44 protein-coding genes and 1 tRNA gene (2 of these 45 only partly in view) are annotated in these 57,671 nt (G+C 35.2%); 26 read left to right on the forward strand and 19 right to left on the reverse strand.

Annotated elements, in window-relative coordinates; genetic code table 11:
- Nucleotides 1–424, forward strand: partial view of a membrane protein insertase YidC gene (yidC, locus tag CJF12_RS17450; RefSeq protein WP_034683613.1) — the end only. It extends 1,373 nt beyond the left edge of the window; 424 of the gene's 1,797 nt are visible here — the last part of the coding sequence; its start codon lies off the left edge, out of view; its stop codon occupies nucleotides 422–424.
- 59 nt (nucleotides 425–483) lie between these two features.
- On the opposite strand, the gene CJF12_RS17455 is transcribed toward yidC, so the two are convergent.
- The gene (locus CJF12_RS17455; RefSeq protein WP_034683615.1) at nucleotides 484–1,068 is read right to left on the reverse strand and encodes a ribonuclease HII; all 585 of its coding nucleotides are present in this window, start codon (nucleotides 1,066–1,068) and stop codon (nucleotides 484–486) included.
- 312 nt (nucleotides 1,069–1,380) lie between these two features.
- Here CJF12_RS17455 and CJF12_RS17460 point away from each other — a divergent pair, with 312 nt between their 5' ends.
- The 7 genes from CJF12_RS17460 (at nucleotide 1,381) to argS (ending at nucleotide 17,976) form a co-directional block, all read left to right on the forward strand.
- A complete protein-coding gene (locus CJF12_RS17460; protein WP_034683617.1) occupies nucleotides 1,381–4,398 on the forward strand; it encodes a SusC/RagA family TonB-linked outer membrane protein in 3,018 nt (1,005 codons plus the stop codon).
- A 10-nt stretch (nucleotides 4,399–4,408) separates the two neighbouring features.
- A complete protein-coding gene (locus CJF12_RS17465) occupies nucleotides 4,409–6,052 on the forward strand; it encodes a SusD/RagB family nutrient-binding outer membrane lipoprotein (protein WP_051887250.1) in 1,644 nt (547 codons plus the stop codon).
- Between the two features lie 486 nt (nucleotides 6,053–6,538).
- A complete protein-coding gene (locus CJF12_RS17470) occupies nucleotides 6,539–9,538 on the forward strand; it encodes a SusC/RagA family TonB-linked outer membrane protein (protein ID WP_034683620.1) in 3,000 nt (999 codons plus the stop codon).
- A 35-nt stretch (nucleotides 9,539–9,573) separates the two neighbouring features.
- Nucleotides 9,574–10,971, forward strand: coding sequence for a SusD/RagB family nutrient-binding outer membrane lipoprotein (locus tag CJF12_RS17475; RefSeq protein ID WP_228379084.1), 1,398 nt, complete (start codon nucleotides 9,574–9,576; stop codon nucleotides 10,969–10,971).
- Nucleotides 10,972–11,542: 571 nt separating this feature from the next.
- A complete protein-coding gene (locus CJF12_RS17480; protein WP_034683624.1) occupies nucleotides 11,543–14,470 on the forward strand; it encodes a SusC/RagA family TonB-linked outer membrane protein in 2,928 nt (975 codons plus the stop codon).
- A 5-nt stretch (nucleotides 14,471–14,475) separates the two neighbouring features.
- Entirely contained in the window at nucleotides 14,476–16,047 is a 1,572-nt protein-coding gene (locus CJF12_RS17485) for a SusD/RagB family nutrient-binding outer membrane lipoprotein (RefSeq protein WP_034683625.1), read from the forward strand.
- A gap of 168 nt (nucleotides 16,048–16,215) precedes the next feature.
- A complete protein-coding gene (gene argS / locus CJF12_RS17490; RefSeq protein ID WP_034683626.1) occupies nucleotides 16,216–17,976 on the forward strand; it encodes an arginine--tRNA ligase in 1,761 nt (586 codons plus the stop codon).
- 35 nt (nucleotides 17,977–18,011) lie between these two features.
- Here argS and CJF12_RS17495 read toward each other — a convergent pair whose 3' ends face one another.
- The 5 genes from CJF12_RS17495 to ccoN form a co-directional block, all read right to left on the reverse strand.
- Complete coding sequence (locus tag CJF12_RS17495; protein ID WP_034683630.1) at nucleotides 18,012–18,950, reverse strand: YihY/virulence factor BrkB family protein; 939 nt, start codon at nucleotides 18,948–18,950, stop codon at nucleotides 18,012–18,014.
- A gap of 256 nt (nucleotides 18,951–19,206) precedes the next feature.
- Nucleotides 19,207–21,537: a translocation and assembly module lipoprotein TamL gene (gene tamL, locus CJF12_RS17500; RefSeq protein WP_034683634.1), complete on the reverse strand. Its 2,331-nt coding sequence runs from the start codon at nucleotides 21,535–21,537 to the stop codon at nucleotides 19,207–19,209.
- Nucleotides 21,537–26,567, reverse strand: coding sequence for a translocation/assembly module TamB domain-containing protein (locus CJF12_RS17505; RefSeq protein WP_034683636.1), 5,031 nt, complete (start codon nucleotides 26,565–26,567; stop codon nucleotides 21,537–21,539). The genes tamL and CJF12_RS17505 overlap by 1 nt, the downstream gene beginning before the upstream one ends.
- Nucleotides 26,568–26,853: 286 nt before the next feature.
- Entirely contained in the window at nucleotides 26,854–27,741 is an 888-nt protein-coding gene (locus CJF12_RS17510) for a cbb3-type cytochrome c oxidase N-terminal domain-containing protein (protein ID WP_034683640.1), read from the reverse strand.
- A 20-nt stretch (nucleotides 27,742–27,761) separates the two neighbouring features.
- A complete protein-coding gene (gene ccoN / locus CJF12_RS17515) occupies nucleotides 27,762–30,041 on the reverse strand; it encodes a cytochrome-c oxidase, cbb3-type subunit I (RefSeq protein WP_034683642.1) in 2,280 nt (759 codons plus the stop codon).
- A 181-nt stretch (nucleotides 30,042–30,222) separates the two neighbouring features.
- Between ccoN and CJF12_RS17520 the strand changes: the two genes are divergently transcribed.
- The 5 genes from CJF12_RS17520 to CJF12_RS17540 all read left to right on the forward strand — a co-directional run bounded on the left by CJF12_RS17520 (nucleotide 30,223) and on the right by CJF12_RS17540 (nucleotide 34,786).
- The gene (locus CJF12_RS17520) at nucleotides 30,223–30,516 is read left to right on the forward strand and encodes a helix-turn-helix domain-containing protein (protein ID WP_034683644.1); all 294 of its coding nucleotides are present in this window, start codon (nucleotides 30,223–30,225) and stop codon (nucleotides 30,514–30,516) included.
- Between the two features lie 127 nt (nucleotides 30,517–30,643).
- Nucleotides 30,644–32,074: an amino acid permease gene (locus CJF12_RS17525; protein WP_034683648.1), complete on the forward strand. Its 1,431-nt coding sequence runs from the start codon at nucleotides 30,644–30,646 to the stop codon at nucleotides 32,072–32,074.
- 79 nt (nucleotides 32,075–32,153) lie between these two features.
- Complete coding sequence (locus tag CJF12_RS17530; protein WP_034683651.1) at nucleotides 32,154–32,957, forward strand: AraC family transcriptional regulator; 804 nt, start codon at nucleotides 32,154–32,156, stop codon at nucleotides 32,955–32,957.
- A gap of 102 nt (nucleotides 32,958–33,059) precedes the next feature.
- A complete protein-coding gene (locus tag CJF12_RS17535; RefSeq protein ID WP_034683655.1) occupies nucleotides 33,060–33,674 on the forward strand; it encodes a hypothetical protein in 615 nt (204 codons plus the stop codon).
- Nucleotides 33,675–33,730: 56 nt separating this feature from the next.
- The gene (locus CJF12_RS17540) at nucleotides 33,731–34,786 is read left to right on the forward strand and encodes an agmatine deiminase family protein (RefSeq protein WP_034683657.1); all 1,056 of its coding nucleotides are present in this window, start codon (nucleotides 33,731–33,733) and stop codon (nucleotides 34,784–34,786) included.
- Nucleotides 34,787–34,921: 135 nt separating this feature from the next.
- Here the strand turns inward: CJF12_RS17540 and CJF12_RS17545 are convergent.
- A tRNA-Gln gene (locus CJF12_RS17545) sits at nucleotides 34,922–34,992 on the reverse strand.
- A gap of 99 nt (nucleotides 34,993–35,091) precedes the next feature.
- Between CJF12_RS17545 and CJF12_RS17550 the strand changes: the two genes are divergently transcribed.
- From CJF12_RS17550 to CJF12_RS17565, 4 genes are all read left to right on the forward strand, one after another.
- The gene (locus CJF12_RS17550) at nucleotides 35,092–36,108 is read left to right on the forward strand and encodes an AMP-binding protein (RefSeq protein WP_034683660.1); all 1,017 of its coding nucleotides are present in this window, start codon (nucleotides 35,092–35,094) and stop codon (nucleotides 36,106–36,108) included.
- A 15-nt stretch (nucleotides 36,109–36,123) separates the two neighbouring features.
- Nucleotides 36,124–36,516 (forward strand): alternative ribosome rescue aminoacyl-tRNA hydrolase ArfB, encoded by a 393-nt coding sequence (gene arfB / locus CJF12_RS17555; protein ID WP_034683664.1) that lies wholly within the window; start codon nucleotides 36,124–36,126, stop codon nucleotides 36,514–36,516.
- 75 nt (nucleotides 36,517–36,591) lie between these two features.
- On the forward strand, nucleotides 36,592–37,212 hold the full coding sequence (locus CJF12_RS17560; protein WP_157759870.1) for a hypothetical protein: 621 nt from the start codon (nucleotides 36,592–36,594) through the stop codon (nucleotides 37,210–37,212).
- 26 nt (nucleotides 37,213–37,238) lie between these two features.
- The gene (locus tag CJF12_RS17565; RefSeq protein ID WP_034683668.1) at nucleotides 37,239–38,213 is read left to right on the forward strand and encodes a deoxyhypusine synthase family protein; all 975 of its coding nucleotides are present in this window, start codon (nucleotides 37,239–37,241) and stop codon (nucleotides 38,211–38,213) included.
- Nucleotides 38,214–38,425: 212 nt separating this feature from the next.
- Here CJF12_RS17565 and CJF12_RS20045 read toward each other — a convergent pair whose 3' ends face one another.
- Nucleotides 38,426–38,572 carry a hypothetical protein gene (locus CJF12_RS20045; RefSeq protein ID WP_165569115.1) on the reverse strand — a complete coding sequence of 49 codons (147 nt, stop codon included), beginning with the start codon at nucleotides 38,570–38,572 and terminating at the stop codon, nucleotides 38,426–38,428.
- 90 nt (nucleotides 38,573–38,662) lie between these two features.
- Here CJF12_RS20045 and CJF12_RS17570 point away from each other — a divergent pair, with 90 nt between their 5' ends.
- Nucleotides 38,663–38,959, forward strand: a complete 297-nt coding sequence (locus CJF12_RS17570) for an MGMT family protein (protein ID WP_034683670.1) — start codon at nucleotides 38,663–38,665, stop codon at nucleotides 38,957–38,959.
- A gap of 2 nt (nucleotides 38,960–38,961) precedes the next feature.
- On the opposite strand, the gene CJF12_RS17575 is transcribed toward CJF12_RS17570, so the two are convergent.
- Complete coding sequence (locus CJF12_RS17575) at nucleotides 38,962–39,342, reverse strand: helix-turn-helix transcriptional regulator (RefSeq protein WP_034683672.1); 381 nt, start codon at nucleotides 39,340–39,342, stop codon at nucleotides 38,962–38,964.
- 145 nt (nucleotides 39,343–39,487) lie between these two features.
- Here CJF12_RS17575 and CJF12_RS17580 point away from each other — a divergent pair, with 145 nt between their 5' ends.
- From CJF12_RS17580 to CJF12_RS17590, 3 genes are all read left to right on the forward strand, one after another.
- A complete protein-coding gene (locus CJF12_RS17580; protein WP_034683675.1) occupies nucleotides 39,488–39,775 on the forward strand; it encodes a hypothetical protein in 288 nt (95 codons plus the stop codon).
- 18 nt (nucleotides 39,776–39,793) lie between these two features.
- Nucleotides 39,794–40,093, forward strand: coding sequence for a hypothetical protein (locus tag CJF12_RS17585; RefSeq protein WP_034683678.1), 300 nt, complete (start codon nucleotides 39,794–39,796; stop codon nucleotides 40,091–40,093).
- Between the two features lie 127 nt (nucleotides 40,094–40,220).
- Nucleotides 40,221–40,934: a GLPGLI family protein gene (locus CJF12_RS17590; RefSeq protein WP_034683681.1), complete on the forward strand. Its 714-nt coding sequence runs from the start codon at nucleotides 40,221–40,223 to the stop codon at nucleotides 40,932–40,934.
- Between the two features lie 143 nt (nucleotides 40,935–41,077).
- Here CJF12_RS17590 and htpG read toward each other — a convergent pair whose 3' ends face one another.
- The 7 genes from htpG to CJF12_RS17625 form a co-directional block, all read right to left on the reverse strand.
- The gene (htpG, locus tag CJF12_RS17595; protein WP_034683684.1) at nucleotides 41,078–42,970 is read right to left on the reverse strand and encodes a molecular chaperone HtpG; all 1,893 of its coding nucleotides are present in this window, start codon (nucleotides 42,968–42,970) and stop codon (nucleotides 41,078–41,080) included.
- Nucleotides 42,971–43,257: 287 nt separating this feature from the next.
- Nucleotides 43,258–44,265 carry a recombinase RecA gene (recA, locus tag CJF12_RS17600; protein ID WP_034683688.1) on the reverse strand — a complete coding sequence of 336 codons (1,008 nt, stop codon included), beginning with the start codon at nucleotides 44,263–44,265 and terminating at the stop codon, nucleotides 43,258–43,260.
- A gap of 565 nt (nucleotides 44,266–44,830) precedes the next feature.
- Entirely contained in the window at nucleotides 44,831–45,685 is an 855-nt protein-coding gene (locus CJF12_RS17605) for an oxygenase MpaB family protein (protein ID WP_228379085.1), read from the reverse strand.
- A 90-nt stretch (nucleotides 45,686–45,775) separates the two neighbouring features.
- Nucleotides 45,776–46,555: a helix-turn-helix domain-containing protein gene (locus tag CJF12_RS17610; protein ID WP_034683691.1), complete on the reverse strand. Its 780-nt coding sequence runs from the start codon at nucleotides 46,553–46,555 to the stop codon at nucleotides 45,776–45,778.
- Between the two features lie 334 nt (nucleotides 46,556–46,889).
- A complete protein-coding gene (gene gap / locus CJF12_RS17615) occupies nucleotides 46,890–47,894 on the reverse strand; it encodes a type I glyceraldehyde-3-phosphate dehydrogenase (protein ID WP_034683695.1) in 1,005 nt (334 codons plus the stop codon).
- 27 nt (nucleotides 47,895–47,921) lie between these two features.
- Nucleotides 47,922–48,908 carry a 6-phosphofructokinase gene (pfkA, locus tag CJF12_RS17620; RefSeq protein WP_034683698.1) on the reverse strand — a complete coding sequence of 329 codons (987 nt, stop codon included), beginning with the start codon at nucleotides 48,906–48,908 and terminating at the stop codon, nucleotides 47,922–47,924.
- 221 nt (nucleotides 48,909–49,129) lie between these two features.
- A complete protein-coding gene (locus CJF12_RS17625) occupies nucleotides 49,130–49,891 on the reverse strand; it encodes a TIGR03915 family putative DNA repair protein (RefSeq protein ID WP_051887251.1) in 762 nt (253 codons plus the stop codon).
- 201 nt (nucleotides 49,892–50,092) lie between these two features.
- On the opposite strand from CJF12_RS17625, the gene CJF12_RS17630 reads away from it, so the two are divergent.
- On the forward strand, nucleotides 50,093–51,217 hold the full coding sequence (locus tag CJF12_RS17630; protein ID WP_034683786.1) for a DmpA family aminopeptidase: 1,125 nt from the start codon (nucleotides 50,093–50,095) through the stop codon (nucleotides 51,215–51,217).
- Nucleotides 51,218–51,221: 4 nt separating this feature from the next.
- On the opposite strand, the gene CJF12_RS17635 is transcribed toward CJF12_RS17630, so the two are convergent.
- Complete coding sequence (locus CJF12_RS17635) at nucleotides 51,222–52,481, reverse strand: putative DNA modification/repair radical SAM protein (RefSeq protein WP_034683701.1); 1,260 nt, start codon at nucleotides 52,479–52,481, stop codon at nucleotides 51,222–51,224.
- A gap of 145 nt (nucleotides 52,482–52,626) precedes the next feature.
- Between CJF12_RS17635 and CJF12_RS17640 the strand changes: the two genes are divergently transcribed.
- The 4 genes from CJF12_RS17640 to CJF12_RS17650 are packed head-to-tail and all read left to right on the forward strand — an operon-like array spanning nucleotide 52,627 to nucleotide 55,826.
- Entirely contained in the window at nucleotides 52,627–53,955 is a 1,329-nt protein-coding gene (locus CJF12_RS17640) for a hydroxymethylglutaryl-CoA reductase, degradative (RefSeq protein ID WP_034683703.1), read from the forward strand.
- A gap of 1 nt (nucleotide 53,956) precedes the next feature.
- Entirely contained in the window at nucleotides 53,957–54,112 is a 156-nt protein-coding gene (locus tag CJF12_RS19985) for a hypothetical protein (RefSeq protein ID WP_157759871.1), read from the forward strand.
- A 42-nt stretch (nucleotides 54,113–54,154) separates the two neighbouring features.
- Nucleotides 54,155–54,541, forward strand: a complete 387-nt coding sequence (locus tag CJF12_RS17645; RefSeq protein WP_034683706.1) for a DUF423 domain-containing protein — start codon at nucleotides 54,155–54,157, stop codon at nucleotides 54,539–54,541.
- A 7-nt stretch (nucleotides 54,542–54,548) separates the two neighbouring features.
- A complete protein-coding gene (locus CJF12_RS17650; RefSeq protein WP_034683710.1) occupies nucleotides 54,549–55,826 on the forward strand; it encodes a chloride channel protein in 1,278 nt (425 codons plus the stop codon).
- Nucleotides 55,827–55,881: 55 nt separating this feature from the next.
- On the opposite strand, the gene CJF12_RS17655 is transcribed toward CJF12_RS17650, so the two are convergent.
- Together CJF12_RS17655 and CJF12_RS17660 are read right to left on the reverse strand one after the other, a co-directional pair.
- Nucleotides 55,882–57,285: a TolC family protein gene (locus tag CJF12_RS17655; protein ID WP_034683715.1), complete on the reverse strand. Its 1,404-nt coding sequence runs from the start codon at nucleotides 57,283–57,285 to the stop codon at nucleotides 55,882–55,884.
- Nucleotides 57,269–57,671: the final stretch of an HlyD family secretion protein gene (locus tag CJF12_RS17660; RefSeq protein WP_034683719.1), read on the reverse strand. 911 nt of this gene lie beyond the right edge of the window; 403 of the gene's 1,314 nt are visible here — the last part of the coding sequence; the start codon falls outside the window, past its right edge; its stop codon occupies nucleotides 57,269–57,271. Before CJF12_RS17660 ends, CJF12_RS17655 begins: the two co-directional genes overlap by 17 nt.

Raw genomic sequence — 57,671 nt, forward strand, 5'->3', positions numbered from 1 at the left:
TTTAATTAAGTTACCGTTTAAGATTCCTTTTTTAGGTGATCATTTAAGTATTTTTGCATTGGCTTGTACGGTGGTAATCTTGATCTATACGATTATGACTTCAGGAAATATTCAACAGCCTCAGCAGGAAGGTATGCCGAATATGAAAGTGTTGATGTATATTTTCCCAATTACTTTCTTATTCTTCTTGAATACTTCAGCTTCAGGTCTTTCATGGTATTACTTTGTTTCAAATGCAATTAATATCTTGATTATTCTTGTTATTAAATACTGGATTCTGGATGAAAAGAAAATTCATGCACAGATTCAGGCTAACAAAGAAAAGCCGAAAACTGAAGGTAAGTTCCAGAAAAGAATGAGAGAGATGATGGAGAAGGCTCAGGAACAGCAAAAAACAACAGAGCAACAGAGAAAAAAGAAATAAATTCTTATTTCCCATAATAAAAAAAAGAGAAGCTAATTCATTAGCTTCTCTTTTTTCATTTAATCGTATTTCAATCTGAAAGACTGTCTGTGGTATTTTGTTGGACCGAATCTGATGAGTGCTTCCTGATGTTTTTTAGTAGCATAACCAAAATTGGTATTCCATCCATATTCAGGAAATTCGTCATGAAGCTGAATCATGAGCCGGTCTCTGTAGTTTTTGGCTAAAATAGAAGCTGCAGCAATGGAAAGTATTTTTGAGTCTCCTTTTATAATGCATTGATGAGGAATGAAATTATAAGGGTGGAACTTATTCCCATCTACCAATATCAACTCAGGTCGTATGGTTAGTTTATCCAATGCTTGATGCATCGCATGAATACTTGCGTTGAGAATGTTATGAAGGTCGATAAAATCCGGAGGTAACTCTGCGATAGCATAATCCTGTACATTGTCTTTAATATAGTTATCAAGATCTATTCTTGTTTTAAAATTTAGCTTTTTAGAATCATTAACCAGATTTTGGTTGAAATTATGATCTAAAATAACTGCGGCTGCTACTACCGGGCCACATAAGCAGCCTCTGCCAACTTCATCACATCCTGCCTCAATATAAGAGTCAGACCACTTTTTTAATAAATCCATGAAAACAATTTATATAATAACCTAAACAGTTACAAAATTAAAAAAAATAAACTTTTTATGTGTATTAGGAATTTATTGATTATTCGTTTAAATGGTGTTAATAATTTATTTAAAAATGGTAATTGATAAGATATGTTTAAATTTTAAATTATTTATACGTTCAATGAAATGGTGTTTTTTTTATTAAATTGCTAAGTATAATGAATATCATTATCTTATGATTTATGAATTTAAATATTTTTAACAAATAATTTGGTTACTTTAAGAAAGTTTTACATATTTGCAATAATAAAAAAAATAATCAATTTAAATATGAAGAAATTAACTACAAGTGTTTTGGCTATAGTTCTGACTTCCTCTTTTGTGTTTGTGAATGCACAAAGCACACAAGGTGATACTCTGAGAACGCAGGACATACGTGAAGTCGTAGTGACTGGAGCTCTTGGTCTTAAAAAAAGACAAGATGCTATTGTTACTAGTAATAAAGTGATTGATACTAAAGAGCTGAATCAGGCGGTGAATCCAAATGCAGCTCAAGCATTAACTGGAAAAGTGGCTGGTTTACAGATTAATACAACCAGTAACTCTGTTAATAGTCAGGCAACAGTAACGATCAGAGGACCGAGATCTATTTCAGGTAATAATGAAGCTCTTGTTGTTATTGATGGTGCGATATCTACTTTAGGTATTTTTCAACAATTACCTCCTGAGGTCGTTGAAAGTGTAAACGTTATTAAAGGTCAGCAGGGTTCAGCTTTGTATGGAGAAAGGGGTAGTAACGGGGTTATTGTAGTTACTACTAAAAAAGGAACTAAATCTGAAAAGATACAATTTACTTTAACATCTTCTGTAGATGTTTCTTCTATTTATAAAACACCTATTCGTCAGCAGCTCTATGGGCAAGGATGGACAGGTGAGCCTACTGAGTTTAGTAATGTAGAGTATGGTGGAGCAAACTGGGTACCTTATGAAAACGGTAGCTGGGGTCCGGCTTACAATAATCCTCAGATAGGAGGACAGTTGTTAATAGCAGGTATGCCACAGGCTGATGGAAGTCTTATATATAGCCCTTATGCGGCCAGAAAGAATAATGCGGATAAGTTTTTTAGAAATGGGGTACTGATGCAAAATGGTATTTCTGTTAATGCTGGAGGGGTGGATTCTTACTCTTTTTTATCTTTTAACAGGGTGGAGAATGACTTCATGATCCCGGGAGATAAGCTTAAAAGAAATACATTTTTCTATAAAGGTGGTAAACAATTAGGAAAACTGAGAATTGATGCTACTTTTAATCTTATTGATCAAAATACTTCTCAGACGGGAGGTAACCTTTTTGGACAACTTATTCAAACTCCTACTAATATCGATGTTAGAAGATATGAAGCAGGAGGAATGGATGGGCATTGGACAGCGTTTTCCTATAGCCCATATTGGTTGAGAGACCATTTACGTAATGATAATAATACGACTACCTTTAATGGTATTGTGTCTTTAGGATATGAATTTAATAAGAATATCAGTTTGACGTATACAGGTAACATGTCAACGATATCAAGTATCACTGAGACCCATACTGATGCGTACAATGCGAGCAATGTAAGACCATATACTAATACAGGGACTCCTTATGATGGTACTAATTTCTTGGAATATGGATCTGCTGCTATTCCGTCAGCTTACAAGAAATCTGTAACTAAAGTATGGAGATATTATGGAGATTTAATGTTGAATTTTAATTATGATTTGACGGATGATTTGAATTTCAAACTTAACCTAGGGAATAATATGCAAGATACAAAAGAAGACTATGCAGAGGTTGGGGGAACTAATTTACAGATTCCAGGTTGGTACAATATTCAGAATGTCCTTAATTCCACACCGTGGTATGATCTTGAAAATGGAATGCTGAGAAAGAGGAGTGTAGCATGGTTTTCGAACTTAGATTTAGGATATAAAGATTACCTTTTCTTGAATGCGACACTAAGATACGAACAGTCATCCGTTCTTAGTATTCGTGAAACACCATTAGTGGGACAAAGTCCTAAACCAATGAGAAATGAAGGGTATCCTTATTACTCGGTTGGAGCGTCGTTCATTCCTACAAAACTATTTAAAAACTTAACTAATGGAAATGTTCTTACCTATGCAAAAGTAAGTGGAGGATATACCAGAACAGGTAACTCCATACTGGATGCATATGCTGTAGATGAAGTAGGTGCTTTTCCTACAGGATTTCCTTTTGGGACACTTTCTTCGTACATTATCAATACGACGCCTGTATCCCAGGATATCAAGCCTGAATTTAACAATACTGTAGAAGCTAACTTAAGTTTAGGGTTCTTTAAAGATAGAATTACTTTTGACGGTTCAGTGTATCAGACTAAGACTGATGGGTTGATTACAAACAGCGGGGTATCTAATGCTACAGGATTCAGTAATGTTTTGGATAATGCAGGATCAATGAGAAACAGAGGCTTTGAATTGGAATTAGGATTAACACCATTTAAGTCGAAAGATTTTGAATGGAATTTGAAGGGGTCTTATGCGCAATACAGATCTGTAGTGACAAGCTTAGAGAATGGGGCTATATCTGTACCTAGAGGAGCTTCGGGACAAGGAATACCGGCAGGGTTTTATGCTGTTTTAGGTGGAAGTGCAAATACAATTATGGGGACGGCTTATCAGAGAGATCCTGAAGGAAGAATTATTGTGGATGATCTGGGAATTCCTGTTGTAAGTAGCCAGTATAAAGTATTAGGTAAATTAGATCCTGATTATATCTTGACATTTAGTACATCAATTAGATTAAAAGGCTTTACATTAAGCGCAGTGGCAGATTATAGAACAGGAAATAGTTTTGTATCTGAAGCTAAAAATTTAATGTCATATGTGGGTACTTTAGAGAAGCAGGCTGATTTTGATCGTTCGAAAGGGTATATTATTCCAAATTCCGTTCAGAATACAGGAACTGCAGCAAACCCGGTTTATGTTGTTAACACAACAACTGTGGGTGATGATCCGAGCTATGCTGGTACTGTAAACTACTTTACAACCAATTATGGAGATGATATTGCTGAAGAATTTGTAATTGACGGTACGGCATTGAAAATTAGAGAAATTGCTTTAAATTATTCCATTCCAAAATCAGTGCTTTCTAATACTTTCATCAATAGTATGAGTATCGGAGTTTATGCCAGAAATCCTTTTGTAGTCTATGCAAAAGATAACAGGAATTTTGGTGATCCGGAAATGCAGACTGGAGCAAGCTTAGCGGTCGCCAGATATCCAACGGCTAGAAATTTTGGTTTTAATTTTAATATAACTTTCTAAAATTTAAAAAATGAATAAAATTAAATATATAATCTCGTCACTTATTGTGACAATATCATTAACGTCTTGTAATAATTATCTGGATATTAATGAGAATCCCAATGATATCCATGCAGAAAATATAACGCCGGAATTATTATTTCCTGGAGCGGTTGCACAATCTTACAGAGCTCAGGCAGGAGATATGATGCAATTTGGAAACTTAATGATGAATTCTTGGGCTGGAGATGTATATCATTATGGTGGTTTATATCCTAACGAATTTTCTTTGTCTGCAGTCAATAGCCAGTTTTATGATGGGATTTGGGATAATATCTATCAGAATGTTAATAATTTTGTTGTGATTGAAAAATATCCCAATGCAAACCATGTACAGGATAAATATGTTGCTATGGCCAAAATTATGAAAGCATTTTATATGCAATATATTGTTGATTTATATGGAAATGCTCCTTATTCTGAAGCGTTCAAAGGTCAGGCTAATCTTGCTCCTAAATATGATAAAGATATAGATATCTATAAATCACTTATTTCTAATTTAGATGAAGCGGTAGCTTTGATAAATGCGAATGATGCTGATGCTGCTAATCCAGGAGCTAAGGATATTATTTTTGCAGGAGATATGAGTAAGTGGAAAGCTTTTGCATATACTGTTAAACTTAGATTTTTATTAAGAATGTCTAAAGTTACGGGCGAGCTTGCTACATACCGTGATGCTCAATTGGCTTCATTAAGTATGGCTACAAGTAGCGGAGCAGAATTGTTAACTGTAGATGTTATTGAAAACCCGGGATACTCAACAGCAAATAACGATAAATTAAATCCGGTGGCCTTTAATTATTTTTATAATTCAACGCCTACAGAAGTAACTAATCATATTGTGTTGACTTCTTCCGAGCATTTAGCAATTGCTTTAAATGGGAATGTTGAAAACAGTAGTGTTGCAGAATATCAGAAGTTTAATGGGGTTACCGATCCTCGCGGACCTAGATTATTTACGCGAGTAAATTATAATGGAAGCTTGAGAGTTAAAGGGGTGAGACAGGGTGCTACTTCTGGACAACCGGGTGCTCCAACAGATAATCAGAGTGTGTCTAAATTATTTGGTGGTATTTTTGGCGCTACTTCGGGCAGTGCAGGTGCTACTCTTACAGCTGCAAATGCTAAAGGCGGAGTAGTGATGTCGCTTGCAGAAACCAAACTTTTGTTGGCTGAAGCCTCTTTAAAATATCCATCTTTATTTACAGGTGGGCAGGCAAGCTTTAATGCTGCTATTACGGCTTCTTGTGCATGGATGAATATTCCTCAAACTTCAGCGAATCCTGCGGCACTTACTATAGATAGGTATATTAGTGAGATATCGGGAAAAGCTGGTCTAGGATGGACTGGAACTGATATGCAAAAAATGGAAGCTATTATGACTCAAAAATGGCTTGCTCTTACTAATGTAAATCCTACAGAAATGTATATTGAATATAATAGGACAAACTTACCTTACAATCCTGTAGCTGTAAACGCGGTAAAACCAAGAAGGCCATATAGATTGGTTTATCCTAATTCTGAATTCGCAACAAACTCTGCCAATGTACCAAATATTGCAAGTGATGTTGTGTTTACTAAAAATCAATACACTCCATTCTGGAATCAAAATTAATTCTGGAATACTTTTTTAATATATTTTAAAACCACCTTTTTTGGTGGTTTTTTTTATTTTATATTTTTAGATTTTTTTTACAATTTATCCTTATTTTAAGAAAATTTGCGGTAAAAAAAACATTATGCATGACATTGTATTTATCACTCATAATGTTAAAATGTGTTAATTAAAATGTTTTAGTTTGGTTCTTTTTATTTAGTTTATTTTTGTAAAGTGTTGTTGTTCAGTGTTTAAATTTGCTTCGTTGTTAATGAATTTCACTATATATTGAAATAGTATGCTGGTTTTGTAGACTGATCTTTTTTATGCATATATTTCAGGTTATTATTCTTGTATTTTTGTTAAAAATTAAATTTTTAACGTAAATTATTGATTTTATATTATTTTTTATTATCAACTTTTGAACAATTGTTAATTTTTTGTTATTTTCTTTTGTGTTGTTAAGAAAGTTTTACAAATTTGTAGAGCTAAAATTAATTTGATATGAAGAAACTAACAGCAAGTGTTCTTATACTTGTGCTGTCCTCGTCTTTGGCTGTCGCAAATGCACAGCAAAAGAAGAGCGACACCGTGAGAACACAGGAGATCGAAGGAGTTGTTGTGACTGCCCTTGGGATTAAAAGAGAGAAGAAATCATTAGGATATGCTTCTCAGGAGATAAAAGCTAGCGCACTCTCCGATGGTACTACCAATACCGGTAACATTGCAGCACAATTATCAGGAAAAGTTGCAGGTCTTAATGTTACTACTACCAACAATTTTGGAGGTTCATCCAACTTATTAATAAGAGGTATTAAATCACTTTCAGGTGGGAATCCTTTAATTGTTATTGATGGATCTCCGGTAAACAATGCGTATACTCAGGAAAAAAATGTTGACTATGGTAATGCCTTGTCTGATATTAATCAGGAAGACATTGAATCTATTAACGTTCTAAAAGGAGCTGCAGCATCGGCTCTGTATGGTGAACGGGGATTAAATGGGGTTATTGTGATTACCACTAAAAATGGAAAAGGAAAAGATGACGGATCCTGGGGAGTAACCCTTTCTTCCTCCATGCAGGTAGGGTTTGTCGATAAATCTACCTTTCCGGAGTATCAGACAAGATATGGTGCAGGTTATAAGCAAGAATTTGGATCGCAAGCAAGTAACGGGCTTAATAATGCGAATTTTGGTGCAGATGCATCTTGGGGTCCTAAATTTGATCCTAACATGATGGTGTATCAGTGGGATTCTTTTGATCCGACTTCACCTAATTATAAAAAAGCAACCCCTTGGGTAGCTGCTAAAAATGGGCCGATTAAATTTTTTGAAAATCCTACTACTTATACCAATAGTGTAACTTTAGAAAAAGGACAAAAGGGAAAAAATATTAGTTTTACGTATGAAAATATGATGTCAGATGGTCTGATACCTAATTCTCATCTCAATAGAAATAACTTCTCTTTAAAAGTTAATTATGATCTGACCCCTAAATTACACTCTTCTTTTTATTCTACGATGACTTTGCAGGATACAAAAGGGAGAAGTATTACCGGATATTCTAACAATCAAGCGACAGGATTCAGACAGTGGTGGCAAACCAATGTGGATGTTAAAGATTTGCAGAGAGCTTATTTTGCCAATGTTGACCCTTCTGTTGCCAGTGCAGCTAATAACTATGGGAATGTGGTGTGGAATAGAAAATCTGCTGCTAATGGGGCTCCTGCATACTGGAATAATCCTTACTTTCAGGCGTACCAGAATTATACTTCAGATAAGAGATATAGAAATTTCACGTATGGGCAGCTTACCTATGATCTGCTAGATAATATTTCTGTTACAGGAAAAGTTTCTTACGATAGGTCTAATCTTATGGTTGATAATAGATTGGCTGTTGGATCTCTTCCACAGGCTTTTGGACAATCAAATAACTCCGTTACTTCCGGTTATGCAAGACGTGATGTATTGTCTACTGAAACCAATTATGATTTAATGGTAAATTATAAGTTTGATATTACTGATAATATTAATGTTTCCGGAGTTGTAGGAGGGAATATACGTAGAAATTATTTTAATTCTGTTTATGCTTCAACAGAGGGTGGGTTAGTAGTTGCAGGAATTTATGCCTTATCTAATTCTAAAAAATCACCTTTAGCATCAGATGAAATTGAGTGGACAAGACAATCCAATTCAGGATATGTTACTGCTTCATTTGATTTCTTTAAGAAATTTTATATAGACGGAACATGGAGGGTTGATCAAAGCTCGACCTTACCAGAAGGTAATAATGCATATAATTATCCTTCTGTAACAGGATCGGTAATTATGTCAGAAATAATCAATACTAAAAATTGGATGAATTTCTGGAAATTAAGAGCGAACTATGCTGAAGTAGGGGGTACGGCAGACTCTTATCAATTAGTGAATAATTACAGATCAGCTGGAATTTTATCAGGTACTGGGATCTATAACTCAATTTTAAGCCAGCCTAATCCTGACTTAAAACCTCAAAGATCTAAAGAATTTGAAATAGGAACTGAAGCTCATTTCTTAAAAGATAGAATAACGCTTGATGTTGCCTACTATAAAACAAGAACGATTAATCAGATTATTTCACTTCCTGTTTCTTCTGGTACCGGATATACTAGTAAAGTTGTTAATGCTGGTAGGATTGATAATAAAGGGATTGAAGTACAATTGGGGTTAGTGCCAATAAAAACGAAAGATTTTTCATGGAATATCGATGCTAACTGGTCTAAGAACCAGAATGAAGTTGTTGCCCTTTATCCAGGGATTACGAACTACTTAATCAATAGCTTCCAGGGAGGTGTTTCTTTGAATGCAAGAGTAGGAGAAGCTTGGGGAACTTTAGTTGGGGCTGATTATACCTATTTAAATGGACAAAAGGTTATTGACCCAAAAACAGGTAGATATTTACAGAATGGTAACCAGGTTATTGGTAATACAACACCAGACTGGATTGGAGGTATCAGAAATAGTATCAATTATAAAGGGTTCTCTTTAAGTTTCTTGATTGATATCCGTAAAGGAGGAGATATATTCTCTACTGATATGTATTATGGGCTATCTTCAGGGTTATATAAAGAGACGGCTATCGGAGATTACAGAGATAAAAATGTAATCCTTCCTGGAGTTCTTCCAAATGGTACTCCAAATAATATTGAATTATCACAACTTGATAATTCAAGTTCTTATGGCTATAAAACACAGCCGGCTAGCGAATTTGTCTATGATGGTTCTTTTGTTAAGTTAAGAGAAGCAAGTATTGGGTATATGCTGCCTAAATCTTTGTTAGCAGGAACTAAAATTTATGATGCTAAAATTTCGATTGTAGGAAGAAACTTATGGATCATTCATAAAAATTTACCGTATGCTGATCCTGAAGCAATGGTGGGCGGAGGACTCAACTCTTACGGGTGGTCTATTGGTTCGCTGCCAACGACAAGAGATATTGGTGTCAATGTAACATTTAAATTCTAAATTACGTAAAAATGAAAAATATTATAAAAATAACTTTGGTATCGGCATGTATAGGGTTGGGGTTAAGTTCATGTCAAAGAGATTTAACTTCCCTTAATGATGATCCTAAGCATCCATCAGTTTTGCCTTCTGAAAATTTATTGGCTACAGCTTTGTATCAGTCATCATACTATATGGATAATCCGAGCGTGAATTTTAATGGCTATAGATTCTTTACACAACAATGGGCAGAAACTCAATATCCGGATGAGACTCAATATAATTTGGTTACTCGAAACCAGCCTAGAAATCACTTCAATAGGATGTATGTGTATAGTCTAAATAATCTTAGACAAGCAAAAACTAATCTTGGAAAAGAAGTAGAGACTGATGATATTCGGACGAATAAATTAGCGACTTTAGAGATTGAAGAAATTTTTATCTGGGAAAATTTGGTAGATACATATGGAGATATTCCATATTCTGAAACCTTTAAACCAGATGAAATTTTAACTCCCAAATACGATGATGCGAAAACTATTTATCTTGATTTAATTAAAAGAATCAATGATGTTGTTGCTAGTATAAAACCTTCGGCTCCAGGATATAATGATTTAGTATATGGAGGAGATATGAATAAATGGAAAAAATTTGCTAATTCTATCAAGTTACGACTAGGGATGAATTTGGCTGATGTTGATCCTACATTATCAAAAACTACTGTGGAATCAGCGATTGCAGGCGGAATTATTTCTTCTGATGCCGAAGCATATAAATTTAAGTATGATGGTAATACGTTCTTAAATCCTGTTTATGACAATCTTGTAGCTTCTGGTAGAAATGATTTTTTACCTAGTGAGTTAGCCGTTAATACTATGAAGGGGTTATCTGATCCAAGAATGGATGTATGGTTTACAAAAGTAGGGGGAGTTTATAAAGGAGGAGTTTTCGGAGAAATAAACGATCCTTATACTAACTTTTCACAGTTAAGTTCTTATTTTAGAACTGCAACTAATGCATCTAATTTATTAAGTTATGCAGAGGTAGCTTTTCTTAAAGCAGAAGCTGCAGCAAGAGGATATTCAGCGGGTGGTGCAGCGGCAACACTTTATGCTGATGCAGTTACAGCATCAATGACTGAAAATGGAGTAAGTACAGCAAATGCTACCGCTTATGTAGCTGCGAATCCTTATAATGCAGCTAACTGGAAACAGTCTATTGGGGTGCAAGCTTGGATTGCTTTATTCAACAGAGGTTTTGCTAGCTGGAACTTTACAAGACGTTTAGATAGTCCAACTCTTGTTAATCCACCAAAGTCGAATTTATCTTCCGTACCATATAGAATGCCATATTCTGATCAGGAATATGTGTTAAATGGAGCAAATGTTAACGCTGCTGCTAGTAAGATTGGTGGTGATAAAGCAACAACAAAATTATTCTGGGATAAATTTTAAATACACACACACTCAACATTCATATTTAAGAAAAGCCTTAGGGCTCATTTATGGCCGGAATTTATTCCGGCCATTTTTTTGTAATCGTAATAAATGAAAACATCACGTAAGTTATTTCTTATAAGCGTAACTCTATTTAATATTTTTCAATTTTTTCGATTTTGACATTTTTTTTATAAATTATCAATATTTTAAGAGAATGAATCAATGAAAAGCATCATTTATTACATTGTGCTTATTGTGAAAAATAGCCTTTAAAATGAAATAAATGGAAGGTTTTATTATTTTTTTAGTGCTTTTTTTGTTTTTAAATAATTGTTAATCAATATGTTGTTTCGTTTTTATTGTTGCTTTAAAATTAATAATCCATGCTTTTGAATGCTCATTTTTTAAATACGCTAATATTATTTTTTTGATTAATTATTTTTATCAATTATTCAATTAATAAAGTAAAATTTTACATAAAATAAACTTTGTGTTGGTTATTTTTGCTTTATTGTTAATTTTATTTCCTTTTTTTTTGTCTTGTTAAGAAAGTTTTACAAATTTGTAGGGCTAAAATTAATTTGATATGAAGAAAATAACTACGGGTGTTCTTAGCCTTGTGCTTTCCTCATCCCTAGCTGTTCTTAATGCACAGCAAAAGAAGAGTGACACAGTAAGAACACAGGAGATCGAAGGAGTTGTTATGACTGCCCTTGGAATTAAAAGAGAAAAGAAGGCTCTTGGATATGCCTCTCAAGAAGTAAAAGGAGATGTGATCTCTGACGCTGGTCAAAACAATGCAGTAAGTGCATTATCCGGAAATGTTGCCGGTTTACAGGTTACTGCCCCAAGTACTATGGGAGGTTCGACAAGAGTTACAATGAGGGGGATAAGCTCAATTACCGGAGATAACAGACCTTTAATTATTGTCGATGGTGTTCCTTTAGATAATTCTAATGTTAATGATACTAATACCCAACGAGGAGGTGGAGGTAGGGATTATGGTGATGCCTCATTTGATATCAATCCTGATGATATTGAAAGTGTAACTGTACTAAAAGGAGGTCCTGCTGCAGCTTTATATGGTTCAAGGGCGGGAAATGGAGCTATTTTGTATACAACTAAATCTGCTAAAAAAGGAAGAACTGATATTCAATTCAATACAGGAGTTACCTTTGAAAGTATTTATATTAGGCCTAGATTGCAGAATTTGTATGGAGGAGGTTCGCAATTTGAGTTACCAACTCAAACTATTAATGGAGTAACATATAATATACAGGAATATGAAACAGATGCTTCGTGGGGACCTAGATATGACCGAAATTTAATGTACCTTCCATGGTATGCTTTTGATCCTGAGTTTTCTGCAGACTATATGAAGCCGGTTCCATGGGTTGCCCCGAATAAAGACGTAGATTCTTTTTTTAATACAGGGGTTACCTACACCAATAATGTATCAGTAGCAAAATCCTTTGGAGATACCAATGTTAGGATGTCCTATATGAATACAAATATTTCAGGTATTGTACCTACTTCAAGTATTAAGAAAGACAACTTTAATATCAACCTGAATTCTAAATTATCAGATAAATTAAAAGCTGAAGCAACAATTAACTATGTTCGTACGGAAGGTTTCAATAGACCCGAAGTAGGATATGGTAATAATTCAGTAGCTCAGAAGTTTTATCAGTTTGGGCAGAGGAATTTAGATTTTGCTAAATTAAGAGATTACAGGTTACCGTCTGATGGAAGCCAAAGAACCTGGAACAGAACTGCTTGGAATAATGCTACACCGAGATATTCTGATAATCCATATTGGACCATCTTTGAGAACACTTCTAGTGATACGAGAGATCGATTTTTTGGAACAGCCGGATTGACCTATACTTTTGATAAACATTTTTATATTGTTGGAAAGGTGTATGGAGATACGTATACACAAACGATAAGCTCGCAAGTGGCAGTCGGCTCACAAGGAATTTCTAATTATACGATTGAAAAAAGAAATGTTTCTGAATTTAATTATGAAGGGAGAGCTCATTATAATAATAATTTTGGAAATTTTAGTTTAACTTCTGTTGCGGGATTCATTATTAGAAATAATAAAATGAGCTGGCTAAGAGGAACTACAGTAGGAGGGTTGGTTATTCCAGGGTTATATAATTTGAATAATGGGTTGGCTAACTCATTAGCGACAAACTATTCTGCACAGTCAGCAATTAATAGTGTATTTGGATCAGTTTCATTAGGATATAAAGATATGTTATTTGTAGAAGCTACAGGAAGAAATGACTGGTTTTCGATGTTAAATGATGATCAGTTTTATCCTTCGGTAACCGGTAGTTTTGTGTTCTCCAAAGTGTTTAAAGCAGACTGGCTTTCATTTGGTAAGATTAGAGCGGGATGGGCTAGTGTTGCAGCAGGAACAGACGCTTACAGCAGACGTAACTATGCTGATATTCTTCCGCCTTTTAATGGTGCCCCTCGATATTCAAACGCTGATGTGCTTAATGCACAAAATATTCAACCGGAGAGAAAAGAAGTTACAGAGTTTGGTGTCGAAGCAAGCTTTTTTAAGAATAGAGTGAGCATTGATGTATCATACTATGACACCAATTCTAGAAAATTGATCATAGCACTTCCGGTCGATCCTGCTACAGGGCATCTATTTAAAAGAATTAATGCTGGGCAAATGAATAATAAGGGTATTGAGGCTATGGTGAATGTTACTCCAATCAGGAATGAAAACTTTTCTTGGGATGTAACCTGGAATTTTGCCAGAAACAGAAATAAGCTGGTTAACTTATACCAGGATTTGCAGAATTATCTGCTGACCAATGCTCCATTTAGAGCACAATTAGTGGCACAGGTAGGACAGGCATATGGTACTATTTTAGGAACGGATTATGTGTATGATGCGAATGGAAATAAGGTGATAGATGAAAATGGATTTTATAAAGCATCAGATATCAAGTCTTTAGGTTCGATTCTTCCGGATTACAATATGGGCTTTAGAAATACGGTGAAATATAAATCGTTCAGTCTCTCTTTCTTAATTGATATTCAACAAGGAGGAAAATATTTTTCCACAACCAATATGTGGGGAATGTATTCTGGGATGCTTGAAGAAACAGCACTTGGAGGTAACAGGGAAGCAGGAGTAATACTTCCAGGCGTAAGAGAAAATGGGGCTGTCAATGATATACGATTAGATGCACAAACATGGGGAAGCACTTATTTCAATACAGTAGATGCACAAAATGTTTTTGATGCTAGCTATGTTAAATTACGAGATATTACTATAGGATATGATCTGCCAAAATCACTGATTGGGAATACAATTCAAGGAATTAGAATTTCCGCCTTTGCAAGAAATTTATTTGCATGGAATTTAGCAAACAAAGGAATCGATCCGGAAAATACTTCTTATGGTTCAGGAAATATTCAGGGGATTGAAGGGGGTTCATTACCATCAACAAGGACTTATGGAGTCAATGTTAATTTTAAATTTTAATTACGATGAAAAAAATAGCTTTAATAGCATCTGTTATAATGGTATCATTAGTTTCTAACAGTTGCTCCAATACATTTGAGGAAATTGATACAAACCCTAATACAACAGAGAGACCACTCACCTATGGTATTTTCAATAGTGCGAATAAAGAGATTATGGACAACACTAGAAATGAGTGGCAATCCGGAAGGATAACATTACCTTGGGTACAATATTCTGCACAGAGAGGATATACAGATGAAGATAGATATCAATATAGATTGTCAACTGGAGGCTCGTTATGGAGTTTTTCTTATAGAGTGGCTCAGGATTACAAACAAATTATAGACCTTAATGAAAATCCGGCGACCCAGATACAAATGAACAATTATGGTCCGAATAAAAACCAGATTGCGGTAGCAAGAGTCATGTTATCCTATGTGTTTCTTACTTTGGCAGATTCGTTTGGGGATATTCCCTACTATTCTTATGGAAACTCAGATCCAGATTTTCAAGCATTACAATTAAATATTGGTGGAACTTTACAGCCAAAATTTGCAAGCCAACAAAAAGTATACGCAGATATCTTAAAGGAGCTAAAAGAGGCATCAGAAATGATTGATATTAATAAAATAGTTTTTACTCAAGGGGATGCACTATTTGGTTCAGGAGCAAAATTGAAAAAATTTGCTAATTCGCTAAGATTGAGAGTAGCTACGAGAGTGAAAGGAGTAGTTCCAGGGGCTGAAGGACATATTGCTGATGCCATTGCTTCCGGAGTGATGACTTCTAATGCAGACAATGTTGGACTAACCTATGAAAATAATTTGGTCAATCCATCACCAATGTTTAACAATTTCAGAAGTAGATCAGACTTTGCAATCTCCAAAACCTTTGTGGATTTATTAAAGGGAAAAAGTGGTAATTTTAAACAAGACCCGCGTTTGTTCAAATACGCAAGCCCTATAGGTACTCGTCAGAGAGATATTTTAACTGGAGTTTCTGTAGAATCAACGAATCCTAATGATTTTAACGGGATGCCTTATGGGATTCCAAGTTCTTTAACAGGCAGTCAAATAGCAAGTGCTAATTTCTTTAGTAAAAATGTTTTAAAACCAGGCTACACAGAAATTTTAATGGAATATTCTGAAGTTCAGTTTTTATTGAGTGAAGCTAACGGCTGGTCACAAACTAATTATGAGGCTGGAGTAAAAGCTTCGTTGGAAAGATGGGGGATTGACTCGACATCGGCAAATACATATGTTAATACTTTACCTTCTGCTTCTAAAGAAAACGTGCTTACTCAAAAATATGTTGCGTTGTTTATGCAGCCTTATGAAGCTTGGGCAGAATACCGAAGAACAGGTTATCCGAATACATTATTATTACCTGGTCAGACCGGGGCATTAAATGTAGCAACATCATCTGGTCAGACCACTTATACATTTACCTCATTAATTGCAGGACTAACAGACTTGCCTACCAGGTTATTTTACCCAATATCTGTTCAGACATTGAATACGGTAAACTATCAGGCAGCATCAAACTCTATTGGAGGAGATCGAATGAATACCAAGTTAATCTGGGATAAGAATTAATATTTTAAGATATTGATTATATAAACTTAAAACCGCCTTCGGGCGGTTTTTTTATTTCCGTATATTTGTACTTCAAAATTTGAGGATAAAATGACTTCAATACCTATTTATCCTTACCATATATAGTGGTTCTAACCGTTCTATATAGCTATTAAATAAAATAAATACATGAATATCAAAGATATAATAGAGGAAAAACTTTCAGAAGTTATTTTAAACGTGTATCAGTTAAAAGACATCAACCTGGAAGTTCAGGAAAATAAGACTGAATATGAAGGTGATTTTACCATTGTTACCTTTCCATTGGTAAAGCAGCTTAAGAAGAATCCTGAAAGTATAGGGATTGAGTTGGGAGAGTCTTTAACGGCACAAACCGATCTACTGGAAAGCTTTAATGTCGTAAAAGGATTTTTAAATATTAAAGTTAAAAATCAATTCTTTATAGATAATTTCAGATCAGTAAGCGAAAACTTTTCAAAGATTGAAAAGAAAGATGCTACAGTAATGGTAGAATATTCTTCTCCTAACACGAACAAGCCTTTACATTTGGGGCATATCAGAAATAACTTATTAGGATTTTCTGTTGCTCAGATTTTAAAAGAAGCAGGATATGATGTGATTAAATCCCAGATTATTAATGATAGAGGGATTCATATCTGTAAATCAATGCTGGCGTGGGAAAAGTTTGGAAAAGGAGAGACACCCGAAACGTCTGCTACAAAAGGAGATAAGTTTGTTGGAAACTATTATGTAGAATTTGATAAAAACTATAAAAAAGAAATAGCAGAACTTGTTGAGCAGGGAATGGGAGAGGATGAGGCTAAAAAAGAAGCCCCTTTAATGAAAGAAGCTCAAAAGATGCTACTGGACTGGGAAAATGGAGATGAAAAAGTGAGGAGTCTTTGGAACGAAATGAATACCTGGGTATATCAGGGTTTCAATGAAACTTACAAAAGATTAGGGGTAGACTTTGATCAGGTTCAATATGAAAGCAATACTTATTTATTGGGAAAAGATCTAATTCAGGAAGGCTTATCTAAAGGGATTCTGTACCAAAAAGAAGATGGATCGGTTTGGTGTGATCTGACTGATGAAGGCCTGGATCAAAAACTTTTATTGCGTTCAGACGGAACTTCTGTTTATATGACACAAGATTTAGGAACTGCAGTAGAAAGATTCAAGCAGAATGATATAAAAAAATTGATTTACACTGTAGGGAATGAACAGGATTATCACTTCCAGGTGTTATTCAAAATTTTGAAAAAGCTAGGCTATGCATGGGCGGATCAATTGTTCCATCTATCTTATGGAATGGTAGAGCTTCCAGAAGGAAAAATGAAATCACGAGAAGGAACTGTTGTGGATGCTGACGATCTTATGGAGGAAATGCATAAAACAGCAGAGTTAAAAGCAAAAGAAAACGGAAGACTTGAAGGGCTTACTGAAGAAGAAAAAGAAGCTTCTTATGAGACCATAGGATTGGGAGCATTGAAATACTTTATGCTTAAAGTAGATCCTAAGAAAAAAATGTTGTTCAATCCGGCAGAAAGTATTGAATTCAATGGAAATACAGGACCATTTATTCAGTATACGTATGCACGTATCCAATCTTTGCTGACCAAAGCAAAATATGAATATAAAGAGGTTTCGGATGTTACCTTCAGCGAATTTGAGAAAGAGTTCATTATGTTGCTTGCTAACTATAAGACAGTAGTAGAGAAAGCTGCAGAATCATTGAGTCCTGCTTTAGTTGCTAATTATGTTTATGATTTAGTGAAGTCGTACAACTCATTTTATCAAAGCAATCCGATCCTAATTCAGGAAAATGAAAATATTAAACAGTTCCAACTGAATTTATCTGATCTTACTGGAAAAGTAATAAAAAAATCACTGGATTTACTAGGAATAGGAACGGTAAACAGAATGTAAAATATAAGCCTCTTGAATTTCAAGAGGCTTTTTTATTAAACTGAGGCTTCATCAGAATTTTGTTTTTTAAGACTCTCTTCATAAAGTTTGGCATCGCTCCATCTGGCATGTTTAGAAGGAATAATTTTATATCCTTTTTTGTAAGAATATACTTTTGTGAATTCAGCTCCGAAAAATATCAGCATACATGAATAGTTAATCCACATCATGATAAGGATGACAGTTCCTGCAGCTCCAAACGTGGATGTCGGTTTAAAATTGCCAAAGTAAAGGCTCAATAAAAACTTACCTAATGTAAATAGGAGAGTTGTCAATATAGCCCCCTTCCATACCGGTCTCCAGCTGATCTGTACATCCGGGAGAAATTTAAACATTAAGGCAAATAGCAACATCACAAGGGCAAAACCAATTGCGAAATTGACTAGTGAAACCAATAAGTAAGTTTCAAGGCCAAAATAACTTGTAATCCAGGTATTAAAAAGACTGATCATCGATGAGAGGATCATGGTAATCATTAATAAAAAACCAAGGATGAGAATCATTCCCAGTGAATTGGCTCTGTCTAAAACAAATTTCAACAGTGCTTTTTTAGGTGCTGATTGTACATCCCACAGTGTATTTAAGGAATGCTGTAACTGGAAAAATAATGTAGTAGAACCAAAGACTAAAGAGCCTATACCTACTACCTTCATAAAAACATTCTGTTTATCAATTAAGGCTCCTGCGATCATATTTTCCACACTTTTGGCAACATCTGTTCCCATTAGTCCGCTGATCTGAGTACTGATCTCTCCACGAATAGCTTCTTCTCCAAAGAAATTACCGGCGATCCAGATAATAATGATCAATAGCCCGGGAATGGAAAAAATAGCATAATATGCTAGACTTGCCGAATCTTTTGTTGCGGAAGAATTATTCCATTCGGTAAATGTATCTTTTAAAACTTCCCAGAAAAATTTGATGTTATTGATCATAATTTTTTTTATACTTATTTAAAAATAAACTACAAAGCCCTAGTTTAAACACCTTAGTTTACTTAAGTTAGTTCAGAATAATGTTGTATAATAAGTCCACATAAGATGAAAATCAAAGATTTTCATAAAACTAAAGTGTACTTAATCTATATAAGACTTGTTACTTAAAAATACTAAAGTGCCAAAATTCTGGCCACTTTTTGTAGTTGAAAATAACTGATGTTCTTCATAGATATTTTTATTTAAAAGTTCCCTATTAAAAAGGATATCCGATTGCTATATTTAAAATAAGATTATCTCTTCTCCAGTTGCTATCTCCAAAATTAATCCTGTCAAAGGCCCATCTATCCCCTTTTTCATAATAGGGAACACGTATTGGCATAGCGAGATCTAATCTTAAAATTAAGATTGAGAAATCAAGTCTTAGACCAACTCCGGCACCTACTGCTACTTCGCTTAAAAAATCTTTAGAAAACTTTCCTCCGGGTCTCTCATTGTTCTTGTCATTAATTAACCAAACGTTTCCGGCATCTACAAAGGCAGCAACATTTAAAAATTTATAAAGATTCGCTCTGTATTCTGCATTCATCTCTAATTTGATATCTCCTGATTGATCAAAAGCAAAATTCCGATTTGAACTTATTGGATTATAGCTTCCTGGTCCTAAAGCTCTGGCACGGAATGCCCTGATGCTATTACTTCCCCCTACAAAAAACTGTCTTGAAAAAGGAACTTCCTCCGAATTTCCATATGGATAAGCTATTCCCGCAATAATTCTTGAAGCAAAATTGGTTTTTTCAGAAAACTTATGATAGAACCTGAAATCATTTTCTATTTTCGCATACTGACTAAACGGAACCCCAAAAATTTCTTTTTGTTTACCTTTTCTTGCATTAGCTCCCGTTATTAAACCTGTAATATTTCCTGCCAGATCAACGGTACCTTTATAATAAATAGTATTCGTCTGTGGTAGCATTGTATTGGTATAGGTATAAGAGTACGTTGGGCCAAAAATAAGTTGTTTCTCAATAGCTCTTTGTAGATATGGGCTGTTTTCAATTTGTGTGCGGTATAAACTTGTAACATTAGCTGGAGAAACTAAAGTAATGTCAATAACCTTCAACTCATGTTCCTTTCTGGCATTTTCTTTCCACACATATCCAAAAGAAGCGGTGAAATTATTAAGTGTATAAAGCTGGGTACGGTTCTGGAACTCGTATCCCAGGCTAATATTCGTTCTTGGAACAAAAGCACTCGAAGAATTAAACCTGAATGGGGCAACAATTCTGGGAATAGACAATTGTACATTAGCTCCGGCACGATACATATTTCTGGCTTCTGCCTGCCCACCCATCTGTACATCAAAAGCTCCATAAACAGCTGCTTTAAATTGTTCAGCACCACGGAAAAAATTTCGATGGGTCCAGTTCAAATTCAATTCACTACCGGCATAACTTGCGGAGTTCGTTCGGCCTAAAGCTTCTAAGCGTAAAGACTGGAGCTCCCTTGGAGTCAATAAATAATAAGCGTCAAATTTATGTTGCAATGAATCAGAAACAATAAATTCATTTTTTACAAACTTAAAAACTCCCAAACTTATTAAGCGGTTCAGTGATAGATTATGATTGGTTCGATTGTATAAATCTCCTTTTTTAAAATACAGTGCTCTGTCAAAGATTCTTGGTTTGAATTTATGTTGCGGATCAATAACGTAAATATCATCATAAGCATATTTAGAAAGAGAATCCGAACTCATCGGAACGCTGTATTTACCATCTTTAACATCCTGAAGATTATAAGTAGGGAAAACAATAACTTTATCAATACCAAATTGCTGAGTAGCCAGACTAGGTGTATCGTCTTTTAATTTTACATTCAGATCTACCTTGTGTTTTTTACTTATGGTGCTGTCTGCCTGTACGATAATATTATCAGAATGGAAATAATAAAACCCTTTCTCTTTTAAGCCGTTATCAATTCTATCCCTTTCTGCTTTGATGACATCCAGATCGAAGGGGTTTCCGGCTTTAAGAAAACTTTTATCCTTTAAATTTTGAATTTCATGATTCACGATAGTAGAATCTTTTTGAAACTGTACATCACTGATCAAATATTGAGCACCCGGTCTCAAGGTATAGATAACCTTTACTTTCTTATTTTTAGAAATAGTGTCATAAGTTGCTTTGGCATTAAAATATCCTTTGTTTTCAGAATAATTAACGATGATATCCCTATTGAATTCGCGATCAACATCCCCCAGTAAAACAGGCTTTTCACCTACTTTATATTTTAACCAGTAATTGAATCCCTTTTCTTTTTTAGGCTCCTTAGCAATATTGTAAAAATATAGTCTGGGACGTAGGCCAAGCAGAGTTGAATTAGGCTTGGGAACTAAATTTTCTTCCAAAGAAGCTTGAAGTTCCTTTTTTGCTTTTTTTGAAATGGTATCGGCATCGATTTTTACTTCAGGACCCGTGTACAGCATTTGTCCCTCTTTTAAAAATTTGGTATTGCTGCACGAAATCGTAACTGCGGTAACACCCGAAGTCAACAAATATTTAAAATATATATTGAATTTATTTCCCATTATTTAAATTCTACCACTTGGTTATTTTTATTTTCTTTCTTTTGCTTTTCTTTTTCTTTTTTAGATCGTTGGAAGATATCCCGGAATTTATCATACTCCAGGGTAATAATAAATCCTACACCTGTTTCGACAATCTGTCCTTGAAGAGCAACCTGATATTCATCTTTACGATACGCTCTCAGCATATATCTGCCATCTTTTGAAAGGTTGTAATCTACCGTAACGTTTCCAGCAATATTGGTGGTATTTTCATTTTGTCTGGCATCACCTTCTAATCCGAAATTACTTCCTACCGTAACTTTTAAACGGTCGTTAAGAAGTCTTTTACTGATATCAACATTAAGATCTGTTCTTGTATTTTTTTGTCCCGTAGAATAATCTTCAGAAGAATCAAGGCCAAAATTTAAATCTACACCTTTGATAAGACCTGCGGCAAGATTATTCAGTTGCTGGGATAGAATTTTACTTACACTCTGTCTTGCCATAGCCTCTGCGGACATTCCTGCACCACTTTGGAATGGATTTTCACCTACGAAACGGTTCAATAATAACAGAGCAAAAACCTGTTTATTCATTTCAGATTCCTGGGTTCTCAGCTCAATGAGTTTTTGATTAACGGTTTCTGTTACGGCTGATGAAACAGCACTGTTTTTTTCATCCGTTGTAATATCAAAACTGATTTGAGGTTTCAGCAATTCCCCTTTCATTTTCAATAAAGTATTGAATGGGATTCTCTGCTTGTATTGATTTAGTGTAGGATCACCAGCACCTAGCTGTTGCTCAACAAGATCGTAAGGAGCTGTTTCGGTTTTATAAATTGCCGTAATATCCATGATGGCTGCAGTCGGTTCTCCGGTCCAGGTAATGGTGCTTCCTTTCTGAATATCAAATTTTCTTTTAAGCAGACTTACAGAAAGTTCATAAGCTCCTTTTTCCACTTGGTAAACTCCTACAAGAGTAGTTTTTCCTGAAGGGTCAATTCCTCCTGTCAGTTCAGCTTCTCCCTGAAGTTTTACAAAATCGCCATTGGCTTTATCGATGATAATCGACATCTTGGCTTCCTTGCTTACTTCAATATTGACACTGACATCCATCCCTTTAATTCGGCTTTCGGCTTTCAAGGAGTCAGCTTTAATCGTTTTGTTTAAAACCACCTGATCTTTGTCTACAAACTCTACAATTCCGTCTCTTTCCTGTAAAGAAGGGCTGGATTGAGGAAGAACAAAGGTAAAGTCTGTATTATCTGCTACAGCTAATCTTCCGTCGACTTTTGGCAAATCCAGATTTCCGCGAATATGCAATCCTGCATCAATAGCAAGTACACCGTACATCATAGCATCATTCGATTTTTCAGAATTAACCACTTTAAAACCTTTGGCATTCACATCAAGATTGAATGCAAAATCCTTGTAAGTCTGGGTAAGAACCTGTCCATTAACTACAAGCGCATTGCCATCTTTGTCTTTAATTTTGAAAGAATTGAATTCAATTCCCCGGTTGGTAAAATCAATTTCATCATTCAGTTTTCTGAAGTCACTTCCTGTTTTTGCGATTTCAAGACCTACATCATTGAATTTTACCTTTCCTAAAATATTAGGTTTGTCAGTACTTCCTGTTATTTTTAAATTTCCTGAAAGATAACCTTCCGTATTGGTAATAGCATTCATGGAAAAGCCCTGAACACTTTTCATCTGAAGTTTATTGATCGCCATATTCATATCAAAAGTGCTGGAAGATGTATTATAATCCCCTGCAATTTTAACATCATTATCGTTTCCTGAAAGGACGATGTCAGCATTTAAAAGTTTAGCTGAAGTGCTATTTACTTTTACAGCAAGATTTCCAACTGCATTTCCGTAAACGATCAGATCTGAAATATTCAGGTCGGAAGTAAACGTCATATCTTTTGTTAGGTCTCGAAGCTGAGCCGTTCCGTTAATTGTTCCTCTGGCCAGTATCGTATCTTTTTTAATGATTTCGGTGATGGTTTCTATTTTGAAATCTTTCAATGAAATCTTTAAAGGACTGTTGGGCGAGTTGCTTTCAGACTGTAATAGGATTTCACTTCCAGAGTTTGAAAGCCTGAAATTGTCTGCAAGAATTCCTTTGCTGCTGATTTGTATTTTATTTCCTTCAGCAACTGTCCAGTCATTATAGTTTAGCTTTAAACCATTCGGATTCAGAGATACTTCTGTAATATCATTAAGGGATTTAGCGTTTCCGGCGATCAGGAATTGCGTAACATCCTTCTGATCTTTGGTTGTAATATTGTAATTAATGGTATTGTTCGCGATATCCCCACCAATATTCACTTTATTTAAAGCGAAGCTCGAACTTTTTAATGCCGCCACATTAAGATTATATTGTAGTGCATCATTATCATTGGTAACCTTCAATGAAGCATTATCAATAGAGTTTTCACCATATAATACCTCAGGAATTTTTCCATCGATTTCTATTTTATGTGAATCGGCATTGTAGTTTCCTACTAAATTAATGGTTTCAAAGCTTTTCAGATCCGGAACAAACTTTCTGATCAGATCATCGTTTTTAATTTTTGCATTGAACGTGAAAAATTGTCCGGCATCAATCTTCTGAGTTTTATCCGGTTTTTGAAACTGATAATATTGATTAATAGTCTGGGCTAAAGATCCGAAAATCTGGGTTAGTTTATACTTACCTCTCAGTTCTACATCAGCAATCTGAGAATTGAAAACAATATTTGTGGAATCATTGGTAGATGATGCCTCTAGGTGAACTTCCTGGATTGGATAGACTTCTTTAGTATCTGAAAAAGCAAAGTTCTGAAGATTTAAGTAACCATTCAAATGATCAGGATCAAGATTCGTGAAATCTCCATCGATTTTTCCTCCGATGATCATTTGTTTATCATAGAAACCTAGTTTGTTCAGGTCTAATTTGATGATATCACCATTAAGCTTTACCGTAGGATTTTTCTCATCATAAACTCCGGATGCTGTTAATTGAAGATTGGCATTCGGGTCTTTTGAATTCAAAACAATATGATAAACACCATTATTGATTTTTCCGGTCAAATTCATATTGCGGTACTGATAGCCTTTGTACACTGCAGAAGCGACATGTCCTTTAATATCAGCATTGGCCTTTTTGAAATCGAAACTTTCCCCTTTAGCTGAAATTTGTGCTGTTATCGGTCCAATATCTTTATTCTGAATAATTTTTCCAACCTGAATGCCTTGAAGATTGGCTTTCACATCATACAATTCCCGATTCTTTCTGCGCATATCCACATCAGCAATAATAGCAGCATTTCCAAGGGTTGAATAAAGATTAAGATTGGTATTCACCACTTTTGTTGTACCCTTCGCAGTTCCTTTTACACTGAAATTGGAAGGAAGCGAAATATTGGAAGGAATAGTATTTTTAGGAACTAAATTATATATCGTTTTTGCAGATGATGAGAATTCTCCGATTTTCAGATCATAATACAACTGATCAGGATTCATTGCATTTTTGATTCTTCCTGACGCTGCAAGTCTAAGCTGATCCAGACCTGAAAGTTTAAAATTCTGAATCAACAAATCATTAACGCTTCCTTTCACATTTGCATTTACACTAAGAATGCCATTAGGGTATTTGTTGAATGGAACCGTATTTCTTAGAGTAGGAACCAGGTTTAAAATATCTGCAAAACCTACTTTGGAATCTTTAATATTGGCAGAGATTCTTACGGCTCCAAGATTTGAAGTAAGTTGTTCAATAGAATTGTATTGTAGAATAACTTCATCCCTTAAAACCGTTTTAGGAGTTTGTAAATACAAATCTTTAAGATAAGCTTCCTTTTCTCCGTAAACAAAATCAGTGTTGAATTTTTGAATATTCAACCCTCTGCTTTCCTGGATTTCAGCAGTATTTACAGTTCCAGCAAAAGTGTTATTTTCCATTTTGAAGTTTCTGACTTCTACATTCATTTTGGAAAAATTCAGATGGTTGAAATCCATTCCCTGTTTGGTAGGAGCGATAGCCGTATTATTATAGGCAACCTTTACATCATTAAGGATCAGCTTTGTTAAAAGCAGTTTCATCGCTTTTTCTGAGGTGGTTGACGGCTTAGGTTCTTCTTTTGAGTTTTTAGGATTGGCATCCTGAGCAGGCAGATAAAGGTTAGCATTAATATCTGCTCCTGAGAGAATAAGATTCCCAATGTTGTAAGAATTATTATCTAAATCGAGTTTATTAACCTTAGTACTGAGTTCTTTAAAAATAACTTTTGCAAAAGTTTTAGTATTGTCATCTCCATAATCAATGTCAAAATTGGTCAGCTTTATCCCTCTCAATCCAATATTCATTGTCTCCTTTTTATTAAGAGAATCTACTTTCTTTTCAACTTTTTTAGAAACCTCTTTTACAAGATCCTGCTTCAGCTTTAACTTTAAACCGTCAAGATTAATGTCATTGACAGCATAAGTATTTTTAGTCAAATCAAAGGTTTTTACCCTTGTATCAAAAGACTTAAAGTATAGTTTTATATCGTTCCCAGATTGCTGATCATTAAAAGTAACTCCAATGTCTTTCAGCTTGATTTTGTCAAGTGAAATAATAAAGGGCTTGGAAGGACTTTCCTCTTTATCTGATGTTGCAAAAGCATCAATAATGTAATCAAAATTAAACTTCCCGTCAGGTTTTCTCACGACATTAGCCTGAACACCCTCCAGGTCTACAGAAGTAATATCTGCCGTAGAATTGATAAGCTTAAGCATATTTAATCCTACGTCTAGTTTTTTAACCGCAAGAAGTGTGTCAATATTTTGCCCCTTTAAATAAAGATTTTCCATAACAAGACTGTTAGGGAACCCTACGTAAACTCTTTCGAGGCTAACTTTTGTTTTGATTTTTTTTTCTAGATAGACAACTAGTTTGTCTTTGATGAAGTTTTGAACTGCCGGAAGTCTCAGGCTTAATATAAGGAGGGTAAAGAATACCAATATCGATATTAAGGTAATAACAATACGCCTCAGGAGTTTTCTTTTATTAATTTTTAGTTTCAAATGTGGTAGGGTTTAGAACAAAGATAATAATACTATTTAAAAAATTACCCGATGTGGTACCCTTTTGAGAATGCAAAAATCCTGCCTTGACTGCCATTTATGGAATTTTAGTTTAGTCGAAGTCAAGTGAATTAGTTGAGACGACAGCCAAAGCAGGGATTTGTTAGTTGTTTTAAAAAGCCCCCTTTTTATTCATTTTTCACGTATGAAAAGGTATTAGGAAAATGAAATTTAATGTTAGTTAGTGAAAAGGGGGCACACATAGTTGATATGTTTAAAGTGATTTTTATTCGTTAGTATTTTCCCATTGTACTTCCTGTCCCTGAGGAGCGGCTCCGCCCTGAGCTTCGGTAATAGGGTTCGTTTCCTGATTGATGTGATACACATACGCTGCAATTTTTTCAGCATCTCTTCCCGTAATAGTCCCGTCCTTGATGAAAGGTCTCATCGTAGGATTATTAGGAGAGCCGTTGTCAAGCATCCAAAAAACATTTTTAAATAAACTTTTTTCCTGGATATTGATCCAGTGGGTATCGGTAAGATTGGGGCCGATTCCTCCTTTTCCGCCATCTCCGTGACAGGTCACGCAGTTGGTTTTAAAGAGTTGTTCTCCTTCAGTTATATTATCGGCACTGTATTTTGCGGTTTCCAGGTTGATAGGTGGAGCACTTTTCTCATACTCAGCAATTGAAGCGAGTATCTTTTTGGCTTCTTTATCATATTCTACATCCGGATGGGCATAATCAGTAAAAGCAAAAGCAGTCAAATAAACAGCGCAGAAAATAATTCCAAAATAAAATAATCCAATCCACCATTTGGGTAAAGAATTATCAAGCTCGGTGATGCCGTCAAAACCATGATCAATAATAATATCTTTTTCCTCCGTTGAAGATTGTTTCTTAAAAGCAGAATTCCATAATTTTTGAAAATAAGGAATGTTCTTTTCTTCAAGATATTCTTTTCTCTCTTTTTCATTTAATCTGCTGAACTTTTCATTTTCAACCAGATCTCCTATTGAATTCATGATGAGAAGGAGGATCGTTGTAATTAATAATAGAGCCCAGAAGAATGGAGATGTAAAATAACCTGAATCCTGAGCGAACATCTCGAACGCCATGATGGTTAAGCCTATAGTAACAATAATATATATTGAAATGGGGGTTCTCGTTTTCATTTTACATACATTTTTAATAATTAATCTGCGCTGGCTGTTTTAATATCAGTGGTTTTGATATCTGTTCCCAACCTTTGAAGGTAAGCGATCATAGCAATGATTTCCCTCTGTTCTAAAGGCACGAACGATGTTCCTTTGGTGATTTTATCTTTTTCAACCTGATCTTTTACGTCAGTGGCTTCAGAATAGATTCTTTTGACAATGGCTTTTGATTGATGATCTGCCCATTGATTAGCTGAATCTATTTCAGCTTTTGTGTAAGGGATATCAAAAGCATTTTTCATTAATTTCATCTTATTAACCATTTCTGAACGATCAAGCTTATTGGTAATCAGCCATGGAAAGCGGGGCATAATAGATCCTGCAGAAGTAATTCTTGGGTTATACATGTGTTTAAAGTGCCATGAATCCGGATTTCGGCTTCCTTCCCGATGAAGATCCGGTCCCGTTCTCTTTGATCCCCATAAAAATGGTCTGTCGTAAACAAACTCGCCGGCTTTTGAATATTGTCCGTTTTTACCATCAAATCGCATCACTTCATCACGGAAGGGTCTGATCATTTGAGAATGACAGGAGTTGCAGCCTTCACGGATATAAAGATCTCTACCTTCCAGCTCTAACGGAGAATAAGGTTTTACAGCGGTAATTTGTGGTAAATTACTTTTTATAGTAAGTGTGGGAACGATTTCTACCAACCCTCCTATAGATACCGCTACAAAAGCTAATATGGATAGAAGTTTTGGGGTTCTTTCAAGCCACAGGTGTGCTCCTTCTCCTTCTTTTCTCTGGCTTCCGATATTGGCTAAAGCAGGAGCCTCTGCCGGAACTTCTTTCTGGAATGAACCTATTTTAATAGTTTTAAAAACATTGATAACCATGAGTATTGCTCCTGAAAGATAAAGTATACCTCCTGCGAATCTCATTTTAAAATAAGGAATAATTGCAGTAACCGTATCCAGCCAGTTTTTCCATAATAATGTTCCGTCCGGGTTAAACTGTTTCCACATCAAACCTTGGGTAAATCCGGAAATATACATAGGAACAGCATAGAAAATAATTCCTAAAGTACCCAGCCAGAAATGCCAGTTAGCCATTTTTTTAGACCAGAGTTCAGTTCTCCACATGATCGGAACCAGATAGTAGATTACTCCGAATGCCATAAACCCATTCCAGCCAAGAGCTCCTAAATGTACGTGACCAATAACCCAGTCCGTATAGTGGCCTATTTTATTCAGAGATTTTGTTGCTAAAAGTGGTCCTTCAAAAGTCGCCATTCCATAACACGTAACTGCTACGACAAAAAATTTAAGAATAGGATTTTCTCTTACTTTGTCCCAGGAACCTCTTAGCGTAAGAAGACCGTTAAGCATCCCACCCCAGGATGGTGCAATAAGCATAATAGAGAATCCTGTCCCTACAGCCTGAGCCCATGCAGGAAGAGCGGTGTATTGAAGATGATGCGGCCCTGCCCACAGGTACACAAATATCAGTGACCAGAAGTGAATAATTGAAAGCTTATAAGAGAAAACAGGCCGGTTGGCCGCTTTAGGCATGAAATAGTACATCAATCCTAAAACCGGGGTTGTTAATACGAATGCAACCGCATTATGGCCATACCACCATTGTACAAGAGCATCTTTTACTCCGGCATAAGCAGAATAGGATTTCCAGCTTGTAAATGATAGAGGTACTTCAAGGTTGTTGAAAATGTGAAGCATTGCCACTGCAATCCATGTGGCCATATAAAACCAGATGGCAACATATAAATGTCTGACCCTTCTTCTGGCAATCGTTCCAAACATATTAATTCCAAAAACAATCCAGGAGAACGCAATTAAAATATCAATTGGCCATTCGTGCTCGGCATACTCTTTTGAGGTATTGATTCCCATTAAGAATGTAATCACAACACTGATGATCATGATCTGCCATGACCAGAAATGGATCCATGATAGTGTGTCGCTATACATTCTGGTTTTTAATAATCGTTGCATACTATAGTAAGCACCGCAGAAAAATGAATTACAAACAAAAGCAAAAATCACGGCACTGGTATGTAACATTCTGATCCTTCCGAATCCCATTGCTCCCTGAGTATTGATCAATCCCTGGATGTTTCCGCTTCGTAAGCTTTGAATGGTGGTATCGTCAGTTCCAAATAAAAATTCAGGCAATTCAGGGTAGAAAAGCATTAATGCTGCTGTCAGTCCCAGTAGAAATCCTACCAGCCCGAATACAATAGTAGCATAGAGGAATGCTTTGACAATAGTATTGTCATAATTAAATTTTTGCGTCTCCATAATTCCAAAAGTTGTTGTACAGAAATGATCATTATTACCAGGCAGCTTTTACAGCTAAATCCCGTTAAGAAATAAATATCATGTAACGTGTATAATGTTTTGCCAAAGGTATTTATTAACTTTGTTTGAGTCTAGTAGATAACCTTCTAAACTATACTGAAAACTACTAAAAACAAGCACAATGAAAATATGTGGTCAAAATATAAGAAAAGTCCGAAGGAGTAAAGATTTTACACAGGAATATATGGCATTTGAAATGGGTATTTCTCAAAAGGCTTATTCTGATATTGAAAACTCTAAAGTTAAAATCAACTTAGATATTCTGACGAAAATTTCCACTATCTTAGAAATTAAACCTTCAGATATCTGCAGTATTTCTCATAAGTGCGGAACCAATGATTATGAAGATAAATATACTGACCTTATCAACTATATGAAGCAAAATAATATTCCGATTCCGGAAGAATATATTTGATTCTGGCCGGTATTTCCTTTTTTTATTTTTATAAAATTCTTTAATGCTTAATAAATTGAATGTTGAACTTCGTTTATACAAGGGAATTTATGTGAAGTTTTTATATATTTAGCAAATAATTCATTCTATGAGCAACGAGAATAAAACTGAACAAAACACTGAACAAAATACATCTTTAGTTAGAGGATTAACCAACCGACATATTCAATTAATTGCTCTTGGGGGTGCCATTGGGACAGGACTGTTTCTGGGAATAGGTCCGGCTGCAGTTTTAGCAGGTCCATCAGTTATTTTAGGGTACGCTTTAGCAGGAATTATTGCATTCTTTATTATGCGCCAGCTTGGCGAAATGGTAGTTCAAGAGCCGGTGTCTGGTAGTTTTAGTTATTTTGCTTATAAGTATTGGGGGAATTTTCCTGGATTTGCTTCCGGCTGGAATTACTGGATTCTTTACATACTGGTAAGTATGGCGGAGCTTACGGCTATTGGGCATTATATTCACTTCTGGTGGCCTGAAATCCCACTTTGGGTCTCTAGTTTATTCTTTTTTATATTGATCAATGCGTTGAATCTTGCCTCCGTAAAAGTATATGGAGAAACCGAATTTTGGTTTTCAATTATCAAGGTAGTAGCCATTATCGCTATGATTATTTTCGGTATTTATCTTTTGATAAGCGGAACCGGAGGAGACAAAGCGAGTATTCAGAATTTATGGAATGACGGTGGTTTTTTTCCAAAAGGTCTATTTAATAAAAATGAAAATGGTTATACGGGACTCTTTGCAGCAATGGCCATGATTATGTTTTCCTTTGGAGGACTTGAATTAATCGGGATTACTGCTGCGGAAGCTAAAAGTCCGGAGAAAACTATACCTAAAGCGACCAATCAGGTTATTTACAGAATCCTGATATTTTATGTAGGAGCTCTTGTTATCTTATTTGCACTAAGTCCATGGAGAGATATAACAGAGGGGTCAAGTCCTTTTGTTATGGTTTTTCAGAACCTGAACGGTTTCGCATTTACGATTTTAGGAAAAACAATTCACTTCAATTCTTTAATTGCGAATGTCCTTAATCTTATTGTTTTAACAGCTGCCTTGTCAGTATATAACAGCAGTGTTTATAGTAACAGCAGAATGCTTTTCGGATTAGCTCAACAGGGGAATGCTCCCAAAGGCTTAATGAAGCTCAATAAAAATCATGTGCCTACCAATGCGATTCTTGTTTCGTCTTGTTTTGCAGGTATTTGTATTATCATCAATAAATTAATTCCGGAAAAAGCTTTTGAATACTTAATGGCCTTGGTGGTATCCACGCTTATTATCAATTGGCTGATGATTTGTTATACCCATCTTAAATTCAGAAAAACAAAAGATGCGGAAGGGACCAAAACAAAATTTCCTTCCTTATTCTATCCGATATCCAATTATATTTGTATTCTGTTTTTGTTGACGATCTTAGTATTAATGTGTATGACAGGAATGGAGATTCAGGTAATTCTGATTCCGGTATGGTTAGCTTTTCTGTTTTTAATGTATAAATTATATAAACCTAATTAAAGCTATTGATAAGGCTTTCTTCTGAAATAGTTTTTTAGGATTATTTGACGTTGTCAGTAACTTAATAAAATTGAGATCGATGAATACTAATTTTGGAGAGATCCAGAAAATAGTCGACCTTATAGAGGAAAACTTTGATAGGGAAATTACTGCTTTTGAAATCGAAAGTATGTCTCATTATTCCTACCGAAACTTTCAGAGGATATTCTTTAAAATTTTTAATGAAACCATTTCCGGATTTCAAAAACGGTTGCGTCTGGAAAATGCGTATAAAAAATTAATTTATACCACAGATAAAATTTCTGATATTGCCTGGCAGGTAGGTTATTTTAATGTCCAGTCTTTCTCTAAAGCATTCAGACAACAATATCATATTTCCCCGGCATCAGCGAGAAAGAATAAGCAGAATGTATTTAGTGAATTTATAGAAAGTAATACTACTGATCTGTTATATGAAATCAAGTATAAGGATCCTGTATCTGTCTATTGTCAGTTTATCAAGGCTAAAGATTACAATAACCAGGAAATTAACGACCTGTGGGAACGGATTGAAGATCAAAACGGGGTTTCGGTTTCTTCTTATGGAATTATAAGAGATCAGCCGCTTATTACAAGCTGGTCCCATTGTAGATATGGCGCTGCAGTAGGTGAGTTGTCGCAGGGGGTATCCGGATTTCAAAAGAAAGAGATTTTTGGAGGTAAATATATCAGGTTTACCCATACGGGGCCATTTGAAAATATTCTGGAAACCTACCGTACTTTTTATCGTCTCTGGTTATCAGAGCCATTTTCTATGCTTGATAATTCTGATGTAATAGAAGAATATCTTCAGTCTGAAACGGGAGAAATGATTACCCATATTTATTTCCCGGTGTATTCATAAGATTGTCCTTTTAGGACAATTTTTGTTTTTCTCAAAGTCTAATTTTGCCAAAGTAATCCTCATAAAGACGGAATTACTTATAGAATTTTAGAAACAACATTAATGAAAAGAATACTATTTCCCGTTCTGCTGCTATTTTCATCTTATGCAACCGCTCAGGTTTCGGTTCAGGGATACGCAGGAACTAAGCAGGCTGAATTATTAGGGATTTTTGATAAAGATTTTAAAACCAGATGGAACTATTTTGCTTCCGGAACTGTTTTTTATGAATATGACTCTAAGAAAGTAAATGCAGAAGTTTATCAGAACCTTAATTATTATATAGGAAAAAACTGGGGTGTTTCTGCGGGAGTTTATGTTTCAAAAGAAGATATTATGCCATCTTTGGGATTAGCATTCATTAAAGAAAAAGGTAATTTCGGGATTAATTTATTTCCGGCGCTTACTTATTCTTTTGATACCAGAAAAATGGGATTAGGGCTTTATACATTAATGGAATATACCCCTAAAATTAATGAACGTTTTAATTTATACACCATGTTGATTGTAGAGTCTGACTTTAGCTTTAAAGAACATCAGAATAGCAGTCAGGTTGTAAGACTGGGTGTTGAGACCCGGAAAAAGATGCAGTTCGGGATAGGAAGTACCATTTCTCAGACCGGGAGTAATTTTGAGACGGGAATTGACTTTGGAATATTTATAGGAAAGAAATTTTAAATAGCATGAATAATAAATTTTTCACATTTTTTGTAACATTAAGTTCAATATTTTGTATGTCACAGACTTATCACTTTCCGGAAGAATCTTTACCTCATGAAGGTACCTGGCTTCAGTGGCCACACCATTACCAACATGGGGTTACGTATAGAAAAAGGGTCGAACAAACCTGGATCGATATGACTAAAGCATTGCAAGCCAATGAAAAGGTTCATATTATTGCTTACGACGCTACGGAGAAGAAAAGGATTATAGATGTTTTAGAACAAAATGCGGTTCCTTTAAAGAATATTGATTTTAAGATTTATCCTACCGATGATGTATGGGTAAGAGATAACGGTCCTATTTTCGTCAAAGATGGACAAGGACGAGTTTTGATTGAAGATTGGGGTTTTAATGGTTGGGGTGAAAAGTTTGATTTTGAAAACTGTGACAAGATTCCACAACGTATCGGAAAAGATTTAGGAATAAAAGTAATTAATCTCAATGACGAAATGGTTAATGAGGGAGGTGCTGTAGAAACTGATGGGAATGGAGTTTTAATGGCTTGTAAAAGTTCTGTTATCAGTCAGAAAAAAGGAGCTGTCCGAAATAAAGGGATAACGCAGAATGAGGCTGAGGATATGTTTAAAACTTACTATGGAGTATCGAAAGTCATCTGGTTGGACGGCATTACAGGTCTTGATGTGACAGATATGCATATTGACGGATTCATGAAATTTATTGACCATAATACCATGATCACTATGGACGAAGATGAATTACTGGATATGGGACTTTCTGATAAGGATATCAATACCCTTTATACGGCAACCAATGTTGATGGGAAAGTATATAAAAAAGTCTATGTCCCTGCTACAAAAAATAAAGTAAAAACAGCCTATGGAAAACAATTGGATGAGAAAGGGTCATATGTCAATTATTACGTAGCCAACAATGTTGTTCTTGTTCCTAATTATGGTGACCCTAATGATAAAATTGCCAATAAAATTATCCAGGAACAATATCTGGATAGAAAAGTAATAGGAATTGATGTCAGAAACTTATATGAAAATGGCGGGATGGTACATTGTGTAACACAACAGCAGCCTGTTGGAAGTCTAATGAATTAGAATGTTATCCTGATTTTGAAAATATAAAGAGTTAATAGAACGCTTTGATTTAATAACAAAGTATGATTGGTATTCACTGATCATACTTTTATTATTTTAGGGAATTAAAAAAACCACCCTTAAAAGGATGGTTTGTAGACCCACAGGGATTCGAACCCCGACTGACGGTACCAAAAACCGGAGTGCTACCGTTACACTATAGGTCTGTGTTATTTTGGTGATGCAAATTTAAAGCTTTTTTCTATACATACAAGAACTTTTTAAACTTTTTTTTACATTTACATCACTTTTTATTTGCAGGAAACATGGTCATAGACTTCAATAATCTCAAAATTAATAATTTACATCCACAGACTGAATTTGAAAAAAAAGTCATTCTTTTTTTAGAAAAATGGATGTCTGATTCAAAAACGGTGGAGGTCCAGACTTCCGGGTCAACAGGAGTACCAAAAATTTTCGAAATCGAAAAGAAGAAAATGGTCAATTCTGCGGTAATGACCTGTAATTTTCTGGGACTGAAAGAAGGGGACACAGCACTATTATGCCTGCCGGTAGAGTATATTTCCGGTAAGATGATGATTGTGCGCTCAATAGAACGAAAAATGAAGTTGATTGTTGCTGATCCTTCCTTAAAACCGGTTAAGGGTTTGGAAATGAATATTAATTTTTGTGCTATGACACCATTGCAGGTTGAAAACTCATTGGAAAAGTTGCCTCTTATCCAGAATCTTATTATTGGTGGTGCTGCAGTATCGGAGAGCCTTAAGAAAAGAATTGTACATTTGGATACTCACATTTATGAAACTTATGGGATGTCGGAAACACTTTCCCATATTGCTTTAAAGCAAATTACTCCTAAAGCTGAGCATTATTTCACAGCTTTTGAAAATGTTTCCATCTCTAAAGATGAGCGTGGCTGTCTAAGGGTTTTTGCGCCCAATGTTAATGATGAGGTATTGCAAACTAATGACTTAGTTGATATCAAGGATGGGAATCAGTTCAGGTTTTTGGGGAGAATTGATCATGTGATTAATTCAGGCGGGGCTAAAATATTCCCTGAAGAATTAGAAAACCTAGTGAAAAACAAAATTTCGAATGAAGTCGTCTTTTTAGGATTAGAAGATGAAAGGTTAGGACAAAAACTGGTTTTGGTTATTGAAGGTCAACAATCTGATGAGGTTTTGCAAAAGGTGTCGGAAATTCAATTTGATAAAAATTTCCATAAACCTAAAAAAATCATTTTTATTGATGAAATCCCAAGAACGCCTAACGGTAAAGTAAGTCGTATTGAATTAAGGAAAAAAATAGATAACAGCTTATAACATTATAACTAAGCCATGAAAGATTTTTCAAAAGAACTCAGTTTCAAAACTTCCCGTAGCAGTGGGGCGGGAGGACAAAATGTAAATAAAGTTGAAACCGCTGTTACTGTACTTTGGAATGTTTCTGAGTCTGAATTTTTTAATGATGATGAAAAAGACCTGATTCAGTTTAAACTAAAAAACCGAATCAATGCTGAAGGTGTTTTATTTTTATCGGTTTCCGAGAGCAGAACTCAACTGATGAATAAAAACATGGCTATTGAAAAAATAATAGAGATTGTAAATAAAGCTTTAATAATTCCTAAAAAAAGAATAAAAACGAAGCCATCGAAAACACAAAAGCAAAAAAGGCTGGATACTAAAAAGAAACTGTCTGATAAAAAGGAAAATAGAAGATTTAAATTTTAGTTGATCTGTTCGGAAAAAGTGCTACTTTTGCCGAAATCTAAAAAATAAATGATAAAAAAAATTACACTTTTAGGGATGTTTTCTATTTCAATAATGTCCCTTGCTCAGCAAAAGTTTTCAATTATTCCATCTGTTGGATATGCGTGGAGAACAGGTAAAACTCCAGCTAATTTATCAAGAGAAGTGAGTAATCATGTTAAAGGCTTGAAAAGCGGACTGAATTTTGACATTTCAGCATACTACCACTTGAAAGGAAATACTGCCCTTGGACTAAAATACTCTCATTTTACTGCATCTAGTAATTCAGACTTCAGAGTTCGAAATGATAATGGGCAAACTTTTTATGTAAATTTAAACACAAGAGATAATATTAGCTTTGTTGGACCATCGTTTATGTATTCAAATTTTAATGATGAATCGAGACATAAGCTATATTTTGATATAGCATTAGGGGTAATTTCTTATAGCTCGAATACAAATGGGATGAAAATTACGGGTTCAAACTTAGGTATGGATACCAATGTTGGATATCAGTATGCAATAACAAAGAATTTTTCGATCGGTCCTAAATTTGGGTTTACAGCCGGTACATTGAGCCGTGTGAAAATGAATGGTACATCCATGGATCTTGGAGATAATCAAAAAGAGAGCTTACACAGAGTTTCTCTAAGTGCAGCCGCTGCATTCCGATTTTAAGTTTTATCTTTGCAAAAATCAAAATAATGAACAAGCCAATTTCTGAGTTTATAGAAAAATATTACCTGCACTTTAATGCAGCTGCATTGGTGGATGCATCAAAAGGTTATGTTGCACATCTTAAAGATGGAGGGAAAATGATGGTAACTTTAGCAGGAGCAATGTCAACTGCAGAGTTAGGAAAAATTTTTGCAGAGATGATCCGTCAGGACAAAGTAGATTTTATTTCTTGTACAGGGGCCAATCTTGAAGAAGACTTAATGAATCTTGTAGCGCATTCTCACTATGAAAGAGTTCCGCATTACAGAGATCTTACAGCACAAGATGAATGGGATTTATTGGAAAGAGGTTTAAACAGAGTTACCGATACATGTATTCCTGAAGAAGAAGCTTTCAGAAGATTACAAAAGCATATCGTAGATATCTGGAAAGATGCTGAAGCTAAAGGAGAAAGATATTTTCCACATGAGTATATGTATAAAATGATTCTTTCAGGAGTTTTAGAACAATATTATGAGATCCCGAGAGAGAACTCATGGATGATTGCTGCAGCAGAGAAAAACCTTCCGATAGTAGTTCCTGGATGGGAAGATTCTACTATGGGTAATATCTTTGCTTCATACTGTATCAAAGGAGAGCTTAAAGCTTCTACTATGAAATCAGGAATTGAGTATATGATGTATCTTGCAGATTGGTATACTAAAAACTCTGCTGGAAAAGGAGTAGGGTTCTTCCAGATCGGTGGAGGGATTGCCGGAGATTTCCCAATTTGTGTGGTACCTATGTTGTATCAGGATATGGAAATGCATGACATTCCTTTCTGGTCTTATTTCTGCCAGATTTCAGATTCTACAACTTCTTATGGTTCATATTCGGGAGCAGTTCCAAATGAAAAAATCACATGGGGTAAATTGGATATCACAACGCCGAAATTTATCGTTGAAAGTGATGCTACTATCTGTGCTCCATTGATGTTCTCTTATATTCTGGAGAATTCTTAAAATAATATTCTCACTACTTACTAGAGGAAAAATAATAACAAACGCCTCATTTTTTGAGGCGTTTGTTTATGGAATACCTGTTTAAACAGCGAGGGGAATAAATAAAGCATCTCGCCCAGATTTCGGAGATCAGGCAGGTTATAAGTATGTGTATGTTTAAGTTAAGCCCAATAACGAACGTGATAATCAGTAGGAGAAATAAAGAAAAATCCCTAATCCATAGAATTAACCAGGACAAAATATCTGTAGGCTAAAATACCCTTTTGTACTTTAGTCAATGAACTTGGATCTTTATCACTTAGCTTGGGTAAAATCACTTTATTGATTTTATTCAATGCCCGGAAGAATGATTTTTTCATAACTTTATATTTTTAATGAGAAACATCATTGAGCTATTGATCATCCAAAAATGGTGCAAATCATTATTCCTATGCAAAATTTTTTAATATATGGACGAAATTTTCAAACAACAGGTTTATGAAATTGCGAAACTGATTCCTAAGGGACGTGTTTCCACCTATGGAGCAATTGCTAAAGCGGTAGGGTATCCCAATCATTCCAGGCATGTAGGAAAGGCAATGGGAGGTTGCCCTAAGGATGTTCCGGCTCACCGCGTAATTTCCAGTTCCGGAACTTTATCTGTAAAAGAATTTCAACCCAAACTTGAAGCAGAGGGGGTTGTTGTTGAAAATTTTAGAATTAAGAATTTCAAAAAGCTTTTTTGGGATCCTTTGAGTGAATTGTAAACTTACTTTTTTCCTTTTAAGCTTCTTATCTCTTCATTTAGCTTCTGGTTTTCCACCTTTAATAAAGAAATATATTCCTGAAGGTTTTCTACAATAGACAGAGGTACTGTACTGTTATTATATTGATAAACACCAGATGCTGAACTGTCGTTAAATACAGGATGGTCATTATTAACAACGATTGAAGCTTCATCCTCTTCATAAATCTCTTCCATCGTAACATCTAAGAAATTAGCTATTTTTTCCCATTCAGCTCTTACGATTTTTACATCTCCGCTTTCCTTTCTGCTGTAGTTGGAGACATCAGTAGCAATGATATCAGCAATCTGCTGTTGAGTATATCCCTTTCTCTTTCTAATTGAACGTAGCTTTTCTTTTTGCATCTCACATTTTTATACAAATATGCAAAAAAAATATACAAATTGTATTGTTGTACACTAAAAACGCAAGAAATATACAATAGAATTATGCATTAGCAGAGTCATCTCTTTTTTAGTTTTGGAACACAACCAAAAAAACAACAACGCAATGAAAAAATTATTATTAGTAGCAGCCATAGGGGTTGCCGGATTTATGAGTGCTAATGTTTCAACTAAAAGTGACATTAAATTAAAAGAAAGTACAGCCAGTGAAAGACAACTATATTTATTAGCTAGGGATTGGAAAATAGAATATGGTTATGGAGATAATGGAAGCGGCTGTTTAGTGTACGGACGTTATCTGACAGGTGATAATGGGGAAACCATTTTTATCGCCTGTGGAAGATGTGTAGGGTTTGCTGAGATTTGTCCACCGGAAGGGGGAGCATTTGCTTAATACTGTAATAGATATAGGATGAGATGTATTTTATTTTTATGCTTGGTTATGAGTTGTAGCAATGCTCGTGGAATTAAAGAAAAGGATTATAGTAATTATTCATATGATTATTATAAAAGGCAAATAAGCAATTCTAAAAATAACGAGAGAATTAGTGTTTTTATTAATGGTAAGCTATCTACTATGGAGAAATTTCAGGAGCTTACCTCAAAAGATAAAATTAAAAATTTTGAAGTTATTAAAGATAGCACCAAAATAAAAGCAATGAATTATCCTTATGATAAAGTAAAAGCTTTAATATTTGCAACCAAAAAATGATTAATACGGCTATTTCAGAGGCATGGAGGATTTGATGTTCTACTTTGTGTTTACTCTTCTCAAAAGCTCTTATCTTTCTTTGCTTTTGAGATAGCTATTTTACAATTGGAAATTATACATAGACATGATGAAAAAGATATATTGCGGGATACTACTTCTTAATTTTTTAGTGTTTTTTGCACAGAAAATTTCTTTTAAATCGGATATACAAATTATTTATGATTTAGAATTTAGGTCAGATTCGACACAAGCTGTAAAAAGTAATGAAACGCTGTGTTTGTATATTGGTGAAAAGCGATCTGTTTTTCAGGCCGAAAAGAAATATAAAGTAGATTCCATAGTTGCCAGTCAAAAAGTTACGATACTCCCTTCCAAACCTATGTTTAGGGTTAATAATGTAATCTTTAAAAATTTAAAAAAATCACAGCTTACTTTTAGTGAAGCAATAGATAAGATTGTTTTTGGTTATGAGGAGCCGCTGGATATGAAGTGGAAGTTAGGAACTGATAAAAAAACGATTTTGACTTACGAATGTTATAAGGCTGAAACTACATTTCGTGGAAGAAACTATACGGTTTGGTATACCAAGGATATTGCAATCCCTGATGGTCCCTATAAGTTTGCCGGCTTACCGGGGTTAATTCTGGAAGTATATGATGATAAAGATAATTTTCATTATAAATTATTACAAATAATCAATCGTCCGAAAGAAATTTTATACAATACGAATATCCGTTTAGTAGATAGAAAAAAATTGTTAGAATCTAAAATTAGCCACGCTCAGAAAGATTTAAAAACTGTAATTAGATTCAACCCTATTGAAAAGACAGTTAATTTATAAAATAGAGTATTTGATAAGAAAATAGGTGTTTTTCATTTAGAATATAATTTTAATAATAATGTTGGTAATGTTGATTCTGATCCTTATGGTAAGGAAAGGATAATGAAAAAGCGGTATAGATCATCTACACCGCTTTGATTATATTATTTTTCAAGCTGTTTGTAGCTTCTTTGAATAAAATCAGTAAGGTCTTTTCCTTTCAGTAGGTTCTGAGAAAGCTTAGCCAGATCCAAAGCATATTTGATAAGGCTTTCTTTTTCTTCTGTATTGTCTGTTTTTAAAATTTGGTTCGCAAATTCACTATTGGAGTTGACTACCAAATTATACATTTCAGGGAAGCTTCCCATTCCAAACATTCCGCCTCCGCCGGTAGCCTGCATATCTTTCATTCTACGCATGAACTCTGGCTGTGTGATTGTAAACGGAGCATCGTTGCTGTCCAGGTCTTCAAGCTGTACAGTAAATTTAGTATCATTAATGGTTTCCTCTACGTTCTTTTTTAATGATTCCTTTTCAGTGTCATTTAGCTTAGAAATGACAGGCTCATCCTTTTTAATCAGGTTGTTAACATGATCTGCATCTACTCTTACGAAAGAGATTTTCTCTTTAGAACCTTCCAGTTTTTGGATCACATGAGGAATAATAGGAGAATCTAAAAGAAGAACTTCATAGCCTTTCTCTTTTGCAGACTGGATATAGCTGTGCTGCTCGTCAGCATTAGATGCATAAAGAATGATCAGGTTACCGTCTTTATCTGTCTGTGTTGGCTTGATTTTGTCTGTCAACTCATTCCATAAGAAGTATTTTCCGTCAACAGTAGGGTATAAAGCAAACTTGTCTGATTTTTCATAGAACTTCTCTTCGGAAATCATTCCGTACTCAATGACAATTTTGATATCATTCCACTTTTTCTCAAAATCTTCACGATTCTCATTGATCAGTGAAGCCATTTTATCTGCTACTTTTTTGGTGATGTAAGAAGATATTTTCTTTACTGCACCATCTGCCTGTAAGTAAGAACGGGAAACATTCAGCGGGATGTCCGGAGAATCAATTACACCTCGAAGAAGCATAAGGAAATCAGGTACGATTCCTTTGACTTCATCCGTCACAAATACCTGATTTTGATAAAGCTGAATTTTATCTTTTTCGATATTCAGATTGTTACCCAGTTTAGGGAAGAATAAAATCCCCGTAAGATTAAATGGATAATCTACATTCAGGTGAATATTAAATAAAGGCTCTTCAAACTGCATAGGATACAGCTCATGATAGAACTTTATATAATCCTCACTGGTAAGATCGCTTGGTGCAATAGTCCATGCCGGATCCGGATTATTGATGATGTTATCTATTTCTTCCGTTTCTGCAACAGTACCTTCCGGTGCGTCTTCCGGCAATGGAAGAGTATGAGTTTTGGTTCCGAATTTAATCGGAACAGGCATAAATTTATTATACTTTAAAAGTAATTCTCTAATTTTTGATTCTTCCAGGAACTCTGTAGAATCTTCAGCAATATGAAGAATGATTTCAGTTCCTCTATCAGTTTTATCTGCTTCTTCCAGGGTAAACTGTGGACTTCCATCACATGTCCAGCGAACAGCAGTGGATCCTTCACGATAAGATTTGGTAAGGATTTCCACTTTTTCGGCAACCATAAATGCGGAATAAAATCCTAATCCGAAATGTCCGATAATCCCTGAATCTTTTGCCGAATCTTTATATTTTTCCAAGAACTCTTCAGCTCCGGAAAAAGCGACCTGGTTAATATATTTTTCAACCTCTTCTGCAGTCATCCCGATTCCTTGGTCAATGATGCGGATAGTTTTCTCATCTTTATTAACCTGTACTTCGATCTTAGGATTTCCGTACTCTACTTTTGCCTCACCAATACTTGTTAAGTGTTTTAATTTTAAAGTGGCATCAGTGGCATTTGAAATTAATTCTCTTAAAAATATTTCGTGATCACTGTAAAGAAACTTTTTGATAAGTGGAAAAATATTTTCCACAGAAACATTAATATTTCCTTTAGTCATAATAATTTAGTTTTGATTTGCTTAATTCTTCTCAAAAAAAATACCATGTAAAAGAAAGTGACAGATTGACAGGAAGAATTAATTAAAAGATTATTGGATAAACGTCATGAACACATTTTACATGAATACGTTTTACAAAAAATATCACTAGGAGCGGACTAAAGTCCGCTTATGTTTAATAAAGCGGGTCATTAATTTGGCTTTAGCCAAAATTTAGCCCACGGCATAAAATTAAAAACAAAAGACAGCCCAAAGGCTGTCTTTGCATATTGTAAAATTGAAAAAACTTATTTAGCTTTATTTTTCAATTCTTCTTTAATTTTGTTTTCCAATTCTTCGGAAAGCTCAGGATTGTCTTTTAAAACATCTTTTACCGCATCACGGCCTTGTCCAAGTTTTGTTTCTTCATAGCTGAACCAAGAACCGCTTTTCTTTACAATTCCTAATTCTACAGCCTGATCAAGAATTTCTCCTGTTTTAGAAACTCCTTCTCCGTACATAATGTCGAATTCAGCTTGCTTGAAAGGTGGAGCTACTTTGTTTTTAACAATTTTCACTTTTACACGGCTTCCTACTGCCTCATCTCCATTTTTGATCGGCGCACTTGCTTTTCTGATATCTACTCTTACAGAAGCATAGAATTTCAATGCATTACCTCCGGTCGTTGTTTCAGGATTTCCAAACATAACACCAATCTTCTCTCTCAGCTGGTTAATGAAAATTACTGTACATTTTGTTCTGGAAATAGTAGCTGTTAGCTTTCTTAATGCCTGAGACATTAATCTTGCGTGCAGACCCATTTTTGAATCTCCCATTTCGCCTTCAATTTCAGCTTTTGGAGTAAGAGCAGCAACAGAGTCGATCACAACGATATCGATAGCTCCTGAACGTATCAGGTTATCGGCAATTTCTAAAGCTTGTTCCCCGTTATCTGGTTGAGATATAATAAGGTTCTCTAAATCAATTCCTAATTTTGCAGCATATGTTCTGTCAAAAGCATGCTCAGCATCAATGAATGCAGCAATTCCACCTGCTTTTTGAGCCTCAGCAATCGCGTGAAGGGTTAATGTGGTTTTACCTGAAGATTCAGGTCCGTAGATTTCGATGATTCTTCCTCTTGGATATCCCCCAACTCCTAATGCAATGTCTAATCCTAAAGATCCGGAAGGAATAACTTCGATTGTATTGTCAACAGAGTTATCCCCTAATGTCATTACAGTTCCTTTTCCGTATGTTTTATCTAGTTTGTCAAGCACTAATGCAAGTGCTTTCTTCTTATCATCAATGTTACTCATCTCTATAAAATAATTTCTCAAAAATACATAATTTTAGGATCAAAAACTAATATTATTTCATTTGATAAACTGTTTTTAAAGTTAAAAAAATATAAAATTTAATAGCTGTATGATGCTCTGTATCATTCTGTAAACAGATGACAGCAGGGAATGGTGCTGTCACTCATAGTAAATGAAAAATAAAATAAGTTTTATGAATAACTCATTGTTTTGAATAGACTATTTAATGAAAATTAGAGCCCTGAGTTATTTTCAAATAGTCCTCCAATACTTTTAAATGTTTTTTATTGCCGGATGCAATTCTTGCTTTTCGGCTTAGCATTGTATTGTATATTTTATTAATGAATCTTTTGGTTTTTGGAAATCCGTTTTTATTAGAAACATCCGGAATGTTCAGGCGCTTACAAACATCATCATCCAGTAGAAACCAGGTGCAGCAGATGTGCAGGTACCTTAGGTTTTTTCGTTGGAACTCAAATTTTAATATAGGATTCTCCAATGATTCATTCAATAAAGAGTGGGCAAGGAGTATAGAGTCTTTATCAGATGGTGGCTGAACAGAAGTTCATAGATAGAAGTATTCCGTAGCCTGCTTTTTATTATCAGGCAAAAGATTCTCAGGAATTCCGAGTAAGTATCCCACATATTTCCATAGGTGGAAGATACCTAGCTCTTCTTCATTAGAAATGGTATTCCCTAGTTTTTGGAGGCTATGTAAGAAAACCAAGCTAAATCCAATATAGGTGGCCATCATGTCCCATGAATTAATAGGTTCTCCCCAATTTTCAGTATCCCAGTTTTTGTAGTGCTTTTTTATGGAAAGCCTGGCGTAGGAATGGATCAATCTGGTTTTTATGGCAAACTCATAACCTTTACCATGGATTTCTAATGCATTATATCTTGTAACATTTACCCAGAAGTCCAGAGTTTCCGAGAGACGTTTTACCGCACCTTTTTTTAATGCTTCAGTAACGATAAGAGGTTTGTTAAGATAGGCAAAGTCATATCCACCCATTAGGCAGTAATCCCTCAATGAAATTAAAGAATCCAACCCACAGCGCATGCAAAGTTCAGCTCCGCTTTTCAGTAATTGATCATTGAGCCACTCCGGCTTTCTTTGAGTTTGAATGAAAAGTTTCTTTACGCTTTCAGGAACATTATCTGTCTCTGAAATTCCGTTTCGGATATATTGTTCGATTTCTTTTGATGCTTCATGGAATTTTTTTGTAAAATAAATGTCTTTTACAACCTCATCACCTGTTTGATCTATATCATAATAATAAGAGGAGAACTTTTCAAAATCATTTAAGCTTACCTTGGCACCGGAAATTTCAATAAGCTGTTTTCCATTGCCTTTTTCCCAAAAGTCTTTAAAATGAACGGAGTCTTTGAAACGGGGATGTAAAACAGTACTTTCCATAATAAATAAAAATACAAGTTTTACGCCGAAACTTAGTATTGGGGGTTGTTGTGAATATTTTTAATCTAATTTTTTATTTTAATGAATAATTTAAAACACGCCCCATTCGAAAGCTTTCTTTAAAAGTTCTTTACCATTTCTTGAGTTGGTTTTTGTTAAAATATTTTTTCGATGAGTGCGAACGGTATGCTGAGATAAAATGAGAATTTCAGATATTTCTGTACCTGAATAGCCTTTGGCAATTAAGGATAAAACTTCAACTTCCCTTTTAGTCAGGCTTCCCATAGGGTGTTGGGTTGATGGAGACGTGTCTTCGATTTTAATTTGATGAAAATCATTTCTAGGACCCATGCCTGAAATTAAAACGGTGTATGGATTTTGCCTGGTAATATGATTGATGTTGGTATGTATGTTGACCGACTGAATCAGTTTTCCTTCATCGTCTTCAAGAGTTGGGATGGCTTGATGATGGAAAAGTTCATAGTTGCCTTTTGCTGTTTTCATCCTGAAGCAATAGCTTGATTTTAAATAGAGTTGATGCTCTATACCAATCTCCAACATCTTTTTAATAGCAGCTTGTTCGGCCTTTATAACAAATTCAATATCATTAGGATGGGTGAGGTCGATAATATCTTTCAAATCTTTAGGATACTCTTTTAAACCATGCATTTTCAACATATTTTCATGATGATGAAAAACAGTGCTGTTGGTGAGATTTAAGGCATAATAGTAAAATTCTCCAATAGCAAACATTTCTCCGATAATACGTTCTATAGAAGGTTTGTTTAAGGCTTTTTTATTTTCCTTTCTGGTACTTGGATAAGTATTCCAGGCCTCTAATAGAGGATGTTTTTTCTCATAATTTCCCATAAATTTCGTTTGTCTTAAAAATAGTTAAAAAAATTCTAAAAAATACCACAAAAGGGGGATTTTTTTACGTTGAAAAAAAAGCAAAATTTGTTATCAACTAATAACCGTGAAAACTCAATTTTTAAAACAGCTCTTTTTTATGATTGAGATTTTCTTGTATTCTGTTCTTGATAGTTAAGATATTCAACAGATCTATGGCTTGTACGGGATGATAAGATTGGAAAATAATAGTTTATCCTTTTCTTTATTAGTTGTTTAGAAATAATAAGCTAAAAAAGCCCCGCTCAAATTTTTTGAGCGGGGTTTATATATGTATTGCTATTGGTTCTTTGTATTATAAAGAAGCAGCGTGTACTAACATATCAACTAACTTGTTAGAATAACCAATTTCATTGTCATACCAAGAAACAAGTTTTACGAAGTTAGGAGAAAGCATGATACCAGCATGTTTGTCAAAAATAGAAGCTCTCTTGTCTCCTACGAAATCCTGAGAAACTACAGCATCTTCAGTATACCCTAAAATTCCTTTTAATTCTCCTTCAGAAGCGGCTTTAATTGTTGCGCATATCTCATCGTAAGAAGTCGCTTTTTCTAATCTTACAGTAAGGTCAACTACGGAAACATCTACAGTTGGTACTCTGAAAGACATACCTGTTAATTTTCCATTCAATGAAGGGATTACTTTTCCTACTGCTTTAGCAGCACCTGTAGAAGAAGGGATGATATTGTTTAATGCAGCTCTACCACCTCTCCAGTCTTTCACTGAAGGTCCGTCTACTGTTTTCTGAGTAGCTGTAGTTGCGTGAACGGTTGTCATTAAACCTTCAACGATTCCGAAGTTATCGTGGATAACTTTAGCTAAAGGAGCTAAACAGTTTGTAGTACAAGAAGCGTTAGATAAAATTTTAATATCATCTGTAAGTTCTTTCTGGTTTACCCCCATTACAAACATAGGAGTATCATCTTTAGGAGGAGCAGAAAGGATTACTTTTTTTGCACCTGCATTGATGTGAGCCTGAGCAGCTTCTTTAGTTAAGAAAAGACCTGTAGATTCTACAATGTAGTCAGCACCTACTTCATTCCACTTTAAGTTGTTAGGGTCTTTCTCTGCAGTTACTCTTATTTTTTTTCCATTTACCACAAGGTGGTTACCTTCTACAGATACTTCACCTGGAAAAATTCCGTGTACAGAATCATATTTTAACATGTAAGCCATGTACTCTGCATCGATAAGGTCATTGATTCCTACTACTTCAATGTTTTCTCTTTCAGTCATTGCTCTGAAAACAAGACGTCCAATTCTACCAAACCCGTTGATACCTACTTTAATTGTTGACATAATATTTTGATTTTTACAATTATAAAATTAGATTGCTAATATTTCTGAAATCAGTAAAAGATCTTTATTGATTTCGTTATGTTTTTTGATGGCTTCTTCAATTGGGGTGTATACCATATCGTTAGATCTCATCCCAGCCATTACATTTGTTTTTCCTTCCATAAGTCCTATAACAGCGCCATAGCCAAGTCTGCTTGCTAATACTCTGTCTGCACAGCTTGGAGATCCCCCTCTCTGGATGTGTCCGAGAATAGCAACACGAATGTCATAATCCGGAAATTCTTTTTGGGTTTGCTCTGCGAGCTGATAGATGTTGGCCAGTTTTTCTCCTTCGGCAACGACCACAATACTTGAAGCTTTTCCTGTTTTCTCTGCATTTCTGAAAGTTGTAAAAAGTTCATCCATGCTATCTTTTTTCTCTGGAATTAAAATATCCAAAGCACCTGTCGCTAATCCGCTGTTTAATGCAATGAAACCTGCATCACGACCCATTACTTCCACAAAGAAAACCCTGTTGTGGGAAGTTGCTGTATCACGGATTTTATCAATAGCTTCCATGGCTGTATTCAAAGCAGTATCGTAACCGATAGTATTGTCTGTACCGAAAATATCATTGTCAATAGTTCCGGGTACTCCAATTACCTTAATACCAAATTCTTCATTGAAGATCTTAGCTCCTGTAAAAGTTCCATCTCCACCAATGCAAACTAGCGCGTCAACGCCGTGTTTAACACAATTTTCATAGGCTTTTTGGCGCCCTTCTTTAGTTCTGAATTCAGCAGATCTTGCGGATTTAAGAATAGTTCCGCCCTGATTAATTATATTTTTTACGGATCGGGGTCCCATTTTCAGGAAATCATTATTGATAAGTCCATTGTAGCCTTCTCTTACTCCGTAACATTCGATATTATAATAGTTAGCGGTTCTTACCACCGCTCTTAATGCTGCGTTCATCCCTGGAGAGTCTCCTCCTGAAGTAAGAACGGCAATTTTTTTTACAGCACTTTCTTTCATCTAGTAAAAAATTTCGAACACAAATTTACAAAAACAAGTTCAGATTATGGCAGTAAGTTGATAATAGTTTTGAATATAAATTGTTAAATACTTCTAAAATTTGAAAGGTTAAAAAGGATCTTGCCGTTTGAGTTTTCGATGTTTTTTATATCTCTCTTAAAGGTGTAATGAAATATTTTTATCAAAAGGGTGTAACGTAGATAGGTGTATTAAAAGTAAAATCAGTTTTTCTCAGTCAGATACTTCCAGTATCGTTTTGGGACATGCTGGATGTGAAGTTTTAGATTCTTTCTTTCTACGATATTGGTTTTGGTAAAATATCTTTGCCAAAGTTTCTGATATTGATTTTCTTCTTCGTGAAATTTTTGTTGATACTGGGATAAATTTATTTTTTCTTCAGGATAAAAGAACTCACAATGTTCAAGATCATAAAAGAGCCCATAATTTCTTCTCAGATCATAAATCATCCATTTCTGATCCTGGTATCGGTCTTTGAAGTGTTTACGAATTAAAGGAAGAACATTGAAGTCAGGATCTATTTTAGCAAAAAAAACGCCATCCTGCATTTTTTCAAACCGTACAAAGGCAGTCATTCGATGTCTTTCTCTATCTACTGACTTGTTAATTTTAGAAATTTTCAAAATATCCGGATCTGCATAATTTTGAAGAATATTATCGGAAGGATGTTGAATAGATTGTTTTATAGCTGATAAGATCAATCGTTCGGCTTCAGGATCTTCTGATAAAAAAACTTTTAATAACTGATGAATTCCAGCTTTATGAATACTGGTCTCCAACTTATTTAATACTCTTTCTGCCTTATTGTTTTGTGTAATGACTTCATGAATTTCTGCAAAGATATTCTCCTGGTGAAAATGATCTCTGCCTATAATTTCTACATCCTGGTAACGGTATTCAAAAACTTCGAAAATAGCTGTTAAGAGTCCGTCGAAACTTCCGTCGTAAAGCAATAAGGTTATCATTATGCTAAATTAGTTAAAATAAGAATGTAAGATTAAAAGATTGAAAAATAAACCTTATGAATACATTTTTAAAAAAAAACATCACTAGGAGCGGACCTTAGCCCGCTTACCTTTAAAACGGATCATTAACCAAAACTTACAATTATTAATTGGATGATTTATTATCTTTGGGAAAATCTGAAAAAATTAAAAAACACAAATATGTTTAAAAAACTATCCATTTCGATTCTTGCTTTTGCATGCATAAGCGTTTATAGTCAGAAAAGAGTTCGAGAATTAGGAATAAGTCCGGGTGTTTTACAGCCAGGAAAGCAGAACAGTATTACAGATGTCGCAGGGGTTTTGGTCGGTCATAAAACATTGATTAAAGGAGATGGTGTAAGGACAGGGGTTACGGCTATATTGCCTCATAACGGAAATGTTTTCCAGCAAAAAGTACCGGCAGCTATCTTTGTAGGAAATGGTTTTGGGAAATTGGCTGGTAGTACTCAGGTTATGGAGCTGGGTAATCTTGAAACACCTATTGTATTTACAAATACTTTAAATGTAAGTACGGGAATTAGCGCCCTGGTTAACTATACACTTCAGCAGAAGGGAAATGAGAAAGTACAGTCAGTCAATGCCGTGGTAGGAGAAACGAATGATGGATGGCTTAATGATATCCGCGGGCGTCATATTCAGGAACAAGATGTTCTTGACGCTATAAAGCAAGCGGGGTCCTCAGTAATGGAGGGAAACGTTGGTGCGGGTACGGGAACCGTATGTTTTGGTTATAAAGGAGGAATTGGTACTTCATCACGTAAGCTGCCACAAAGTCTTGGAGGATATACTGTTGGAGTCTTGGTGCAGACGAATTACGGTGGGGTTTTACAGGTGGATGGTGTTCCCGTAGGAAAAGAGCTTAAGAAATTTGCTTTTAGCAATCAGTTATTAAATAATGTTGATGGCTCGTGTATGATTATTATTGCGACTGACGCACCTTTGGATAGTCGTAATCTTGAAAGGTTAGCTGCAAGAACTATGATTGGATTAGGAAGAACAGGAGGAATAGCTTCACATGGTAGTGGGGAATATGCAATTGCTTTTTCAACAGATTTAGGAACCAGAGTACAGCATCAGCCTGAAAATCCGGTTGCAAATGTACCCAATCTGCATAATGACTATACTTCACAGCTGTTTATGGCTGCTATAGAAGCTACAGAAGAAGCGGTATTAAACTCTCTTACTATGGCCACAACTATGAAAGGGTATCAGGAACATCAGATTGAAGCGTTGTCTTTAGATAAATTGCAGGAATTATTAAGAAAATATAATCGTATACGGTAACGATTTAAAACAATGTCAATTGCTGGGAAAATTGGTGATGAAACTTTGATGAGCTTCCTCCAATAAGTAACTTTCTGAAGTTTTGATCGGTAAGGTATTTCAGGTATATATTTCCTGCATTGAAATCGATGAAGTATTTCGCTCTGTTTACTGCGGCTCCCAGTCTTTTAAGATGATCAAGGTTAAGCATTTGAAAACGCCTTGCATGAATAATTTTTTTTGCAGTCTTAACTCCTATTCCCGGAATTCTGAGAATCATCTGGTAATCCGCAGTTTGGAGATTGACAGGGAATTGATGCAAATGCCTTAAGGCCCAACTTAATTTTGGGTCTACTTCCAGATCTAAGAAAGGAATATTAGGATCGAGGATTTCCTCTGCTTTAAAACCGTAAAATCTCATTAGCCAGTCAGACTGATACAATCTGTTTTCTCTCAGCATTGGAACTTCAGTGGTTAAGGATGGCAGACGTTTGTCTTCCAGAACAGGCACATAACCGGAATAGTATACTCTTTTAAGATTGTAATTTTTATAAAAATAATCGGCAACTTTTATGATTTGAAGATCATTTTCATTGGTGGCTCCTACGATCATCTGTGTTGATTGTCCGGCGGGAGCAAACTTAGGAACTTTTCTGAAAATTTTCTTTTCATCTTTATATTGTGCTATTCCGTTTTGAATGTACCGCATCGGATTGAGCATATCTTCCCGGTTCTTTTCAGGGGCGAGCAATTTCAATCCGCTTTCGGTAGGAATTTCAAGATTTATGGATAATCTGTCAGCATATAATGCCGCTTCCTGCATAAGTTCATCACTGGCACCGGGAATTGATTTTAAATGAATATAACCATTGAAATTCTCTTCTAAACGTAATTTTTTAGCTACTCTGACGAGACGTTCCATGGTGGTATCCGCATTTTTGAATATGCCTGAGCTTAGAAATAACCCTTCAATATAATTTCTGCGGTAAAAATTAATGGTAAGATCTACTACTTCTTCTACAGTAAAAGCAGCTCTTTTGATATCATTTGAACTTCTGGAAACACAATAAGCACAGTCATAAATACAGTGATTGGTTAAAAGAACTTTCAGAAGAGAGACACATCGTCCATCTTCTGTATAGGTATGGCAAATTCCGCTTACGGAACTGTCTCCTAAAGCACCTTTTTTATTCTTGCGCGTCCCTCCGCTGGATGAACAGGAAACGTCATATTTCGCTGCATCAGCCAGGATTTCAAGTTTTTCTTTCAGGCGATCGAAGTTCATGTATTTCTAAGAAAAAATTATTTAAATGTATAATTTTCAGTTCAAAAGTAATTCCAAAATTGAGAAATGTCAGTCTTTTTTAAAGAAAGTTATCAACAAAATAACGTGGCAAAACATTATATTTACGGTTCATTAAAGTTATACTATGAATCATCAACCGATTGAAGGTTTTTCCAAATTGACTAAACAGGGGAAAATCGACTGGCTTGTAAGCGAATATCTTGACGGAAACCAGGAATATCAAAATATATTAAAACAATATTGGAATGCAGATGCTGATCTTCAGAAACTTCATGAAGAATTTTCTGAAAATACAATTTCCAATTTCTATATGCCTTATGGGATTGCCCCTAACTTTTTAATTGATGGAAAGCTGGTGGCCCTTCCAATGGCTGTTGAAGAAAGCTCTGTTGTAGCAGCAGCTTCTAAAGCCGCGAAATTTTGGATTGATAAAGGAGGTTTTAAGACCACCATTATCAACACTGAGAAATTAGGACACACCCATTTTATATTTAATGTGGAGTCTCATAAATTGCTTCATTTCTTTAACTTCAAATTAAAGAAAAAGCTTTTGGAATCTACAGAGGATATTACTGCAAATATGAGAAAGCGTGGCGGGGGAATCCTGGATATCAAGCTGGTTGATAAAACAGCTGAAATGCCTCATTATTTTCAGTTGAAAGCGAGTTTTGATACGGTAGATTCTATGGGAGCTAACTTTATCAATTCTTGTCTTGAGAAATTTGGACAAACCCTTAGAGAAGAGGTGGCAAAAGAGGATGAATTTACTCAGGAAGAAAAAGATTCATTACAGGTCGTAATGAACATTCTTTCTAATTTTACGCCTGATTGTATTGTAAGAGCTGAGGTGTCTTGTAAAATTGATGACTTAAAAGACGATAGCGGAATCTCAAATGAAGAATTTGCCAGAAAATTTAAGCAGGCAGTGACTATTGCCGAGATTGAGCCGTTCCGTGCTACTACGCATAATAAAGGAGTGATGAATGGAGTAGATGCAGTAGTCATTGCGACCGGAAATGATTTCAGGGCTACGGAAGCTTGTGCGCATGCCTATGCTGCCAGAGACGGACAGTACAGATCGCTTACCCACTGTACTATAGATAACGGTATTTTTAGGTTCTGGATTGATCTTCCTATTTCAGTAGGAGTAGTAGGTGGTTTAACGAATCTTCACCCGTTGGTGAAATTCTCATTAGCATTACTTGGAAAACCATCAGCTCAGGAATTGATGAGTATTCTTGCGGTGTCAGGATTGGCTCAGAATTTTGGCGCGTTACGTTCTTTAGTAACTACCGGAATTCAGAAAGGACATATGAAAATGCACTTGCTGAATATCCTGAATCAGATGGGAGCTACGGAAGAAGAGAAGCAGCACTTTGTGACATACTTTAAAGATAAAACGGTGACTCATCATGAAGTGATCAATGAGTTTAACAGATTAAGAGGTCAATAATATGTTTGGAATTATTGTATCTGCTTTGATGTTGCTTTTCGGAGTTTTTCTGAAGGTTACTAAAGATCCGGGATTTGTGAGAAACAAGAAGTTCGCCTGGGTATTTATTGCTATAGGAGCTGTATCACTGGTCTTTAAAATTTTAAATTATAAATAAAACAGATTGGTGTAAAAAATCTGTTGTGATAATATTCAAAAAATGAAAACAATTACTTTAGTTTTTGGTGCTGTTTATGGCATGCTGTCAGTAATTTTAGGTGCATTTGGTGCGCACGCTTTAAAGAAAATATTAACGGTTGAAAGGCTGGAGAGTTTTGAAACCGGTGTCAGATATCAAATGTATGCAGCCTTCTTTTTACTCATTGTGGGCTACCTATTAAAATTTGAAACTTCATCAGAGAAATGGGTTTCTATACTAATGATTGCGGGAACTATGCTTTTTTCATTCAGTATCTATTTCTTAAGTCTGCAGGATTATCTTGGAGCTAATCTCAAATTTTTAGGACCGATTACTCCGCTGGGAGGTTTGCTGATGATTCTTAGCTGGGCAATGCTTATTCTTTATTTTGCTAAAAACAGAATATAGCAACATAATGAAAATTAATAGGAGACGGCGCTTAATAAGAACATTCAATCTTTTGGATCAACCTATCAGGTTTAATCCTTTTGTGTTCAGTCGGACCTTTTTTATGTGGGCGATCACAGGATTGATAGGGGGTGTTATAGCCGGATTGTATTGGATCGTTCTAGAACATTTTACAGAATTTTTAGCCCAATACCAGGGATGGATGGTAATTCCGACAATGGCGGTCTGTGGTTTACTGGCAGGGCTGGTTATCTATTTTATCGGAGATCCGGGTGAAATTCATCTGATCGTTAATAACATCAGATTCAATAAAGGGAAGCTAGATCCTAAAAATAATCCTTCCATGATCCTATCATCATTGTTTTGTGTAGCATCAGGAGGAAGCTTAGGACCGGAAGCACCTTTAGTTCAGGTTACAGGATCTACAGGAACCTGGTTAGGGAAAATCTTCAGATTAAAAGGGGAAGAATTACGCTCTTTAAGCATTGCAGGGATGGCTTCCGGCTTTACAGCTTTATTTGGAGCACCGCTTGGCGGAAGCCTTTTTTCATTGGAGATTTTACACCATAAACATGCTGTAGAATATTACAGAGCAATTATTCCTGCATTGGTTGCAAGCTGTTTCAGCTATGTTGTGTTTGCGTTGATCATTCATTTAGGAATCGGAGCTACATGGAATTTAAAGGCTTATCACTATTCAGGAGTCTATGACTTTCTGTATGCTGTTTTGTTTGCCATGGTAGCTACCTTTGTAGGCTGGATTTTTATTTTTGTAGTTAAATTTTTCAAAAGAGTTTTTGAGTATAAAAATTTTCCGATTTATATTAAAACCTTAGTTGGTGGGATTGTTCTGGGAATTATTGCCTATTATTTTCCAATCACAAGATATTTCGGACATCATGAGGTGAATGAGCTTATCAATGGCCATTTTGCACTGAGCTTCTTAATGTACATCTTAGTCTTTAAAATACTGGCAATAGCAATTACTGTAACTTCGGGATGGAGAGGTGGTTTTATTATTCCGTTGTTCTTTGTGGGAACTACTTTAGGATTGATTATCCATCACCTTTTTCCTTCTGTTGATACTACTTTGGCTATTGTAAGCTGTATGGCAGCAATTAATGCCTGTGTCACCAGAACTCCGATGAGTACCACTATTATTTTAGGAACATTAACCGGATTTACCTATTTCGTACCTATACTTTTTGCCAGTTTAACCGGGTATTTTCTGGCTCCGAAAATTCCTTTTATTGGCTCACAGTCGGAGAAACTTGTTGAAGAATAAAAGTTTTAAATTAAATAAAAAATAAAGTTCAGGAAAATACCTGAACTTTTTATTTTTAGAAGGAGAAACTTTCTTTCATCCATTTCAACTTGTTATAGCTTTTGACAAACTTTGTTTTTATAGAGATCAGTTTTGCTTGAGCGTCAATCATCTTATTTTCTCTGGAGTTGATCAGGAAAAGAGAACTTTCCCCGTTGCTGTATCTGGTCTCTTCCGCAGCAAGTAATTTTTTATAATTTCCCAGATTACTCTGTGAAAGATCGATCTGGCTATGGTAATTTAAAACTTCATTTCTATAGGTTTCGATCTTTGTAGCGAGTTCTCTTCCTTTTAGCTGTGTGTCGAGCTGGTTCTGATTGATTTTAATTTTGGCAATCTGGTAACTGGCTCTGGCTTCCCTCTGGAAAACCGGAATTTCAAGTTTTAAACCATATTGAAAATTGTTATCAAAAAGCGGGAGGAAATCAGCCCGGTAGTTTTCTTTGTTGAAAAAATTGTAGGTAAAGTCAATCTTTGGAAGAAAGCTTTGCCATTTAAGTTTACGTTCACTTTCCAGAATATTTTGCTTCTGAATATAATACAAGATCGATAAATGATTGGCTATATCCTTAGTCTGAAGATCCTGAAGAAGAAATTCAAAGTCTGAATAAGCCATGTGATCTGAAAGATCATCCGATGGATAAATAAGCTGTGAAATTTCGTATAGCTCCTGATTATCTTTCCACAGAAATAGCTGTAGCTGTTGAGTAGCTTTTACAAAATTTAAATAGGCTTCTTTCTGTTGGAGCTCAAAATTCTGTAGTTGAGAGAGTGCTTCTACTGTATCTATTGCAGGAACTTCTCCATATTCAAGAGTCTTTTGAGTAAAGTTAAGACGCTTTTTGTTGATTTCTACTGCTTTCGTCTGTAGTTGATAGATCTCAAAGCTCTGTACCCATTCCCAATAGGTGTTTTCTGCTTCCAGAAGAAGATCATTGGTCAAAACAGTCTGTTCTGCCTCAGTCATTTTCTGTGCAAATTTAGCCTGGTCCAGTATTGCTCTTCGTTTATCATATAAGAGGTTTTTAGCCAGCGGGATGGTAATTCCCATTTGATAAAGACCTCCTTTGGTATCACTCGTATTCAGTTTTTGACCATCCAGGTGATTGTAACTTGCTGTGAGATCAATTCCGTACCAGGTCGGAATTCCCAGTTCAAGGTTTTTCTGTTGGTAATATTGGGTTCCGTCGATATTTTTCTCTCCCAGTTTTCCACCCAGGACAGGATCGAAAGCTCCTCTTGCTTTGATGATTTCAGATTGAGCAATTTTATTTTGAAGCTGATATTTTAAAGCCAGCGGATGATAATTTTTTACGACAGAAATAAATTGCTGTGCAGAAATTTTAAGCGAATCCTGCGCAAGGCTGTACTGAAAAGATAAGAAGATTAAAATGAAAAGAATTTTATTTGCTTTTTTCATCTTTGTTTGCTTTGTCGTTTTTTACTTCATAATAATCCGGTGGGAAACCATTAATATTTCGCCATAGTTCATACCAAATCGGAACATCATTAAGAATGGAAATTCCCTGAACCCCAGTTCCCATTTTAATTTTAGGAGGCCATTTCTTTTCATTTTTATCCTCAATGACCAGGGCTTTAAAAAGTCCGTTAAGACTGATATTGCTTTCTACAGCAACTACTTTTCCGGCAAATGTTCCATAACTTGAATTAGGCCAGCCGGAGAATACGATGGCCGGAAATCCGTCAAACACACACATGACACGTTGCCCTTCCTTAATAAGCGGAAGATCGACAGGTTTTATGTAAACCTCTACGGCATAATCAACAGTTGTCGGAACTACAGTC

Source organism: Chryseobacterium piperi, from assembly GCF_002285635.2.
In the GTDB taxonomy this organism is placed as follows: Bacteria; Bacteroidota; Bacteroidia; order Flavobacteriales; family Weeksellaceae; genus Chryseobacterium; species Chryseobacterium piperi.

What these genes read in the sequence shown, in the direction of transcription:
- CJF12_RS17455 (WP_034683615.1), bottom strand. Translation starts at nt 1,068, where the DNA reads ATGGATTTATTAAAAAAGTGGTCTGACTCTTATATTGAGGCAGGATGT.
- CJF12_RS17460 (WP_034683617.1), top strand. Translation starts at nt 1,381, where the DNA reads ATGAAGAAATTAACTACAAGTGTTTTGGCTATAGTTCTGACTTCCTCT.
- CJF12_RS17465 (WP_051887250.1), top strand. Translation starts at nt 4,409, where the DNA reads ATGAATAAAATTAAATATATAATCTCGTCACTTATTGTGACAATATCA.
- CJF12_RS17470 (WP_034683620.1), top strand. Translation starts at nt 6,539, where the DNA reads ATGAAGAAACTAACAGCAAGTGTTCTTATACTTGTGCTGTCCTCGTCT.
- CJF12_RS17480 (WP_034683624.1), top strand. Translation starts at nt 11,543, where the DNA reads ATGAAGAAAATAACTACGGGTGTTCTTAGCCTTGTGCTTTCCTCATCC.
- CJF12_RS17485 (WP_034683625.1), top strand. Translation starts at nt 14,476, where the DNA reads ATGAAAAAAATAGCTTTAATAGCATCTGTTATAATGGTATCATTAGTT.
- argS (WP_034683626.1), top strand. Translation starts at nt 16,216, where the DNA reads ATGAATATCAAAGATATAATAGAGGAAAAACTTTCAGAAGTTATTTTA.
- CJF12_RS17495 (WP_034683630.1), bottom strand. Translation starts at nt 18,950, where the DNA reads ATGATCAATAACATCAAATTTTTCTGGGAAGTTTTAAAAGATACATTT.
- tamL (WP_034683634.1), bottom strand. Translation starts at nt 21,537, where the DNA reads ATGGGAAATAAATTCAATATATATTTTAAATATTTGTTGACTTCGGGT.
- CJF12_RS17510 (WP_034683640.1), bottom strand. Translation starts at nt 27,741, where the DNA reads ATGAAAACGAGAACCCCCATTTCAATATATATTATTGTTACTATAGGC.
- ccoN (WP_034683642.1), bottom strand. Translation starts at nt 30,041, where the DNA reads ATGGAGACGCAAAAATTTAATTATGACAATACTATTGTCAAAGCATTC.
- CJF12_RS17520 (WP_034683644.1), top strand. Translation starts at nt 30,223, where the DNA reads ATGAAAATATGTGGTCAAAATATAAGAAAAGTCCGAAGGAGTAAAGAT.
- CJF12_RS17525 (WP_034683648.1), top strand. Translation starts at nt 30,644, where the DNA reads ATGAGCAACGAGAATAAAACTGAACAAAACACTGAACAAAATACATCT.
- CJF12_RS17530 (WP_034683651.1), top strand. Translation starts at nt 32,154, where the DNA reads ATGAATACTAATTTTGGAGAGATCCAGAAAATAGTCGACCTTATAGAG.
- CJF12_RS17535 (WP_034683655.1), top strand. Translation starts at nt 33,060, where the DNA reads ATGAAAAGAATACTATTTCCCGTTCTGCTGCTATTTTCATCTTATGCA.
- CJF12_RS17540 (WP_034683657.1), top strand. Translation starts at nt 33,731, where the DNA reads ATGTCACAGACTTATCACTTTCCGGAAGAATCTTTACCTCATGAAGGT.
- CJF12_RS17550 (WP_034683660.1), top strand. Translation starts at nt 35,092, where the DNA reads ATGGTCATAGACTTCAATAATCTCAAAATTAATAATTTACATCCACAG.
- arfB (WP_034683664.1), top strand. Translation starts at nt 36,124, where the DNA reads ATGAAAGATTTTTCAAAAGAACTCAGTTTCAAAACTTCCCGTAGCAGT.
- CJF12_RS17560 (WP_157759870.1), top strand. Translation starts at nt 36,592, where the DNA reads ATGTTTTCTATTTCAATAATGTCCCTTGCTCAGCAAAAGTTTTCAATT.
- CJF12_RS17565 (WP_034683668.1), top strand. Translation starts at nt 37,239, where the DNA reads ATGAACAAGCCAATTTCTGAGTTTATAGAAAAATATTACCTGCACTTT.
- CJF12_RS20045 (WP_165569115.1), bottom strand. Translation starts at nt 38,572, where the DNA reads ATGAAAAAATCATTCTTCCGGGCATTGAATAAAATCAATAAAGTGATT.
- CJF12_RS17570 (WP_034683670.1), top strand. Translation starts at nt 38,663, where the DNA reads ATGGACGAAATTTTCAAACAACAGGTTTATGAAATTGCGAAACTGATT.
- CJF12_RS17575 (WP_034683672.1), bottom strand. Translation starts at nt 39,342, where the DNA reads ATGCAAAAAGAAAAGCTACGTTCAATTAGAAAGAGAAAGGGATATACT.
- CJF12_RS17580 (WP_034683675.1), top strand. Translation starts at nt 39,488, where the DNA reads ATGAAAAAATTATTATTAGTAGCAGCCATAGGGGTTGCCGGATTTATG.
- CJF12_RS17585 (WP_034683678.1), top strand. Translation starts at nt 39,794, where the DNA reads ATGAGATGTATTTTATTTTTATGCTTGGTTATGAGTTGTAGCAATGCT.
- CJF12_RS17590 (WP_034683681.1), top strand. Translation starts at nt 40,221, where the DNA reads ATGAAAAAGATATATTGCGGGATACTACTTCTTAATTTTTTAGTGTTT.
- htpG (WP_034683684.1), bottom strand. Translation starts at nt 42,970, where the DNA reads ATGACTAAAGGAAATATTAATGTTTCTGTGGAAAATATTTTTCCACTT.
- recA (WP_034683688.1), bottom strand. Translation starts at nt 44,265, where the DNA reads ATGAGTAACATTGATGATAAGAAGAAAGCACTTGCATTAGTGCTTGAC.
- CJF12_RS17605 (WP_228379085.1), bottom strand. Translation starts at nt 45,685, where the DNA reads ATGGAAAGTACTGTTTTACATCCCCGTTTCAAAGACTCCGTTCATTTT.
- CJF12_RS17610 (WP_034683691.1), bottom strand. Translation starts at nt 46,555, where the DNA reads ATGGGAAATTATGAGAAAAAACATCCTCTATTAGAGGCCTGGAATACT.
- gap (WP_034683695.1), bottom strand. Translation starts at nt 47,894, where the DNA reads ATGTCAACAATTAAAGTAGGTATCAACGGGTTTGGTAGAATTGGACGT.
- pfkA (WP_034683698.1), bottom strand. Translation starts at nt 48,908, where the DNA reads ATGAAAGAAAGTGCTGTAAAAAAAATTGCCGTTCTTACTTCAGGAGGA.
- CJF12_RS17625 (WP_051887251.1), bottom strand. Translation starts at nt 49,891, where the DNA reads ATGATAACCTTATTGCTTTACGACGGAAGTTTCGACGGACTCTTAACA.
- CJF12_RS17630 (WP_034683786.1), top strand. Translation starts at nt 50,093, where the DNA reads ATGTTTAAAAAACTATCCATTTCGATTCTTGCTTTTGCATGCATAAGC.
- CJF12_RS17635 (WP_034683701.1), bottom strand. Translation starts at nt 52,481, where the DNA reads ATGAACTTCGATCGCCTGAAAGAAAAACTTGAAATCCTGGCTGATGCA.
- CJF12_RS17640 (WP_034683703.1), top strand. Translation starts at nt 52,627, where the DNA reads ATGAATCATCAACCGATTGAAGGTTTTTCCAAATTGACTAAACAGGGG.
- CJF12_RS19985 (WP_157759871.1), top strand. Translation starts at nt 53,957, where the DNA reads ATGTTTGGAATTATTGTATCTGCTTTGATGTTGCTTTTCGGAGTTTTT.
- CJF12_RS17645 (WP_034683706.1), top strand. Translation starts at nt 54,155, where the DNA reads ATGAAAACAATTACTTTAGTTTTTGGTGCTGTTTATGGCATGCTGTCA.
- CJF12_RS17650 (WP_034683710.1), top strand. Translation starts at nt 54,549, where the DNA reads ATGAAAATTAATAGGAGACGGCGCTTAATAAGAACATTCAATCTTTTG.
- CJF12_RS17655 (WP_034683715.1), bottom strand. Translation starts at nt 57,285, where the DNA reads ATGAAAAAAGCAAATAAAATTCTTTTCATTTTAATCTTCTTATCTTTT.